The sequence below is a fragment of the Pseudomonas sp. NFPP04 genome (genome assembly GCF_900113815.1).
In the GTDB taxonomy this organism is placed as follows: Bacteria; Pseudomonadota; Gammaproteobacteria; order Pseudomonadales; family Pseudomonadaceae; genus Aquipseudomonas; species Aquipseudomonas extremorientalis.
Genome location: NZ_FOQS01000005.1, coordinates 229,240 through 283,750 on the forward strand (window position 1 = coordinate 229,240; position 54,511 = coordinate 283,750).

59 protein-coding genes (2 of these 59 running past the window's edge) are annotated in these 54,511 nt (G+C 63.3%); 41 read left to right on the forward strand and 18 right to left on the reverse strand.

The genetic code is table 11. The annotated features are described in order from the left end of the window. Positions 1-1,314, forward strand: the 3' portion of a protein-coding gene (locus BM017_RS13150; RefSeq protein WP_092244897.1) for a glutamine--tRNA ligase/YqeY domain fusion protein. The gene continues 387 nt to the left of window position 1, outside the view; the window shows 1,314 of its 1,701 coding nt (coding positions 388-1,701); its start codon lies off the left edge, out of view; its stop codon occupies positions 1,312-1,314. Between the two features lie 21 nt (positions 1,315-1,335). Then, complete coding sequence (gene cysS, locus BM017_RS13155; RefSeq protein ID WP_092244900.1) at positions 1,336-2,724, forward strand: cysteine--tRNA ligase; 1,389 nt, start codon at positions 1,336-1,338, stop codon at positions 2,722-2,724. 351 nt (positions 2,725-3,075) lie between these two features. On the opposite strand, the gene BM017_RS13160 is transcribed toward cysS, so the two are convergent. Continuing rightward, positions 3,076-3,624: a dihydrofolate reductase family protein gene (locus BM017_RS13160; protein ID WP_092244903.1), complete on the reverse strand. Its 549-nt coding sequence runs from the start codon at positions 3,622-3,624 to the stop codon at positions 3,076-3,078. A 112-nt stretch (positions 3,625-3,736) separates the two neighbouring features. On the opposite strand from BM017_RS13160, the gene lepB reads away from it, so the two are divergent. Both lepB and BM017_RS13170 read left to right on the forward strand, forming a co-directional pair. Next, positions 3,737-4,405 carry a signal peptidase I gene (gene lepB, locus BM017_RS13165; RefSeq protein ID WP_092244906.1) on the forward strand — a complete coding sequence of 223 codons (669 nt, stop codon included), beginning with the start codon at positions 3,737-3,739 and terminating at the stop codon, positions 4,403-4,405. 50 nt (positions 4,406-4,455) lie between these two features. Continuing rightward, positions 4,456-4,914, forward strand: a complete 459-nt coding sequence (locus BM017_RS13170) for an HIT family protein (protein WP_092244909.1) — start codon at positions 4,456-4,458, stop codon at positions 4,912-4,914. Between the two features lie 126 nt (positions 4,915-5,040). Here BM017_RS13170 and BM017_RS13175 read toward each other — a convergent pair whose 3' ends face one another. The 7 genes from BM017_RS13175 to BM017_RS13205 all read right to left on the reverse strand — a co-directional run bounded on the left by BM017_RS13175 (position 5,041) and on the right by BM017_RS13205 (position 12,222). Next, positions 5,041-5,379 (reverse strand): Na+/H+ antiporter subunit G, encoded by a 339-nt coding sequence (locus BM017_RS13175; protein WP_028616866.1) that lies wholly within the window; start codon positions 5,377-5,379, stop codon positions 5,041-5,043. Further along, complete coding sequence (locus BM017_RS13180) at positions 5,376-5,654, reverse strand: K+/H+ antiporter subunit F (RefSeq protein ID WP_005789171.1); 279 nt, start codon at positions 5,652-5,654, stop codon at positions 5,376-5,378. The genes BM017_RS13175 and BM017_RS13180 overlap by 4 nt, the downstream gene beginning before the upstream one ends. Continuing rightward, the gene (locus BM017_RS13185) at positions 5,651-6,139 is read right to left on the reverse strand and encodes a Na+/H+ antiporter subunit E (protein ID WP_071493444.1); all 489 of its coding nucleotides are present in this window, start codon (positions 6,137-6,139) and stop codon (positions 5,651-5,653) included. Before BM017_RS13185 ends, BM017_RS13180 begins: the two co-directional genes overlap by 4 nt. Next, positions 6,136-7,818 (reverse strand): monovalent cation/H+ antiporter subunit D, encoded by a 1,683-nt coding sequence (locus tag BM017_RS13190; protein ID WP_092244912.1) that lies wholly within the window; start codon positions 7,816-7,818, stop codon positions 6,136-6,138. The genes BM017_RS13185 and BM017_RS13190 overlap by 4 nt, the downstream gene beginning before the upstream one ends. Further along, a complete protein-coding gene (locus BM017_RS13195; protein WP_003192163.1) occupies positions 7,815-8,159 on the reverse strand; it encodes a Na+/H+ antiporter subunit C in 345 nt (114 codons plus the stop codon). Before BM017_RS13195 ends, BM017_RS13190 begins: the two co-directional genes overlap by 4 nt. Continuing rightward, positions 8,159-11,080, reverse strand: a complete 2,922-nt coding sequence (locus tag BM017_RS13200; protein WP_092244914.1) for a monovalent cation/H+ antiporter subunit A — start codon at positions 11,078-11,080, stop codon at positions 8,159-8,161. Before BM017_RS13200 ends, BM017_RS13195 begins: the two co-directional genes overlap by 1 nt. A 212-nt stretch (positions 11,081-11,292) precedes the next feature. Next, complete coding sequence (locus BM017_RS13205; protein ID WP_092244917.1) at positions 11,293-12,222, reverse strand: DMT family transporter; 930 nt, start codon at positions 12,220-12,222, stop codon at positions 11,293-11,295. A gap of 92 nt (positions 12,223-12,314) precedes the next feature. Here BM017_RS13205 and BM017_RS13210 point away from each other — a divergent pair, with 92 nt between their 5' ends. The 11 genes from BM017_RS13210 (at position 12,315) to BM017_RS13260 (ending at position 23,284) form a co-directional block, all read left to right on the forward strand. Continuing rightward, positions 12,315-12,878 (forward strand): helix-turn-helix domain-containing protein, encoded by a 564-nt coding sequence (locus BM017_RS13210; protein ID WP_092244920.1) that lies wholly within the window; start codon positions 12,315-12,317, stop codon positions 12,876-12,878. Between the two features lie 156 nt (positions 12,879-13,034). Then, the gene (locus BM017_RS13215; RefSeq protein ID WP_092244923.1) at positions 13,035-14,231 is read left to right on the forward strand and encodes an SfnB family sulfur acquisition oxidoreductase; all 1,197 of its coding nucleotides are present in this window, start codon (positions 13,035-13,037) and stop codon (positions 14,229-14,231) included. Positions 14,232-14,243: 12 nt separating this feature from the next. Then, positions 14,244-14,570: an acyl-CoA dehydrogenase gene (locus tag BM017_RS13220; RefSeq protein ID WP_071491957.1), complete on the forward strand. Its 327-nt coding sequence runs from the start codon at positions 14,244-14,246 to the stop codon at positions 14,568-14,570. Beyond that, positions 14,570-16,003 carry an LLM class flavin-dependent oxidoreductase gene (locus BM017_RS13225; protein WP_092244926.1) on the forward strand — a complete coding sequence of 478 codons (1,434 nt, stop codon included), beginning with the start codon at positions 14,570-14,572 and terminating at the stop codon, positions 16,001-16,003. The genes BM017_RS13220 and BM017_RS13225 overlap by 1 nt, the downstream gene beginning before the upstream one ends. Before the next feature lie 112 nt (positions 16,004-16,115). After that, entirely contained in the window at positions 16,116-17,018 is a 903-nt protein-coding gene (locus BM017_RS13230; protein ID WP_092244929.1) for an AMP-binding protein, read from the forward strand. Next, the gene (locus tag BM017_RS13235; protein ID WP_071491954.1) at positions 17,015-17,785 is read left to right on the forward strand and encodes an ABC transporter ATP-binding protein; all 771 of its coding nucleotides are present in this window, start codon (positions 17,015-17,017) and stop codon (positions 17,783-17,785) included. The genes BM017_RS13230 and BM017_RS13235 overlap by 4 nt, the downstream gene beginning before the upstream one ends. Continuing rightward, a complete protein-coding gene (locus tag BM017_RS13240; protein WP_058423839.1) occupies positions 17,785-18,666 on the forward strand; it encodes a branched-chain amino acid ABC transporter permease in 882 nt (293 codons plus the stop codon). Before BM017_RS13235 ends, BM017_RS13240 begins: the two co-directional genes overlap by 1 nt. Positions 18,667-18,670: 4 nt before the next feature. Further along, entirely contained in the window at positions 18,671-19,720 is a 1,050-nt protein-coding gene (locus tag BM017_RS13245; RefSeq protein WP_071491953.1) for a branched-chain amino acid ABC transporter permease, read from the forward strand. Between the two features lie 21 nt (positions 19,721-19,741). Further along, positions 19,742-21,082, forward strand: a complete 1,341-nt coding sequence (locus BM017_RS13250) for an ABC transporter substrate-binding protein (RefSeq protein ID WP_092244932.1) — start codon at positions 19,742-19,744, stop codon at positions 21,080-21,082. 3 nt (positions 21,083-21,085) lie between these two features. Beyond that, positions 21,086-21,853, forward strand: a complete 768-nt coding sequence (locus tag BM017_RS13255; protein ID WP_092244934.1) for an ABC transporter ATP-binding protein — start codon at positions 21,086-21,088, stop codon at positions 21,851-21,853. Between the two features lie 12 nt (positions 21,854-21,865). Then, complete coding sequence (locus BM017_RS13260; RefSeq protein WP_092244937.1) at positions 21,866-23,284, forward strand: FAD/NAD(P)-binding protein; 1,419 nt, start codon at positions 21,866-21,868, stop codon at positions 23,282-23,284. On the opposite strand, the gene BM017_RS13265 is transcribed toward BM017_RS13260, so the two are convergent. Genes BM017_RS13265 through BM017_RS13280 form a run of 4 tightly spaced genes read right to left on the reverse strand, consistent with a single transcriptional unit; the run spans position 23,276 to position 27,884 of the window. Continuing rightward, entirely contained in the window at positions 23,276-24,520 is a 1,245-nt protein-coding gene (locus BM017_RS13265) for an efflux RND transporter periplasmic adaptor subunit (RefSeq protein ID WP_092244940.1), read from the reverse strand. The genes BM017_RS13260 and BM017_RS13265 overlap by 9 nt on opposite strands. Continuing rightward, positions 24,510-25,988 (reverse strand): TolC family protein, encoded by a 1,479-nt coding sequence (locus tag BM017_RS13270; RefSeq protein ID WP_071491948.1) that lies wholly within the window; start codon positions 25,986-25,988, stop codon positions 24,510-24,512. Before BM017_RS13270 ends, BM017_RS13265 begins: the two co-directional genes overlap by 11 nt. Continuing rightward, the gene (locus tag BM017_RS13275; protein WP_092244942.1) at positions 25,981-27,180 is read right to left on the reverse strand and encodes an ABC transporter permease; all 1,200 of its coding nucleotides are present in this window, start codon (positions 27,178-27,180) and stop codon (positions 25,981-25,983) included. The genes BM017_RS13270 and BM017_RS13275 overlap by 8 nt, the downstream gene beginning before the upstream one ends. Continuing rightward, on the reverse strand, positions 27,177-27,884 hold the full coding sequence (locus BM017_RS13280) for an ABC transporter ATP-binding protein (RefSeq protein WP_092244945.1): 708 nt from the start codon (positions 27,882-27,884) through the stop codon (positions 27,177-27,179). Before BM017_RS13280 ends, BM017_RS13275 begins: the two co-directional genes overlap by 4 nt. Before the next feature lie 356 nt (positions 27,885-28,240). Here BM017_RS13280 and BM017_RS13285 point away from each other — a divergent pair, with 356 nt between their 5' ends. Beyond that, positions 28,241-28,999, forward strand: a complete 759-nt coding sequence (locus tag BM017_RS13285) for a TetR/AcrR family transcriptional regulator (RefSeq protein WP_092244948.1) — start codon at positions 28,241-28,243, stop codon at positions 28,997-28,999. 168 nt (positions 29,000-29,167) lie between these two features. On the opposite strand, the gene BM017_RS13290 is transcribed toward BM017_RS13285, so the two are convergent. Together BM017_RS13290 and BM017_RS13295 are read right to left on the reverse strand one after the other, a co-directional pair. Continuing rightward, complete coding sequence (locus BM017_RS13290; protein ID WP_092244949.1) at positions 29,168-30,229, reverse strand: FUSC family protein; 1,062 nt, start codon at positions 30,227-30,229, stop codon at positions 29,168-29,170. A gap of 90 nt (positions 30,230-30,319) precedes the next feature. After that, a complete protein-coding gene (locus tag BM017_RS13295; protein ID WP_092244952.1) occupies positions 30,320-31,936 on the reverse strand; it encodes an NADP-dependent glyceraldehyde-3-phosphate dehydrogenase in 1,617 nt (538 codons plus the stop codon). 138 nt (positions 31,937-32,074) lie between these two features. On the opposite strand from BM017_RS13295, the gene BM017_RS13300 reads away from it, so the two are divergent. Beyond that, positions 32,075-32,935 carry a Dyp-type peroxidase gene (locus tag BM017_RS13300; protein ID WP_071491942.1) on the forward strand — a complete coding sequence of 287 codons (861 nt, stop codon included), beginning with the start codon at positions 32,075-32,077 and terminating at the stop codon, positions 32,933-32,935. Here the strand turns inward: BM017_RS13300 and BM017_RS13305 are convergent. Beyond that, a complete protein-coding gene (locus BM017_RS13305; protein WP_092244954.1) occupies positions 32,932-33,354 on the reverse strand; it encodes a winged helix-turn-helix domain-containing protein in 423 nt (140 codons plus the stop codon). The two genes, BM017_RS13300 and BM017_RS13305, sit on opposite strands and share 4 nt — an antisense overlap. A gap of 592 nt (positions 33,355-33,946) precedes the next feature. Between BM017_RS13305 and BM017_RS29110 the strand changes: the two genes are divergently transcribed. The 7 genes from BM017_RS29110 (at position 33,947) to BM017_RS13335 (ending at position 39,615) form a co-directional block, all read left to right on the forward strand. After that, positions 33,947-34,108, forward strand: a complete 162-nt coding sequence (locus BM017_RS29110; protein ID WP_016969018.1) for a hypothetical protein — start codon at positions 33,947-33,949, stop codon at positions 34,106-34,108. A 103-nt stretch (positions 34,109-34,211) separates the two neighbouring features. Next, on the forward strand, positions 34,212-35,096 hold the full coding sequence (locus tag BM017_RS13310; RefSeq protein ID WP_092244958.1) for a SctD/MshK family protein: 885 nt from the start codon (positions 34,212-34,214) through the stop codon (positions 35,094-35,096). A 26-nt stretch (positions 35,097-35,122) separates the two neighbouring features. Continuing rightward, on the forward strand, positions 35,123-35,479 hold the full coding sequence (locus BM017_RS13315; protein WP_071491940.1) for a hypothetical protein: 357 nt from the start codon (positions 35,123-35,125) through the stop codon (positions 35,477-35,479). Further along, complete coding sequence (locus tag BM017_RS13320; RefSeq protein ID WP_071491939.1) at positions 35,479-35,814, forward strand: tetratricopeptide repeat protein; 336 nt, start codon at positions 35,479-35,481, stop codon at positions 35,812-35,814. Before BM017_RS13315 ends, BM017_RS13320 begins: the two co-directional genes overlap by 1 nt. Then, positions 35,811-37,943 carry a type III secretion system export apparatus subunit SctV gene (sctV, locus tag BM017_RS13325; RefSeq protein ID WP_092244961.1) on the forward strand — a complete coding sequence of 711 codons (2,133 nt, stop codon included), beginning with the start codon at positions 35,811-35,813 and terminating at the stop codon, positions 37,941-37,943. Before BM017_RS13320 ends, sctV begins: the two co-directional genes overlap by 4 nt. Further along, positions 37,940-39,220: a type II and III secretion system protein family protein gene (locus BM017_RS13330; RefSeq protein WP_092244963.1), complete on the forward strand. Its 1,281-nt coding sequence runs from the start codon at positions 37,940-37,942 to the stop codon at positions 39,218-39,220. The genes sctV and BM017_RS13330 overlap by 4 nt, the downstream gene beginning before the upstream one ends. A 14-nt stretch (positions 39,221-39,234) precedes the next feature. After that, positions 39,235-39,615 carry a hypothetical protein gene (locus BM017_RS13335; RefSeq protein WP_092244967.1) on the forward strand — a complete coding sequence of 127 codons (381 nt, stop codon included), beginning with the start codon at positions 39,235-39,237 and terminating at the stop codon, positions 39,613-39,615. 206 nt (positions 39,616-39,821) lie between these two features. Here the strand turns inward: BM017_RS13335 and BM017_RS13345 are convergent, their stop codons facing one another. Continuing rightward, positions 39,822-40,586 (reverse strand): tetratricopeptide repeat protein, encoded by a 765-nt coding sequence (locus BM017_RS13345; RefSeq protein ID WP_092244974.1) that lies wholly within the window; start codon positions 40,584-40,586, stop codon positions 39,822-39,824. Positions 40,587-40,634: 48 nt separating this feature from the next. Between BM017_RS13345 and BM017_RS13350 the strand changes: the two genes are divergently transcribed. Genes BM017_RS13350 through BM017_RS13410 form a run of 13 tightly spaced genes read left to right on the forward strand, consistent with a single transcriptional unit; the run spans position 40,635 to position 49,446 of the window. Continuing rightward, a complete protein-coding gene (locus BM017_RS13350; RefSeq protein ID WP_092244977.1) occupies positions 40,635-41,198 on the forward strand; it encodes a type III secretion protein in 564 nt (187 codons plus the stop codon). A 12-nt stretch (positions 41,199-41,210) separates the two neighbouring features. Continuing rightward, entirely contained in the window at positions 41,211-41,444 is a 234-nt protein-coding gene (locus BM017_RS13355) for a hypothetical protein (RefSeq protein ID WP_092244980.1), read from the forward strand. Between the two features lie 9 nt (positions 41,445-41,453). Beyond that, a complete protein-coding gene (locus BM017_RS13360; protein WP_058425050.1) occupies positions 41,454-41,888 on the forward strand; it encodes a hypothetical protein in 435 nt (144 codons plus the stop codon). A 4-nt stretch (positions 41,889-41,892) separates the two neighbouring features. After that, positions 41,893-42,675, forward strand: a complete 783-nt coding sequence (gene sctJ, locus BM017_RS13365; RefSeq protein WP_092244983.1) for a type III secretion system inner membrane ring lipoprotein SctJ — start codon at positions 41,893-41,895, stop codon at positions 42,673-42,675. Beyond that, positions 42,672-43,286 (forward strand): type III secretion protein, encoded by a 615-nt coding sequence (locus BM017_RS13370; RefSeq protein ID WP_092244986.1) that lies wholly within the window; start codon positions 42,672-42,674, stop codon positions 43,284-43,286. The genes sctJ and BM017_RS13370 overlap by 4 nt, the downstream gene beginning before the upstream one ends. Then, positions 43,283-43,867, forward strand: coding sequence for a type III secretion system stator protein SctL (gene sctL, locus BM017_RS13375; protein ID WP_092244989.1), 585 nt, complete (start codon positions 43,283-43,285; stop codon positions 43,865-43,867). The genes BM017_RS13370 and sctL overlap by 4 nt, the downstream gene beginning before the upstream one ends. Beyond that, complete coding sequence (locus tag BM017_RS13380; protein ID WP_071491929.1) at positions 43,864-45,186, forward strand: FliI/YscN family ATPase; 1,323 nt, start codon at positions 43,864-43,866, stop codon at positions 45,184-45,186. Before sctL ends, BM017_RS13380 begins: the two co-directional genes overlap by 4 nt. 16 nt (positions 45,187-45,202) lie before the next feature. Beyond that, on the forward strand, positions 45,203-45,649 hold the full coding sequence (locus BM017_RS13385; protein WP_092244992.1) for a hypothetical protein: 447 nt from the start codon (positions 45,203-45,205) through the stop codon (positions 45,647-45,649). After that, positions 45,646-46,647 (forward strand): type III secretion system cytoplasmic ring protein SctQ, encoded by a 1,002-nt coding sequence (gene sctQ / locus BM017_RS13390; protein WP_092244995.1) that lies wholly within the window; start codon positions 45,646-45,648, stop codon positions 46,645-46,647. The genes BM017_RS13385 and sctQ overlap by 4 nt, the downstream gene beginning before the upstream one ends. After that, the gene (gene sctR, locus BM017_RS13395; protein WP_017137580.1) at positions 46,644-47,297 is read left to right on the forward strand and encodes a type III secretion system export apparatus subunit SctR; all 654 of its coding nucleotides are present in this window, start codon (positions 46,644-46,646) and stop codon (positions 47,295-47,297) included. The genes sctQ and sctR overlap by 4 nt, the downstream gene beginning before the upstream one ends. A 10-nt stretch (positions 47,298-47,307) precedes the next feature. Further along, positions 47,308-47,577, forward strand: coding sequence for an EscS/YscS/HrcS family type III secretion system export apparatus protein (locus BM017_RS13400; RefSeq protein WP_092244998.1), 270 nt, complete (start codon positions 47,308-47,310; stop codon positions 47,575-47,577). Between the two features lie 6 nt (positions 47,578-47,583). Then, complete coding sequence (gene sctT, locus BM017_RS13405; protein WP_071491925.1) at positions 47,584-48,396, forward strand: type III secretion system export apparatus subunit SctT; 813 nt, start codon at positions 47,584-47,586, stop codon at positions 48,394-48,396. A 3-nt stretch (positions 48,397-48,399) separates the two neighbouring features. Next, positions 48,400-49,446 (forward strand): EscU/YscU/HrcU family type III secretion system export apparatus switch protein, encoded by a 1,047-nt coding sequence (locus BM017_RS13410; RefSeq protein ID WP_092245001.1) that lies wholly within the window; start codon positions 48,400-48,402, stop codon positions 49,444-49,446. Positions 49,447-49,478: 32 nt separating this feature from the next. Here the strand turns inward: BM017_RS13410 and BM017_RS13415 are convergent, their stop codons facing one another. Beyond that, positions 49,479-49,901, reverse strand: a complete 423-nt coding sequence (locus tag BM017_RS13415) for a hypothetical protein (RefSeq protein WP_092245004.1) — start codon at positions 49,899-49,901, stop codon at positions 49,479-49,481. A 213-nt stretch (positions 49,902-50,114) separates the two neighbouring features. Beyond that, a complete protein-coding gene (locus BM017_RS13420; protein ID WP_092245527.1) occupies positions 50,115-52,931 on the reverse strand; it encodes an ATP-binding protein in 2,817 nt (938 codons plus the stop codon). Positions 52,932-53,025: 94 nt separating this feature from the next. Between BM017_RS13420 and BM017_RS29115 the strand changes: the two genes are divergently transcribed. The 4 genes from BM017_RS29115 to BM017_RS13440 all read left to right on the forward strand — a co-directional run. After that, positions 53,026-53,184 carry a hypothetical protein gene (locus BM017_RS29115; protein ID WP_156682177.1) on the forward strand — a complete coding sequence of 53 codons (159 nt, stop codon included), beginning with the start codon at positions 53,026-53,028 and terminating at the stop codon, positions 53,182-53,184. A 318-nt stretch (positions 53,185-53,502) separates the two neighbouring features. Beyond that, positions 53,503-53,775: a BufA1 family periplasmic bufferin-type metallophore gene (locus tag BM017_RS13430; RefSeq protein ID WP_049712652.1), complete on the forward strand. Its 273-nt coding sequence runs from the start codon at positions 53,503-53,505 to the stop codon at positions 53,773-53,775. Next, complete coding sequence (locus tag BM017_RS13435) at positions 53,772-54,179, forward strand: DoxX family protein (protein WP_092245010.1); 408 nt, start codon at positions 53,772-53,774, stop codon at positions 54,177-54,179. The genes BM017_RS13430 and BM017_RS13435 overlap by 4 nt, the downstream gene beginning before the upstream one ends. Positions 54,180-54,197: 18 nt before the next feature. Then, positions 54,198-54,511, forward strand: the beginning of a protein-coding gene (locus BM017_RS13440) for an alpha/beta fold hydrolase (RefSeq protein WP_071491921.1). It continues 448 nt past the right edge of the window; the window shows 314 of its 762 coding nt (coding positions 1-314); it begins with the start codon at positions 54,198-54,200; its stop codon lies off the right edge, out of view.

Here is a 54,511-nt window from a genome sequence, read left to right on the forward strand (position 1 = left end):
AAGGCCTACGTCGACGACCTGACCCCGGAGCAGGCCAAGGAATACCGTGGCACCCTGACCGAGCCGGGCAAGAACAGCCCGTTCCGCGACCGTTCGGTAGAGGAGAACCTCGACTGGTTCGCCCGCATGCGCGCCGGTGAGTTCCCGGACGGCGCCCGCGTATTGCGCGCCAAGATCGACATGGCCTCGCCGAACATGAACCTGCGCGACCCGATCATGTACCGCATCCGCCACGCCCATCACCACCAGACGGGCGACAAGTGGTGCATCTACCCGAACTACGACTTCACCCACGGCCAGTCGGACGCCATCGAAGGCATCACCCACTCCATCTGCACCCTGGAGTTCGAAAGCCATCGTCCGCTGTACGAATGGTTCCTCGACAGCCTGCCGGTACCGGCGCACCCGCGTCAGTACGAGTTCAGCCGCCTGAACCTGAACTACACCATCACCAGCAAGCGCAAGCTCAAGCAACTGGTCGATGAAAAGCACGTACACGGCTGGGACGACCCACGCATGTCGACGCTGTCGGGCTTCCGCCGTCGCGGGTACACGCCGGCGTCGATCCGCAACTTCTGCGAGATGGTCGGCACCAACCGTTCCGACGGCGTGGTCGACTACGGCATGCTCGAATTCAGCATCCGCCAGGACCTCGACGCCAACGCCCCACGTGCCATGTGCGTGCTGCGCCCGTTGAAGGTCGTGATCACCAACTACCCGGAAGACAAGGTCGACCACCTTGAACTGCCGCGTCATCCGCAAAAAGAAGAACTCGGCGTGCGCAAGCTGCCGTTTGCCCGTGAAATCTACATCGACCGCGATGACTTCATGGAAGAGCCGCCAAAAGGCTACAAGCGCCTGGAGCCAAACGGCGAAGTGCGCCTGCGCGGCAGCTACGTGATCCGTGCCGACGAAGCAATCAAGGACGCCGATGGCAACATCGTCGAACTGCGTTGCTCGTATGACCCGGACACCCTGGGCAAGAACCCCGAAGGCCGCAAGGTCAAGGGCGTGATCCACTGGGTGCCGGCGGCGGCCAGCATCGAGTGCGAAGTGCGCCTGTACGATCGCCTGTTCCGCTCGCCAAACCCTGAAAAGGCTGAAGACAGCGCCAGTTTCCTCGACAACATCAACCCTGACTCCCTGCAAGTACTTACGGGTTGTCGTGCCGAACCCTCGTTGGGCGAAGCACAGCCGGAAGACCGTTTCCAGTTCGAGCGCGAAGGTTACTTCTGCGCGGATATCAAGGACTCGAAACCAGGTCGCCCGGTATTCAACCGCACCGTGACCTTGCGTGATTCGTGGGGTCAGTGATTCTGTCTTAAGGGAATTGTCGTGTTAACGATCTACAACACACTCAGCAAGACCAAAGAAGTCTTCAAGCCGCTGGACGGCAACAAGGTGCGCATGTACGTGTGCGGCATGACCGTGTACGACTACTGCCACATCGGCCACGGCCGCAGCATGGTGGCCTTCGACCTGGTGACCCGCTGGTTGCGTTTCAGCGGCTATGACCTGACCTATGTGCGCAACATCACCGACATCGACGACAAGATCATCAACCGCGCCAACGAAAACGGCGAGTCGTTCGACGCGCTGACCGAGCGCATGATCGCCGCGATGCACGAGGACGAGGCGCGCCTCAACATCCTCAAGCCGGACATGGAACCGCGTGCCACCGACCACATCCCGGGCATGCACGCGATGATCCAGACCCTGATCGACAAGGGTTACGCCTACGCGCCGGGCAATGGCGACGTGTACTACCGCGTCGCCAAGTTCATGGGCTACGGCAAGCTGTCGCGCAAGAGAATCGAAGACCTGCGCATCGGCGCACGTATCGAAGTCGACGAAGCCAAGCAGGACCCGCTGGACTTCGTGCTGTGGAAAGGCACCAAGCCCGGCGAGCCGAGCTGGGAGTCGCCATGGGGCGCCGGGCGTCCGGGCTGGCACATCGAATGCTCGGTGATGTCCACCTGCTGCCTGGGCGAGACCTTCGACATTCACGGTGGCGGCAGCGACCTCGAGTTCCCGCACCATGAAAACGAAATCGCCCAGAGCGAAGCCGCCACCGGCAAGACCTACGCGAACGCCTGGATGCACTGCGGCATGATCCGCATCAATGGCGAGAAGATGTCCAAATCCTTGAACAACTTCTTCACCATCCGCGACGTGCTGGAAAAGTACCACCCGGAAGTGGTGCGTTACCTGCTGGTATCCAGCCACTACCGCAGCGCCATCAACTACTCGGAAGACAACCTCAAGGACGCCAAAGGCGCCCTGGAGCGGTTCTACCACGCGTTGAAAGGTCTGCCGGCCGTAGCGCCGGCCGGCGGCGAAGCCTTCGTGGCCCGCTTCACCGAAGTGATGAACGACGACTTCGGCACCCCGGAAGCCTGCGCCGTGCTGTTCGAAATGGTGCGCGAGATCAACCGTTTGCGTGAGAGCGATCTTGATGCGGCGGCGGGTCTGGCGGCGCGCTTGAAAGAACTGGCCAGTGTGCTTGGGGTTCTGCAAATGAAGCCTGAGGATTTCCTGCAAGCCGGTGCCGAAGGGCGTGTGGATGCGGCGCAAGTGGATGCGCTGATACAGGCGCGTTTGACTGCACGTGCCAACAAGGACTGGGCGGAATCCGACCGACTCCGCGACCAACTCACCGCCATGGGCGTGGTGTTGGAAGACGGGAAGGGTGGGACGACGTGGCGGTTGGCGGATCAGGCTTGATCGGTAAACGCTGAATGAAAAACGCCCCGACTGGTTCGGGGCGTTTTTTTGCACATCGGTTTAACGGCTTACTCGATCGACTGTGGTAGCTGGCAGGGCGTGTGATGAGCGCCCTGTGGCGAGCGGGCTTGCCCCGCGTTGGGCTGTGAAGCAGCCCCAGAACCCGCGGCCGAAGAGTGCCTGATTCACCGCATTCCTCCTTCCAGGGTCGCTTCGCAACCCAACGTGGGGCAAGCCCGCTCGCCACAGTTACGTGCGATATTGAAAGTTGTGCTGATACCATGTTGCGATAACAGAGTGTCTACCATATATCGATTCGCCCACCTCCATTGCACGCTGGCTTTGCAATTGCTACGACAGCGATACTTGATAGCGGCTCTGCACAAATCCATTGTCCGATACATACGTGCCGAGATGACGAAGTTCTTGCTCGCTGCCCATCTGGCTGAACAAACAAACCCCTTTGCCCAGCAACACTGGTATGCGTGTGATGATCAACTCCTCGATCAGGCCCGCTTCAAGAAACGCCTGGATCGTCTGGCCACCGTCGATATAAAGGTGCTTCATACCGCGCTCGGCTAACGTTGCCACCAGTGTGGTCACGTCTCCCGCCATGACCTCGATCTTGCCCTCCAGATGTGTCGGAATCTGCAACTGCTGGCGAGACAGCGCAATCACCGGGATACCCTCATAGGGCCACTCCGCAAAGGACAACACCTTCTCCAGGGTCTTGCGTCCCATCACCAGCGCATCCACCGTGGCGACAAAGCCTTCATAAGTCACACCGTTCAACTCGGCGGTTTCATACTCCGGCCGGTGCAACCAGTCGATATCACCGTCCGGGCGGGCGATGAAACCGTCGACGCTGGCGGCGATAAACACTGAGCATTTGATATCCATGGCGAAAACTCCTTTTTGTGCGCTTGGACGCTAATGTTGATTTAATCCTCGCGTGTAACAACCGGGCGTCTGGGAAACAACCCTGATGCCCCTGTCTGCCGTGCGAGGATGTATGCGAAGTTGGTTGATCCGTTACCGTTACGCAATCATTTTCTGGTTGTGCTTCGGCGTTTTCCGTACCTCCCTGGCGGACTGGAATCCCATTCCCTCCGGCTCCATGCGCCCGACCTTGCTGGAGGGCGATGTAGTGTTGGTGAACCGGGTGGCCTACGACCTCAAGCTGCCGCTCACGGGCATTTCCCTGGCCCAGCTCGATAACCCCCGGCGCGGTGATGTGGTGACGTTCTCGTCGCCCAAGGACGGCATGCGTCTGATCAAGCGCATCGTCGGCATTCCCGGTGACACCCTGGAAATGAAAGATGAGGTGTTGTGGGTCAACGGCGTGCCTGCCACCTACAGTGACGCGCAGGACATCAGCGAACCCATCCTGCCCGGCCATACGGTGCCAGGAATCAAGCTGACCGAACGGGCGGCCAACCGTCAGCGCACGGTGCAGTTCATGCCGACGGTGCGGGCACTGCGCAATTTCGGGCCGGTGGTGGTGCCGGCCGACAGTTACTTCATGCTGGGGGACAATCGCGATAACAGCGATGACTCCCGGTACATTGGTTTTGTGCCGCGTCGGCTGTTGATCGGGCGGGCACATCATGTGCTGGCATCGGCGCAGAGCCTGGATCACTGGATGCCACGGTTTCGCAGGTTTGGCTCGCCTATCTTGTAATGGAAGTTGTGCTATTTGAAGGGCACCAAGAACCACTGATGGAGACTCGAATGACGTGTATTTTCTGCAGCATCGTCCAAAAGACTTCCCCGGCGCACATCCTGTGGGAAGACGACCAGCACATGGCCTTCCTGTCGATCTTCCCCAACACCCCGGGTTTCAGCGTGGTAATCCCCAAGCAGCACTACGGCAGCTATGCGTTTGCGCAGTCGGATGAGGTGTTGGCCGGGCTTGCCGTTGCAGCGAAGAAAACCGCGCTTCAGATCGACCGTGCGTTTCCCGATGTGGCGCGCACCGGGATGATCTTGGAAGGGTATGGCGTGGATCACCTACATGCGAAGCTGTTTCCCATGCATGGAACCGGCGGCGACAGTACCTTCAAGCCGCTGAGTTCGAAGGTGGACAAGTTTTTTGAGGCGTATGAAGGCTATATCTCGTCCCATGACCATGTGCGGGCGGATGATGGCGAGTTGGCGGAACTGGCGACCAGAATCCGATCTTTCGCCTGACACAGTTCAAAATGTGGGAGGGGGCTTGCCCCCGATGGCAGTGTGTCAGCCAGTATATCTGTAGCTGACCCACCGCTATCGGGGGCAAGCCCCCTCCCACATTTGGACCTTTGTGTTTCTGAGGACTCAGCGGCGGCTGCTGACTTCGGCGGGTACATCATCCCCAGCCATGCGCTTGCGGAACAACGCCGTGCGCGCCAACAGCAACGTGGTCACCGGCACGGTGATCGACAGCAGAATCGGAATCAACCACCCGTGCAACACCGGCCCGGACTTGAGCACCGAAAAATAAATGATCGACGCCAACGCCACACACCACGCTCCCAGCGTCGATGCGAGTGCGGGCGGGTGCATGCGCTGGAAGAAGTCCTTCATGCGCAGCAACCCGATCGCGCCAATCAATGCAAATACACTGCTGAGCACCAGCAGCACGGCCACGACGATTTCCATCCATAACGGCATCATTCAATCACCTCCCCACGCAGCAGGAATTTCGCCAGGGCAAACGAGCCGACGAAGCCGAACAGCGCGATCAGCAGCGCCGCTTCAAAGTAGGTGTCACTGGCATACCGGATACCCAGCACCAGCATCATCAACATCGCCAGGATGTACAGGTAGTCCAGCGCCAGTACCCGGTCCTGGGCTGACGGGCCTTTGAACAGGCGGATAAGCGTCAGCACCATGGCCAGGGAGAACAGGAACAGGCTGAACAGGATCGCATTGGAGAGCAGCGCGCTCATTCGAAGATCTCCATCAGGGGCCGTTCGTAGGTGGTCTTGAAGTGCTCGATGAAGGGCGCCTCATCGTCCAGGTCGAATACGTGCAAGAGCAGGATGCTGCGGTCCAGCGCCAGTTCCGACCAGATGGTGCCGGGCACCACGGTGGTGATCATCGACAGCGCGGCGAGGCCGTTGGGGTCGCGCAGGTCCAGGGGAATCCTGATGAAGCGCGAACGCGGTGGGCGGGAGCCGCAGGTCAGCACGCCCCAGGCCACTTGCAGGTTGGAGACGATCACGTCACGGCCCACCAGGAAAAACAGGCGGATGATCACGCCGGGGCGACGGATGCGGATCGGCAGTGGTCGCAACGGTGCCATCAGCAGCGGCGCAAGAAAGCCCAGCAGTGCACCCAGCAGCAGGTTGCCCGGACTGACCGACAGGTTCAGCACCAGCCACAGCACCCACAGCGCCAGGGACAGCCACGGAGCAGGGAACAATCGCTTCATGGTTGCACCTCCAGGGCGGCGGCCTGGGCTTCGGGGCTCGGCACCGGACGCGTGGCCATCACCGCCATCACATAGTGCTCGGGGTTGTTCAGGCTCACGGCAGTGGCCTGGGTGTAGCGCAGCAGTGGTTCCGCCTTGAAGGTCAGCAGGATGCTCAAGCCCAGCAGGAAGAAAATCGGCACGCATTCATAGCGACGCAGTAGCGGCGAAGGGCGTTCTTCCGGGGTCCAGAAGCGCTGGATGCCCAAGCGTGCGAAGGCAATCAACGAGGCCAGGCCGGAGAGAATCAGCAACGCCACCAAGCCCCAGGCGGCTGGCCGGATCGGTTCGTCAATACTCATACCCAGGCCCAGTGGATTGACCAGCGCACTCAACAGACTGAGCTTGCCGATAAACCCGGAGAGCGGCGGCATGCCGATGATCAGCAGGGCGCAGGCGATAAAGCTCAAGCCGAGGAACGCCATGGTCCAGGGAATCACCTGGCCGACCACGGCTTGCTGCTCGTCATCGAGGTTGACGCCAGGGCGCGGGTGCAGGGATTCCATGGCCTTGGGCAACGCATCGATCTCTTCGTCCAGCGGCAGGTCGTTGGCCGAGCGTGACCGTTCGATCAATTCAGCCAGCAGGAACAGCGCGCTCAAGGCCAGGGTGGAACTGACCAGATAGAACAGCGCGCCCGCCGTCAGGCTTGGTTGGGCGAAACCGACGGCGGACAGCAAGATCCCCGCCGACACCAGGATGCTCAAGCTGGCCATGCGCTCCAGGCGCTGCGCCGCCACCATCGCCAGCGCCGCGCAAATGATGGTCGCCATGCCGCCATACACCAGCCAATCCCCGCCAAACAGCGCCGACGCCCCGGCCTGGCCGGAGAACAGCAGGGTCCACAGGCGCAGCACGGTGTACACGCCGACCTTGGTCATGATCGCAAACATCGCCGCCACCGGCGCACTGGCCGAGGAGTAGGCGGGCGCCAGCCAGAAGTTCAGCGGCCACATGCCGGCCTTGGCCAGGAACGCCGTCGCCAGGATCGCCGCGCCGGCATGCAACAGACCACGATCGGCCTCCGGCACCAGCGGGATTTTCAGCGCCAGGTCAGCGAAGTTCAGCGTGCCGGTGACACCGTAGATCATCGCCGCGCCAATCAGGAACAGCGAAGACGCCAACAGGTTGATCGCAATGTAATGCAACCCCGACGACACCCGCGCACGCCCGGAGCCATGCAGCATCAGGCCATAGGAGGCCGCCAGCAGCACTTCGAAGAACACGAACAGGTTGAACAAGTCCGCCGTGAGGAAGGCGCCGTACAACCCCATCATCTGGATCTGGAACAGTGCGTGGAAGCTGGTGCCCGCACGATCCCAACGGGCCATGGCGAACAGCAGCGCACTCACGCCGATGATCCCGGTGAGTACCAGCATCAGCGCCGAGAGTTGGTCCACCACCAGCACAATGCCGAATGGCACCTGCCAGTTGCCCGGCAGGTAAACCCCAATCGAGCCTGGGCCGCCTTTTTGCGTCCAGTACAGCAGCAGGATGGCGATGCCCAGGCCGATGACGCTGGAGAACAGATTGATTTTCGCCTTGAGCGGGCGGCGCTTTTCGCCAAGCATCAGCATCAGCGCGGCGGTCAGCAATGGCAGCAGGATCGGCGCGACGATCAGTTGATTCACCCAATTCATTCCTTGGGCTCCCGGCCGTCCACATGGTCGGTGCCGGTCAGGCCCCGGGAGGCGAGCAGCACCACCAGGAACAACGCGGTCATGGCGAAGCTGATCACGATGGCCGTGAGCACCAGGGCCTGGGGCAGCGGATCGGTGTAGTTGAGCAGGTCCTGCGGCACGCCGTCCTTGATGATCGGCTCCTTGCCGATAAACAGGCTGCCCATGCTGAAAATGAACAGGTTGACGCCGTACGAAAGCAGGCACAGGCCCATCACCACCTGGAAGGTCCGTGGCCGCAGGATCAACCAGACGCCGGAAGCCGCCAGGACCCCAATGGCAATTGCGATGACTTCTTCCATCAGGCGGCTCCTTCCGTTGCGGCAACCACTTTGGCCTGGTTGCTCGGTTTATGGGCCCGCACGGACTGGTGACCGAGGGCGGTGAGCATCAGCAGCGTCGAGCCGACGACCATGGCGTACACGCCGACGTCGAAGAACAGCGCGCTGGCGATGTGAATGTCGCCAAGCAATGGCAGGCTGAAATGCCAGGTGTGAGTGGTGAGGAACGGGTAGCCGGCAAACAGCGCGCCGAGCCCGGTCAGGGTTGCCGACAGCAGCCCGAAGCCCATCCAGCGCATCGGCCGCAGGCTCATCTGCGCCTCGACCCACTGCGTACCGGCGACCATGTATTGCAGGATGAACGCCACCGACATCACCAGCCCGGCGACAAACCCGCCACCCGGTTGGTTGTGGCCGCGCATGAACAGGTAGAACGACACCACCAGCGCAATCGGCAGCAGCAGGCGCACCAGCACCGCCGGCACCATCATGAAGCCCAGGGCGGTGTCGCTGGCCTGGCGCGGGTTGACCAGGTCGGTGGCCACGTCCGGCGCCAACTGGCGCTGTTGCGGCGGCAACTCCATGCTCTCTTTTGACGGGCGGAAGCGCCGCAGCAGGGCGTACACCGTCAGCGCCACGGCGCCGAGTACGGTGATTTCGCCCAGGGTGTCGAAGCCGCGGAAGTCCACCAGCATCACGTTCACCACATTGCTGCCGCCGCCTTCGGGCAGGGCGCGGCTGAGGTAGAACGAAGAAATGTCGTTGGGCGTCTGGCGCGTCAGCATCGCATAGGACAGCAACGCCATGCCGCCGCCCACCACGGTGGACAACAGGAAGTCACGCAGGCGACGGATGCGCGCCTTGCGCAGCGAGCTGGGCAGTGGCGACACCTCTTCGATCCGCCGTGGCAGCCAGCGCAGGCCGAGCAGGATCAGCACGGTGGTGACCACTTCGACCACCAACTGGGTCAGCGCCAGGTCCGGCGCCGAGAACCACACGAAGGTCACGCAGGTCATCAGGCCGCACACGCTGACCATGGTCAGGGCCGCCAGCCGGTGGTACTTGGCTTGCCAGGCGGCGCCGAGGGCACAGGCAATCGCCAGCAGCCACAGGGTGACGAACACGATGGAGCCCGGGATCTTCGGGCGGTCGCCCCAACTGAGGCCACTGTTGAGCATCGGGATCATGCCGCCGATCACCGCCACCAGCACCAGCAGGAACAATTGGGTCTGCAGGCGCTTGGTGCTGATGCGTTTCTCGATCCTACGCACGCCGCGCATCATCACCACCAGGCTGCGCTCGAAGCCGCGCTTGCCGTTGAAGTAGCTGATTACCGGCGGGTACTTGAAGCGGCCACGCTTGAGTTGCTTGCGCAGCAGCAGGTACAGCACCACGCCGCCGGACATGGCCACCAGGCTCATGATCATTGGTGCGTTCCAGCCGTGCCAGATTGCCAGGCTGTACTCCGGCAGCACGCCACCCACTACCGGCAGCGCGGCGGCGGCGAGGATCGAGCCGACCACCTGGGCCGGGAAGATCCCCACCAGCAGGCAGGTGAACACCAGCAACTCGACCGGTGCGCGCATCCAGCGTGGCGGTTCGTGGGGAGTGTGCGGCAGGTTGGTCGCGGTCGGGCCGAAGAACACGTCGACGGTGAAGCGCAGGGCGTAGGCCACGCTGAAGGTACCGGCGATGGTCGCGATCAACGGCAGGGCGAACTCCACCCAGGCCGTCGAGGTGATGAACACGGTTTCGGCGAAGAACATCTCTTTGGACAGGAAACCATTGAGCAACGGCACGCCGGCCATGGACGCACTGGCCACCATCGCCAGGGTCGCGGTAAACGGGATCAACCGTACCAGCCCGCTGAGCTTGCGGATGTCCCGCGTACCACTTTCATGGTCGATGATGCCTGCGGCCATGAACAGCGAAGCCTTGAACGTGGCGTGGTTGAGGATGTGGAATACGGCTGCGACGGCCGCCAGCGGGCTGTTGAGACCCAGCAGCAAGGTGATCAGCCCGAGGTGGCTGATGGTGGAGTAGGCCAGCAGGCCCTTGAGATCATTCTGGAACATGGCGCAGTAAGCGCCGAGGAGGAGGGTAAGGGCGCCGGCACCGCCGACGATCCAGAACCATTCTTCGCTGCCGGACAGCGACGGCCACAGGCGGGCCAGCAGGAACACGCCGGCCTTCACCATCGTTGCCGAATGCAGGTACGCCGACACCGGCGTAGGGGCCGCCATCGCGTGGGGCAGCCAGAAGTGGAAGGGGAACTGCGCGCTTTTGCTCAAGGCGCCGACCAGCACCAGGGCCAGCATGACCGGGTACAGCGAATGCGCGCGGATCTGCTCGCCCGCCGCCAGTACCTGGTCCAGGTCATAGCTGCCGACGATATGCCCCAGCAACATTACGCCCGCCAGCAGGCACAGGCCGCCGGCGCCGGTGACCATCAGCGCCATGTACGCCCCACGGCGCGCATCGGCGCGGTGGTGCCAGTAGCCGATCAGCAGGAACGAGAACAGGCTGGTCAGTTCCCAGAAGAACACGATCTGGATCAGGTTGCCGGAGATCACCAGCCCGAGCATGGCCCCCATGAAGGCCAGGAAAAACGCGAAGAAGCGCGGCACCGGATCGTCCGGCGACATGTAATAGCGCGCATACAGCGACACCAGCGTGCCGATGCCCAGCACCAGCATCGAGAACAGCCAGGCAAACCCATCCATGCGCAGCACGAAGTTCAGCCCGAGGCTGGGCAACCACATGAATTCTTCGCGGATCACGCCACCGTGGGCGATCTGGGGGTAGAGCAGGGCGACTTGAATAGTGCCGACCAGGGCCACCAGGCCGGCCAGCAGGGATTCGGTGTTACGTGCATTGTGCGGCAGCAAGGCCGCCAGACAGCTGCCAATGAAAGGCAGAAGCAGTAGAACTATCAGGGACATAGGCTTCTAATCTGCGGGAGTTTGGGATGCATCATACGTGCCGCTTTCACGATCACCAAACGGCAAGATGTGGCAGGATCCTACAAGCTAAGCCGAAATCGCCCATTTGGCATTGTTCAGGTAACCCGATTCGGGCAAGCGACACCGCCCCCCCTGTGGGAGCCGGGCTTGCCCGCGATGGCGATCTGACAGCCACTGCAAGTACTCGGACCTTATCCCTGCTGTTCCTGTTCCCTCTCATCGCGCAATTCCAGGGCCTTCTGCCCCTTGGTCTTCATCTCGCTGACAATCACCGCCAACACAATCAACGCCGCCCCCACCATCGCGATCGGCGGGAAGCGTTCCCCGGCAATCCGCCCGACCACGCCGGCCCACACCGGCTCACCGGCATAAATCAACGTGGCGCGGGTCGGCGAAACACTTTGCTGCGCCCAATTCATCGCCACCTGGATCACCGCACTGGTCAAGCCCAGGCCCACCGCGCTGAACAGCAGCAACCACGAAAACCCCGGCAGCGCCTCGCCCATTGGCACCACCATCAGGAACGACAGCAACGACGCCGTGGCCAGTTGCACCACGGTCACCCGACGCACGTCCACCTGCCCGGCAAAGGCGCTGATCAGGATGATCTCCGCCGCGATTGCCACTGCACCGATCAACGTGGCGATTTCACCGGGACTGAAATTCAGCGAAGCCCCCGCCGGCCCGGTCAGCAGCATCAAGCCGGTAAACGCCAGCATAATACCGATGCTCGGCATCAACCCCGGGCGCCGGCCCAGCACCAGCCATTGCAACAGCGGTACGAACGGCACATATAACGCCGTGATAAACGCCGATTGACTGCTCAAGATGGTCTGCAAGCCAATGGTTTGCAGCCCGTAGCCAAACATGATCGCCACACCGATAAACACTCCGGCTTTCAATTCGAACAGCGTCAGGTCGCGCAACGTGCGCAAGGAAAAGAACCCCACCACAATCGCTGCGGCCGCAAAGCGCAAACCGACAAAAAACATCGGCCCACTGACCGTCATCGCATGTTGCACCAGCAAAAACGTGCCGCCCCAGATCATGGTGATCACCACCAGGATGCATTCGGCTTTGCTGAAACGGTTGAAACGTGGGGAGGCGGTCGGGTTGGTCATGGCGGCTCGGTCTTGCAAGGGAAAGGCACGGACCGCACAATGCGCCGCACGCTGGGCAGTATACTGCGCACACCCACCCATTGAGCAATATAGTGCACAAAGAAAATCCCCACCGGGCTTCGGTCCTGCAGCACGTCAGCCAGAACGTCCGTCGCCTGCGGCATGCCGCCGACCTGAGCCAGACTGCGCTCTCGGAAAAATCCGGGGTCAGCCGGCGCATGTTGGTGGCCATCGAGGCGGGCGAAAAGAACGTCAGCCTGTCCACCCTCGACCGCGTGGCCGAAGCGTTGGACGTGGCGTTCAGCGACCTGATCCAGGCGCCCGATGCCCCCGACCACAGCCGCATCAATGAACTGGCCTGGGCCGGTGACATTCCCGGCAGCAAGGCGGTGTTGCTGGCCAAGGCCACGGCGCGGCGCGAGGTCGAGTTGTGGGAAATGCAACTGGAGCCGGGCGATCGCTACAGCCCTGACCCCGACCCGGATGGCTGGAGCGTGCAGTTGTTCGTATTCCAAGGCTGCCTCACGCTGCTGGTGGGCGATGAAGAAAAGCGCGTCGCGGCTGGTGAGTTTTATATGTTCGCCAGCCGTCACGTGCATGGCTATCGCAATGACGGCGACGTGGCAGTGCGCTTTGTGCGCAATGTGGTGATCTAACTGTTCCTGCGGCAACAGTGGATGGACACTTTGCTGGTTTGAAAACGCGCTCGGCTGCGCTGAAATGCCAGCAACTCGCTGATTTTATTGGCGACTGGATTCAGGCACGACTCCTGCAATCACCCAGGTAATCCCCTCGGAGCCTGGAGTCGGCCCATGTCAGCCCACCCTCAACACCCTGCCCATATCATCCGCTCGGACGCGGAAGCCATCGAGGTCGCCACGCGCCTGGCCAAACGCTTTGCCGTCGAGGCCAGTGCGCGCGACCGTGAGCGGCGCCTGCCGGTGGCCGAGCTTGACGAGTTCTCCGCGAGCGGCCTGTGGGGCATCACTATTCCCAAAGCGTACGGCGGCGCAGGCGTGTCCTATGTGACCGTGGCCGAGGTAATCAAGCTGATCTCCGCCGCCGATCCGTCCCTGGGGCAGATTCCGCAGAACCACCTGGGCGTGGTGGACATCCTGCTGCAAACCGCGACCGAGGCACAAAAACGGTACTACTTCGGCAAAGTCCTCCAGGGCTATCGCTTCGGCAACGCCTTCTCCGAAGCCAAGAGCAAGAACGCCGGCACCTTCGACACGCAGATTCGCTTCCATGGCGACACCGCGCAAATCAACGGCGAGAAGTTCTACTGCACCGGCGCGCTGTTCGCCCATCTGGTGCCCACCGTCGGCAACAATGAAGACGGCCAGGCCTTTATCGCCTTTGTCGAACGCGACGCGCCCGGCCTGAACGTGATCGACAGTTGGGACGGCTTCGGCCAGCGCACCACTGCCAGCGGGGGTGTGACCCTTGATGGTGTGACCGTGCCCCTGAGCGCGGTAATCCCTGCGCACCAGGCCTTCGACCAGCCGACCGCCAATGGTCCGATTTCGCAGATCATCCAGGCGGCGGTCGATACCGGTATCGCCCTCGGTGCCCTTGAACAGGCGAAGATTTACGCACGCCAGGCGCGGCCCTGGATCGACAGCCAACAGGATCACGGCTGGCAGGACCCGTTCACCATCGCCGCCATCGGCGACCTGGAATGGCGTGTGCACGGCACCGAAGCCATCCTCGCCAAGGCGGGGCAAGCCGTAGACCGCGCCCTCGCCGAGCCCAGCGAAGACAGTGTCGCCCACGCCTCACTGGTGGTCGCCCAGGCCAAAGTCCTTTCTGCCGAAACCGCCTTGCTCGCCAGCAGCAAACTGTTCGAACTGGCCGGCACCCGCTCGGTCACCGGCAAGCACAACCTCGACCGCTTCTGGCGCAATGCACGCACCCACACTCTGCACGACCCGGCGCGCTGGAAATACCACCTGATCGGCAACTATGTGCTCAACGGCGTAAAACCTGCGCGCCACGCCTGGAACTGAGGAACCTCACCCATGACTGCACTGACCCTTGCGCGCCAACTGCTGGACAGCACCCGCCGTCACGTTGAAAACAGCACTGACCCCTACGTGATCAGCCGCTTCGGCGACTTGCAGATTCGCGTCGATGTGGCCGCGGCCTTGTTTGAACGCGCCGAAACCCATCCAGGCCCGGTGGCGTTGACCGAAGCGCAAATCGCCGCCGCAGAGGCGCTGATCGCCGCGAGCAACGCCGAGTTCGAACTCACCGGCCAACGCACCGCACTGCCGTCGAGCCTTGATGACCCGCTGCGTACGAAGTACCAGATCGTCGGCAACTACCATCTCAACGGAGTGCTTTGATGTCCCGTGAAATCCGCTTGAACGCCTTCGACATGAATTGTGTCGGCCACCAGTCGCCGGGCCTGTGGGCGCATCCGCGTGACCGTTCGTGGCAGTACAAGGACCTGGAATATTGGACCGACCTCGCCAGGATCCTTGAACGCGGCAAGTTCGACGGCCTGTTTATCGCCGATGTGCTGGGCATCTATGACGTGTACAACGGCAACGGCGACGCGGCGATTCGCCAGGCCACCCAAGTGCCGGTCAACGACCCGCTGTCGCTGATCGCACCGATGGCCTTGGTCACCGAACACCTGGGCTTCGGCCTGACCGCTTCGTTGTCGTTCGAACATCCGTACCCGTTCGCCCGCCGTCTCTCGACCCTGGACCATCTGACCAAGGGCCGCATCGGCTGGAACATCGTCACCTCGTACCTGGAGAGCGGCGCCAAGAATCTCGGCCAGAAGGCCCAGACCGAACACGATGCGCGCTACGACTACGCCGAGGAATACCTGGAGGTCTGCTACAAACTCTGGGAAGGCAGTTGGGAGGAGGGCGCCGTGTTGCGTGATCGCGAACGGCGGATCTTCAGCGACCCGAGCAAGATCCACGAGATCCGCCACGTCGGCAAACACTTCCAGGTGCCCGGCATTCACCTCTGCGAACCGTCGCCGCAGCGCACGCCAGTGCTCTACCAGGCTGGTGCGTCGAGCCGTGGCAAGCAGTTCGCCGCCGAACAGGCCGAGTGCGTCTTCGTTGCCGCGCCGTCCAAGGTGCTGCTGAAAAAGACCGTGGCCGACATCCGCCGACGTGCGGCCGAAGCCGGGCGCGATCCGAAGAAAATCCTGATCTTCAACTTGCAGACCGTGATCGTCGGCGAGACCGATGCCAAGGCCAAAGCCAAGTTCGAGGAGTACAAATCCTATGTCAGCTATGAAGGCGCCATGGCGCTGATCTCTGGCTGGACCGGCATCGACTTCAGCCAGTTCAAACCGGATGAGCCACTCAAGCACGTGCACACCAACGCCATTCAATCGGCGGTAGAGGCGTTCTCTACGGCCGATCCGAACAAGGTCTGGACCCCGAATGAGCTGGCCGACTGGGTCGGTATCGGCGGCTTTGGCCCGCTGTTCGTCGGCGGCCCGGAAACCGTCGCGGACCTGTTGCAGGAATGGGTCGAAGACACCGATGTGGACGGCTTCAACCTGGCCTACGCGCTGACCCACGAAACCTTCATCGACGCCGTGGACCTGTTGGTGCCGGAGTTGCAGAAGCGTGGGGTGTACAAGACCGAGTATGCCCAGGGCACGTTGCGCGAGAAGTTGTTTGGCGACGGCGCAAGGTTGGCCTCCAACCACCCTGGTGCCGGCTACCGCAATTTATCTGACGCGCACATAACCAATGTGGGAGGGGGCTTGCCCCCGATAGCGGCAGTCCAGTCAAAGCACTTGTGACTGACACACCGTCATCGGGGGCAAGCCCCCTCCCATAGTAGATCGGTGTTGATCCAAATAATCCAGCCAGCGGACCACCGCACGCACACACCCCAATAGGAGCACTACCCCTATGAGCGTGCACGAACTCAAACGTCCACTGGCCGTGGAGTGGCCCGCCGAGTGGCTCGGCCACCTGCCCAATGCTCTGGAACAACTGCGCCACTGGGCGCAGATCACGCCGCTGCACACCGCCCTGCGCCACAAGCGCCAAGGGCAGTGGTACGCATGGCGCTGGATCGACGCCTTGCGCGATGTGGAGCGTCTGGCCGATGGCTTGCGCCAGCAGGGGGTCAGCGAGCAATCGCGGCTGGCCCTCAGCGGGGCGTTCGAGCCGAACCTACTGTTGCTGGCCCTGGCGGCGCAATCCATCGGCGCGCAGGTGCTGACCCTGGCCGATGACCTGGAGCCTGAGGCGCTGCAACACCACCTGTGGCGCATTCGCCCGACCCATTCCTATGTGCAGGGCCGCCAGACTGCGCGGCACTGGCAATCGGCCAACTTGTTGGATTTTGCGCAGTTGCTCGGCCCGTTGGCGCCGACGCAACACTTGGCACGCTGGTGGCAGCCCACGGGTGAAACCCTGTTGTGGAGCGAAGAGGGCACCCACTGGCAGGGCGGTCTGGCGGTGGTGCTCGAGCAATGGCTGAACAGCGGTCACGGTCTGGCCTTCCCTGAAAGCCTGGCCTCGGCGCGGCGCGACCGCAGCGAAGTCGCGCCCACCGGCCTGCTGTTGTCGCCCGCACGCTTGCAGCACCTGGCCGACGAGATCGATAGCCGCCTGGCGCCCCACGGCACCTGGCGCCGACGCTTGTGCGACTGGGCCATCGCCCACCCGCAAAGCGGCCTGCGGCGCCTGCTGAAAAACCGCGTGCGCCGGCTCCTGGGTTTCCAGCGCCTGGCCTACATCTGGCAACCCGTCAAAGCCGCCCCTTCACCGGTGTGGCTGGCGGAATTCAAACGGGACATCGCATGAGCCAGGCCATTTTGCAGGTGCGGGATATCTCGCTGTCGTTCAAGGGGGTCAAGGCGATCAATGCCTTGTCCTTCGAGGTGTTGCGCGGCGAGATCTGCGCGTTGATCGGGCCGAATGGTGCCGGCAAGAGTTCGTTGCTCAATGTGCTCAATGGCGTGTATCGCTTCGATGCCGGCGAGATTGTGTTCGAAGACCAGCACTTCCACCGTATCGATCCGTTGGGCGCCGCGCGCCGCGGCATTGGGCGCACCTTCCAGAACAACGCGCTGTTCAAGAAAATGAGCGTGCTCGACAACATCCTCACCGGCCTGTCGCGGCATATGCGCAGCAGCTTTATCGAACAGGCCCTGGGCTTGCCTCGCGCACGCCGGGAAGCCGAAGCGTTCCGGTTGCGCGCCCAAGGCATTCTCGAATTCCTGGAACTGCAAGCCCACCGCGATGTGCTGGTGGGCAACCTGTCCTACGGCCTGCAAAAACGCGTGGAACTGGGCCGGGCGTTGATCGCAGGGCCGAGCTTGTTGCTGCTGGACGAGCCCATGGCCGGCATGAACGCCGAGGAAAAACAGGAAATGGCGCGCTTCGTTGCCGACGTCAACCGCGACCTTGGCACCACCGTGGTGTTGATCGAACACGACATGGGCGTGGTCATGGGCCTGTCCGACCATGTGGTGGTGCTCGACTACGGGCGCAAGGTCGGCGACGGCACGCCGGCGCAAGTGCAGGCCAACCCCGAGGTGATCGCGGCTTACCTGGGAGTGGTGCACTGATGACGTTTTTCTTTGAAACCCTGCTCGGCGGCCTGCTCGCCGGCACCATGTACTCGTTGGTCGCCATCGGCTTCGTGCTGATCTACAAGGCCAGCGGCGTGTTCAATTTTGCCCAGGGCGCGATGCTGCTGTTTGCCGCACTGACGTTCGTCAGCCTGCATGACCAGGGCGTGCCGTTTGCCCTGGCGTTGCTGCTCACGGTAATTGTGATGAGCGTCGGCGCCTTGTTGATCGAGCGCCTGGTGTTGCGGCCATTGGTGAACCGTTCGCAGATCACCTTGTTCATGGCCACGCTGGGCCTGTCGTTCATTATCGAAGGCCTGGCCCAGGGGTTGATGGGCTCCCAGGTGCGGGCGCTGGACTTGGGCATCGACGACGTACCGCTGTTCGTCGGCCCACTGATGCTCAGCCAGTTCGACCTGATCGCCGCCGCCGCTGCGGTGGTGCTGGTGACGGTGCTGGCGCTGCTGTTCAACAAGACCCGCATCGGCGTGTCGCTGCGCGCGGTGGCGGATGACACCACGGCGGCGCTGTCCATCGGCATCAACCTCAACCGCATCTGGCAGATCGTCTGGGCGGTGGCCGGCATCGTCGGGCTGGTGGCCGGGCTGCTGTGGGGCGCGCGCCAGGGGGTGCAGTTCTCGTTGTCGCTGGTGGTGCTCAAGGCCTTGCCGGTGTTGATCATCGGCGGCTTTACCTCGATTGGCGGGGCGATTGTCGGCGGGCTGATTGTCGGCGCGGCGGAGAACCTTGCCGAGGTGTACATCGGCCCGTTGATCGGCGGCGGTATCACGCCGTGGTTCGCCTATGTTCTGGCCCTGGCCTTCCTGTATATCCGCCCCGCCGGCCTGTTCGGCGAGCGCGCCATCGAGCGAGTCTGAAAGCATGTCGATCCCTCTTGCACAACATACTGCGCCGTTGCTGCTGATTCAGCGGCGCATGCCCTGGGCCTTGATCGGCCTGCTGGCACTGGCCTTTATCGGGGTGCCGCTGTGGGGCAATGACTATTGGCTGAACGCGATCCTGATCCCGTTCCTGGTGCTGTCATTGGCCGGGCTTGGCCTGAACCTGCTCACCGGTTATACCGGGCAGACCTCGGTGGGCGCGGCCGGCTTCATGGCTGTCGGTGCGTTTGCCACCTACGGTTTTCTGCTGCGCCTGCCGGAGCTGGGGTTGCCGGTGGCACTGCTCGGCGGCGGGGTCATCAGTGCGTTGGTCGGCCTGCTGTTCGGCCTGCCCAGCTCGCGGATCAAGGGCTTCTACCTGATGGTCACCACCCTGGCCGCGCAGTTTTTCCTGGAGTGGCTGTTCGTCAAGTTTCCCTGGTTCTACAACTACGGTTCGTCCGGGACCATTTCCGCGCCCAGGCTGGCGCTGTTCGGCCATGACCTCAACACACCGCTGGGCCGCTATCTGCTGACCCTGGTCACGGTACTGCTGCTGACCTGGACCGCGATCAACCTGGTACGCAGCCAGGTCGGCCGCAACTGGATGGCGATCCGCGACATGGACACCGCCGCCGCCGTGGTCGGCATTCCGGTGGTGCGCTACAAGCGCCTGGCGTTCGCGGTCAGTTCGTTCTACCTGGGCATAGCCGGTGCGCTGTGGGCCTTCGCCTACCTGGGCACCGCCAGCGCCAGTAGCTTTGATATCAATCGCTCCTTCCAGATCCTGTTCATCATCATTATCGGCGGCATGGGCAGCATCGCCGGCAACTTTGTCGGGGCGGCGTTCATCAGTTTGCTGCCGATCTTCCTCAGCCATGCCGGGCAGGCGCTGTTCGGCGGCTCGGTGGATGCGGGGCAGTTGCAGAACCTGCAGAAAATCATCTTTGGCGTGTTGATCATCGTGTTCCTGATCAAGGAACCCGAGGGCTTGATTCGCCTGTTGCACAACCTGCGTGACCGCGTGCGGCAGTGGCCGCTGCGTTTCTGACATTCCCTTAAGAGAATCCCTATGCGTGCATCCTTGAAACGTTCCTTGATCGGCGCCGCGTTTACGCTGGCGACCTTGGCCGGTGCAGTCCCCCAGGCAATGGCCTCGCCGGACCAGCAATTCATTCCCCTGGCGACCTATCGTGTGGGCGCCTATGCGTCCAGCGGCGTGCAGGTGTGGGCCGGGATGATTGATTACCTGCGTTACATCAACGAGGTCGAAGGCGGCATCAACGGCGTCAAGCTGGTGTGGCAGGAATGCGAGACCGAGTGGACGGCAGAGAAGGGCATCGAGTGCTACGAGCGCTTCAAGCATGGCCTGGATGGCGCGCCGGTCGCGGTGTACCAGCCCAATGGCGCGCCGGCGGCGTATGCGCTGAGCGAGCGGGCCGAGGTGGACAAGATCCCGCTGATCACCCTCGGCTACGGCCGCACCGAAGCCACCGACGGCACGGTATTCCCGTATAACTTCCCGGTGATGCTGACCTTCTACAGCGAGGCGTCGACGCTGGTGAACTACATCGCCGAGCGTGAAGGCGGTTTCGACAAGCTCAAGGGCAAGAAGATCGCCACGGTCTACCACGACTCGGCCTACGGTCGCGAAACCCTCGGCCCGCTCAAGTTGCTGGCGGAAAAATACGGCTTCGAAAACATCCAGATCCCGGTCGCCGACCCCGGCAACGAGCAGTCCGCGCAATGGCGCCAGGTGCGCCAGGCCAACCCGGACTGGGTGTTCCTGCGCACCTGGGGCGTGTCCACACCGGTTGCGGTGAAGACCGCCGCGCGCTTCGGCTTCCCGGTGGACCATATCATCGGCGACATCTGGGCCAGTTCCAGTGAAGACGTATTGCCCGCAGGCGCCGCCGCCAAAGGCTACCTGGCCCTTACGCCATACCCGGCCGGGGCTGATTTCGAGATCCACAAACGCCTCAAGCAATACATCCTCGACAAGGGCCACAGTGACCTCAAGGACCTGAAGAACTTCGGCAGCGTCTACTACAACTCCGGCCTGGTGAACGCCGCCGTGGCGGTGGAGGCAATCCGCACCGGCCAGGCCAAATTCGGCAAGCGCCCGCTCAATGGCGAAGAAGGCCGCTGGGGCCTGGAACACCTGAACATCGACGATGCGCGCTTGAAGGACATGGGCTACCTGGGCCTGATGCAGAACCTCAAGCTGTCGTGCCGCGATCACGAAGGCGGCGGCTCGGCGCGGGTGCAGCAGTGGGACGGCGCCAACTGGACGCTGATCAGTGAGTGGATCGCCGCCGACCGTGGGTTGTTGCGGCCGTTGATCGATGAAAAGTCGGCAGCGTTCGCCAAGGAAAAAGGCCTGACGCCACGCACCTGTACCGGGGACGAATAAATCATGCGCCAGCCCGCCACCGATGCCGCGCAGTCGTCGCTGCTGACGGTCAACGATATCGAAGTGATCTACGACGGCGCGATCCTCGCGGTGGCCGGAGTGTCGCTGAGCGTGCCCAAGGGCGCCATTGTGGCCTTGCTCGGTGCCAATGGCGCCGGCAAGAGCACCACGCTCAAGGCCATCTCCGGGCTGGTACGTGCCGAGCGGGCCGAGGTCAGCCGCGGTGTGATCGAGTACGCCGGCGCCGACCTGGCCGGCATCGACCCCAGCCAGCGCGTGCGCCAGGGCATGGTGCACGTGTTGGAAGGCCGCCATGTGTTCGGCCAACTGAGCGTGGAAGACAACCTGCGCAGCGGCGGCTTTGTGCGACGCCTGAGTCGCCGGGACCTGGAGCACGACCTGGAACGCCTCTACGCCTGGTTCCCACGGCTCAAGACCAAGCGCCATACCCGCGCCGGCCTCACCTCCGGCGGCGAGCAGCAGATGGTCGCCATCGGCCGAGCGTTGATGACCCGTCCTACTTTGGTACTGCTCGACGAGCCGTCCATGGGTCTGGCGCCTATGATCGTGCAGGAGATTTTCGCGATCATCGCGCAGCTCAACCGTGAGCAGCAGGTGAGCTTCCTGATCGCCGAGCAGAACATCAACGTCGCGCTGAACTATGCGTCCCACGGCTACGTATTGGATACTGGGCGCGTGGCCTTGAGTGGCAGCGCCGCTGAGCTGTTGGCGCGGGGCGACTTGCATGACATTTACCTGGGCAAACAGTAAGGGCGACTTCGCATGACTGAATCCATCCGCAACGCTGATGTCCTGATCATCGGCGGCGGCCTGAGCGGCACGATGCTGGCCGTGCAACTGCTGCGCCTGCCGGGCGCGCGCCGGGTGCTGGTGATCGAACCGCGTGCCGAGCTGGGCCGGGGCGAGGCCTATAGCGCCGTCGAACTGGGCCACACCCTGAACGGCAACGCGGCGCGCATGAGTGTCGACCCGGACAACCCTGACGACCTGATCCAATGGCTCACCGACTACATCGGTGCCGGCGGCTGGCCTGAGTCCGACCAGCAACACGTGCCGATCAGCGAACTGTTCCCGCCACGCGGGATATTCGGCTTGTATGCCCAGCAACGTTTGGCCGAGGCGAAGGCGCAGTCCGCATCCAGCTTGGAGCATGTGCGTAGTGAGGTAGTCGACCTGCAAGTGGATGAAGGCTCAACCCTGCTGACCCTCGATAACGGCCAGCAACTGCGTGGCGCGTTTGCGGTACTGGCTACCGGCATGTTCCCGGCGGCGCGTACGCCGCAGACTGAATCCAGCGGGCTGAACGCGGCGGCGGTGGACCCGTGGGACGTGAGCGCGATGCGCCGGATCGACCCGCAGGCGCCGGTGCTGATCATCGGTTCCGGGCTGACCATGGTCGACGCCGTGGTGTCCCTGGAACAGGCCGGGCATCGCGGGCCGATCGAGGTGTTCTCGCGTCACGGCCTGCTGCCCCATGTGCGGCGGCAACCGCCGGCCTGGGGGGATTTCCTTGGGGAGGACCACCGCCTGCGCAGCCCTCGGCAGTTGCTGCGCGAGGTGCGCCGGCAATGCGCGCTTGCACGGGAGCAGGGCATCGACTGGCAGGCGCCGCTGGACACCGTGCGCGTGCATATCGCGCGCCTGTGGAGCCAGGCCAGCGAGCGCGAGAAGCGCCAGTTCGTGAGGCATGTACGGCCCTGGTGGGAGAGCCATCACCACCGCTCGCCGCCGTTGAGCGCGCAGTTGGTGGCGCGCTTGCACGAAGAGGGGCGGTTGCGGATCCGGGCGGCGTCGTTCAAGGGGTTGGAACCTTCGGGTGAAGGGGTGACGATTCGTTTGCGTTATCGCGGCGAGCAAGGCATCACCCAGGTCTCGGGCGCAGCGCTGATCAACTCCAGCGGTATCGAATACGACTGGCGCCGCGTGGCGCGGCCGCTGCCCCGGCAGTTGCTCAAGCGTGGGCTGATCCAGCCAGGGCCGCTGGCGTTGGGGATTGCGGCGGATGCGTCGGGGGCAGTGGTGGACGCACAGGGGCAGGTCAGCCAGCGCTTGTTCGCCATGGGCCCGCCGTTGCGTGGGATGTGGTGGGAAAGCACGGCGGTGACTGATGTAGCGCTGCAAGCCAAGGCACTGGCCGCAAAGCTGATGCCCCTCCCACATAGGGTTTTCCATTTATCTTGAGGTCTTCACAAGGCCGGGTTTCAGGCCGAAGACTTCGACGCCCTGCGCGGTTGATTGCCCCGTGGTCACCTTCACCCGCTCCACCGGCTTATCCATCGCCTCCCGATATTCAACCGTGTTGTCCGCCTGGATTGCCTGGCTGGGAATCACCATCGCCTGGGCATTGTTGTAGGTCACGATGGTCAGCCGCGCACTCATCCCCAGGCGCACCCGTTGCAACTGCTGCGGCGTGAGTCTGGGGATCGACAGGGTCACCGGAAACTGCGCGCTGCCCTGGCTGTCGTTGGCAATTGCCAAGCCGCTGACCACGCTTACCGAGCCGGTCAACCGCTCGCCATCAAACCCGTCGCCCAGCACTTCCACCGCCTGGCCCTGATGCAACTGGTTGATGTCCAGCTCCGAAACCTTGGCGGTGATTTTCAGTCGTTCAATGTTCGCCAGTCCAAACAGCACCTGGCCCTGGCTGACCTTGCTGCCGGCCTGCACCGGGGCATTGTTGTTGCCGCCGCCCTGGGATGAGGTGTTGCCCGGTGGCGGCACCACGATGCCGGAGAACGGCGCCTTGACCTCCTGGCCGTCGAGCAGCTTGTGCAGGGCGTCGTATTTCACCGTGGCGTTGGTCAGCTCCATGTCGGCGATCTGGCGGTACTCGCCCTTGCCCTGGTCGATGGCCTGTTGCAGTTCGCTGCGGGCGGACGCGAGATCCAGTTGCTGCTGCTGGGTCTGTTGCCTGAGGTCGTCCAGTTCATTGCGCGGGATGATGCCGCGCTTGAACAGGTTTTCGCTTTCGGTGAGTTTGCGCTGGGTGTTGCCGGCGGTCATTTCGGCGGTGCGCAGGCTGCGGCGGGCGCGGCTGACGGCGGGGCTGCTGTCCCAGTCCTGCATCTCTTGCACGGTGCGCCGAGCCTTGAGCTGGGCGGAAAGCGCTTCGCGCAATTGCACCTCCAGGGTGGCCGGGTCCATGCGCAACAGCACTTGGCCGGCCTCGACCCGCTGACCTTGCTCCACCAGGTTGGCTTGCACGTTGCCATCGAAGGGCGCGGTGAGGGTGATGGTGGTATCAGGCTCGATCTTGCCTACCAGGCCGATCCGGTGCTCCAGCGCTTCGGGCTTGACGACCAGCCACTGTTCGCTGGCACCGCCCGGATCGGACGCCGGGCTGCGCAAGGCCAGGCCCGCACTGCCCAGCAGGACGATCAACACAGCACCCAGCAGGTGTTTCTGATTAGTAGTCATTGAGGGCGATTTCCCAACTTTCCAGCGTCATGCCCAGGGTCAGGTCGAGCTGGGTCTGGGCGTTCAAATAAGCGATCAGCGCATTCAGTTGCGCGTTTTCGGCGTTGCGCAGGTCGGTCTCGAAACTCAGTACCTGGAAGTTGGTGGAGCGTCCGGCGCTGAGTTTTTCCCGCTCGATCTCGATCTTGCGCCGCGACAATTCCACGGCGCGCTGGGAGATTTCATACTGGCGCCAGCGGGTGCCGAGGTCACGCACCACATCGTTGACGCTGCGTTCCAGTTCCTGGCGTGCATCGGTGATGCGGATGGCCTGGTCCTCCACATTCACTCGCGCGCGCACTTCGGCCTGGCGCGTGCTGATATCCCCGATGGGAATCTGCACTTGCACCCCGGCGTAGCTGTCCCAGGTACGGTTGTTGGAACGGCCGGTATCGTTGTCGGTGTTGGCGCGCACCTGGTTGGCGCCGGCCACCAGGTCCACTTGCCAGCGGCCCGAGTCCTTGGCGATCACCAGGTTGAGGTCGGCCTGCTGGCTGCCGAGCAGGGCGGCGAGGTATTCGGGTTGCTGGGTCTGCGCCAGGTTGAAGGCCTGGCGCTTATCGATCTGCATGGGCCTGGCCTCCAGGGCTTCGGTGGCGCGAATCGGCGTGGACAGGTCCAGGGCCAGCAGGCGCAGCAGCGCCAGGCGGCTGGTGTCCAGTTGGTTTTGTGCTTCTTCCACGCCCAGTTGCTGGGTGGCGATATCGGCTTCGGTCTGCACGATTTCGAATTCGGCCATGCGCCCGGCACTGATCAGCGCCTTGTTCACTTCCAGCAAGGTGCCGGAACGCTTGAGCGCATCCTGCACGATGCTCAGTTGTTCCTGGGCACGCAGCAGTTCGCGGTAGGTGGCAATGATCTGGCTGATGGTTTGCGCGACGGTGGCCTTGAGGTTCAGGCGGTTGGCCTGTTCCGACAGGCGCGACAGGCGCAGCGGCGCGGTGGTGGCGTCCCAGCCGGCACCGCGCAGCAGCGGTTGGATGATTGCCAGGTCAAGGCCGTCGCTGCGGTAGCGACCGGCGCGGTCGGCGTTGCTCAGTTGCTGGGTCCAGGCCATGCTCAGGCGCGTGCCGTACTCGCCGAGCAGGCTGGTGGCGGGCGCCACGTTGGCATTGCGCGTATTGTCGGCGGAGCCCCGGGTGCTGCGGTAGTAACTGTTGAGGGTGAGCTTGGGGTTGAACACATCTTCGGCCACGCGCAGGTCGAACTTCTGTGCCACCCGTTGCAGGTACGCGCTGCGGATCGCCGGGTTGTTGCGCAGGCCCAGGTACACCGCATCCCCGAGGGTCATGGCGGTGGTCTGGGCATTCAACGAAACGCTGCGCTCGTAGCCGCTGCGGGTGGTGCTGGGTGCCGATGGTCTGATGACCACGTCGGCGGCCATGCCGGGCAGGCTGGCGAATGCGAGCAGCCATAGCCATTTACTCATCGCGCAGGGCCTCCACTGGCTGCAACCGCGAGGCCGAGACCGCCGGGTAGATGCCGAAGAACAACCCCACCAGCAACGTGCTGCCCACCCCCAGCGGCAGGGCGGCGACCGCCAGGGCAAATTCCCAGCCCGACAGCCAGGCGTACAACCAGGCCGCCGTCATGCCCAGCACGGCGCCACACAGGGCACCGACGGCGGTGAGGGTCACGGCTTCGAGCAGGAACAGGTTGCGGATGTCGCGCTGGCGTGCGCCGAGGGCCATGCGAATGCCGATCTCGCGACGGCGCTCCGAGACGTTCATCAGCATCACGTTCATCACCCCGACGCCACCGCCCACCAGGGAAATCGCCCCCAGGGCCAGCAGCAGATACGCAAAGGTGCGGCTTTGGCGGGTCATTCCGTCGATCATTTGCTGGGGCACCTGGATGTCTGCATCGTGGTCGGAGAGCTGCGAGCTCAGGGCGCCAGCCACGTCCTTGGCAAGGCGTTCCATGTCCTGGCCGGGCGTGGCGCGGATGATCACGTTGCCGATCTGCGGTGTGGCATAGATGCGGCGCATGCCTTCGGCGGGGATGAACAGCGACTCGTTGGCCTGCACCGGCATCAGCATCGCCCGGGGCTGGTTGCGCAGGATGCCGATGATCAGGAACAGGTAGTCGTTGATGCGCACGCGGTCGCCCAGTTGCAGCGGGTCACCTGGCGCACCGAGCGCCTGGGCCAACTGGTCGCCGATCACGCCGTAGGTTTCATTGGCATCGAAGCTCGACAGGAAGCGCCCCTGCTGCATCACCAGGCGCATCGCGTCCTTGATGTCCGGCGTGCTGCCGACGAAGTTGGCGTTGGTGGTGCGACCGTGGAACACGATCGGCCCGCTGAACAGCGTGAGGGCGCCGATATGGGCAATCCCCGGCACGGTTTGGCGCACCGCGTCCAGGTCGAGGCGGGCAGGCATGGGGATACTGCTGCCGTCCTTGGGCGGGAACTGGGCGATCAGGGTGTCGGTGCCCATGTCCTTGAAGATCATCGCCGCGTCGGTGGCGGCGTTGTGGCCGATATTGATCAGCGCCACCACCGACGAACTGCCGATGACGATGCCCAGCAAGGCCAGGACCGAACGCTTGCCCAGCGTGCGCAGGCTGACGAACGCTTCATGCAGCAGTTGGCTGAGGCTTTGTTCGACCCGCAGGCTCATAGGCTCCCGGCCTCTTGCACCAAACCATTGCGCACCAGGATCTTGCGCTCCAGGCGCTCGGCGATATGCGGGTCGTGGGTGACGATGATCAGCGTGACTTGCTGTTCGCGGTTCAACGCCAGCAGCAGGTCCATGATCTCCTGTGCAGTGGTGCTGTCGAGGTTGCCGGTGGGTTCGTCGGCGAGGATCACCGAAGGCTTGCCCACCAGCGCCCGTGCGATGGCGACCCGTTGGCGCTGGCCGCCGGAGAGGTCGGCGGGGCGATGGTGGGCGCGGTCGACCAAGCCGACCTGATCCAGCATGAGCAAGGCCTGTTCCACCGACTCATGCCGCGACACGCCGCGATAACTCAAGGGCAGGGCGACGTTGTCCAGGGCGCTGAGGCGCGGCAGCAGGTTGAAACTCTGGAACACGAAGCCGATCTGCTGGTTGCGGATAGCCGCCAACTGGTCCGGGGTGGCGTTGAAAATATCGTGGCCGGCGAAGTGGTACTGGCCGCAATTGGGCAGGTCCAGCAGGCCGAGGATATTCAGCAGGGTACTTTTGCCCGAACCGGAGGCGCCAAGGATGCCGCAGCTGTCGCCACTGGCGATGGACAGGCACACATCATTGAGAATGGCCAGGTGTTGCCCGGCCAGCTGATAGCTTTTGCCGATGCCTTGCAGGGAGATCAAGCCTGGGTGCGCGGGGGTATCTGTCATCATGACTACGCCTGCAGTCTCGACGATGCCGTGCTGCCCCGGAAAAGCATTGTTACAAGTTCGGGAGCTGCCTGGCATGCGTCACGGACTGGTTTTATTTCTTGTTTTTAAAATATTGTTTGAATACTAACCGTGTTCCCGCTGCTTCGCCAGCCATGGATATAGAGCGGTTTCATCCTTTGAAACGATTTCCTCCAGGGGCCTCCAGGCCGCTCAAAATTCATCCGACCAGTCTCAAAGAGCCCGTGGGCGCAGGCTTTTGATCATATGGCGCAGTGTCACTACTTGCTTTCAGGCGGCGGCCCCGGTATAAAAAATCAAATTATTTTTTAAAACAATATTTCCCACGTGGAACTTCTATGGTCGCGAAGAAAGTCAGCGCTCCAAACATTACCAAGACTCGATTGCTGGATGCGACAGAGGCTCTCTTCATCAAGTACGGATATGACGCGGTTTTGTTACGGCAGATTACCGAGCGTGCCCAGGTCAACCTGGCGGCGGTGAACTACCACTTCGGGGACAAGGATTCCCTGATGCAAACCCTGCTCAAGCAGCGCCTGGAGCCGCTCAACGAGCAGCGGCTGGAACTGTTGGCGCGGTGTGAGGCCGAGTCCGACGGCCCGCTGGACTGCGACACCTTGCTCGGCGTGCTGTTTGCCCCGGCCATGGGCCTGGAGCGCAGCGACCCGGCCAGTGCCAATGGGGAAGGGCGTTCGTTCATCCGCTTCCTGGGCCGGGTCTACAGCGATACGTCGCCGTTTATCCAGGAATACCTCAAGGTGCATTACCAGCCGGTGTTCCAGCGTTTCTTCGAAGCCTTCGCCCTGGCCTTGCCGGACCTGCCGCGCAATGAACTGGGGGTGCGCCTGCAATTTGCCCTCAAGGCGATTTCCGGGGTGATGGCCGGCACCGAGCTGCGCCTGCTGATGAACTCCATGAGCCTGGGCCGCCCGGCCACGGATGCCGAGGTGATGGCCAAGTTGATCACCCTGGTGTCGGCGGCGATTCGCGTGCCGCAGCAGAGCCCGGAAGCGGAAACTGCATTGGCCAAAGTGCTGGACACCCAGCGGGCCATTCGCGAACAAGCGGCAGCTCCCGCTGCCAAGGCTTCACGCTAGGTCAAATCCGATACAAAAAAAAGCCCGCTGGGGCGGCGGGCTTGATATGCAACGTTTGTAACGGATGAGGCTTCACCCTACGTTCCGGGATGTGAATAAAACGTGAAAAATATGTAAGAGAAAGTGTGAAAGTGTTGACTCTGGTAAATGCGGCAACAGGCCACCTCTCTAGATCTTCCAGCGTCCGGCAGTTTTGGCCAGGCGTTGGCGCATCGCATCCACGTTTGCCGCCAGTTGTACCGTCAACAACCGATAGCCATCCAGCGCGCTGTAGACCGGCGTATCCAGTGCTGGCTCGGTGCCTGTGATAGGGCTGGGCCGCTGCAACCGCTCCGTCACCCCCGACTTCAACGCCCGCGCCATCCCCACCAACTGCACCCGGATCTGCCGATGTTCGGTCCTCAACATCACCTGCATCCGCGCCATCGCCTGTTCATCCCGTGGATCGGGCCGGGTATTGCCAAGAATCTCCAGGGTACTGATGCACATACGCAGATGTCGCTGGATCGCGTCCAGCTCGGTCATGGAAATCCGCACTTCCTTCGACACCGACGGCATCAGCGAACGCAGTTGCACCATCGACGCATTCAAGCGGTTGAGCAGCTTGACGTGCTCATCATCGGTGACCGACTGGCCATTGATGATCCGGCTGTAGATCGCCGCACAATCGCGCAGCGCACTGGCCAGGTTGTAGCGCCACGAATACACGGCGTACAGCGGCAGGGCGAACGAAAACGCCAAGGCCAGCACAATGCCGATCAAGATATCGACGGTGCGCCATAGCCCATCGGAGATCGGGTTGTCCCCGTGGCCGGCGACGATAAACACGGTGATCGCTGACAACAGGGCGATGTAGCCGCCCTTGCCGATGGCGTGATAGGAAAAGAACCCGCACACCGCCGACATCAACAGGTAGGTCAAGAAGGGCAGGCCGAAGTAGGCCTGCTGCACCACCACCACCAAGCCGACGCTGGCGCCGATCAAGGTGCCATAGGCACGCTCCACGGCTTTCTTGCCGATATTGCCGTGGTGCTGCAAACCACCGATCACGATCAGCATGGTCACCGACGCCCACTCACCGTGGGGCAGGTTGATACCGGTGGTCAGCAGGATTGTCGCCAGCAAGCCGATGGACACGCGCACGGCGTGAATCAGCTTGGCATGGCGGTAGCGGCGGTACGGGTCGAGCAGTGGGCGCAACAGGCGCCGGGCGAAGAAGGGCAGGTTCATCGGTAGTAAAGTGGCCTCGAAATTCAGGGGGTACGCGGTCCAAATGTGGGAGGGGGCAAGCCCCCTCCCACATTTGGGTCTGTAGCGTTTTCAGAAGATGTAGTCGGTAGTCAGGAAGCTTGAATCGCGGTTACGCAATATGTCGCTGACCAGCGCCTTGTTGCTCTCCTGGAACTTGGTCGCCACCAAAGTGCGGATCGAGAACACGCGCAAGGCGTCATGTACCGACAGCGTACCCTCGGCCGAGTTCTTGCGCCCGTTGAACGGGAAGGTGTCCGGGCCGCGCTGGCACTGGGCGTTGATGTTGATACGGCCGACCTGATTGGCGAAGGCGTCCACCAGGCGCCCGACTTCCACGGCGTTGGTGCCGAAGAGGCTCAGTTGCTGACCGAAATCGGAGTCGAGCACGTACTCGATCACGGTCTCCAGGTCGCGGTAAGGCACGATCGGCACCACCGGGCCGAACTGCTCTTCGTGGTACACGCGCATCTGCGGGTTCACCGGGTACAGCACCGCCGGGTAGAAGAACGAACCGCGACTTTCACCGCCATGCTCATTCACCACCTTGGCGCCATGTTGCGCGGCATCGGCTACCAGGCTGGTGAGGTAAGCCACCTTGCCCACTTCGGGCAATGGCGTCAGCGCCACGCTGTCTTCCCACGGCATGCCGGGCTTGAGCGTGGCCAGTTTCTGGTTGAATTTCTCGATAAAACTGTCGACGACATCTTCATGCACGAAGAGGATTTTCAACGCGGTACAGCGTTGGCCGTTGAACGACAGCGAACCTGTAACGGCTTCGCTGACCGCATTGTCCAGGTCCACCTCGGGCAGTACGATGCCGGGGTTTTTCGCATCCAGGCCCAATGCCGCGCGCAGGCGGTGTGGTTTCGGGTGTAGTTTTTTCAGGTCGCTGGCGGCCTTGTTGGTGCCGATAAACGCAAAGATATCGATCTTGCCGCTGGCCATCAGCGCACTGACGGTTTCACGGCCGCTGCCGTAGATCACGTTGATCACCCCGGCCGGGAAGCTGTCGCGGAACGCCTCCAGCAACGGGCGGATCAGCAGCACGCCGAGCTTGGCCGGCTTGAACACCACGGTGTTGCCCATGATCAGCGCCGGGATCAGCGTGGTGAAGGTTTCGTTCAGCGGGTAATTGTAGGGGCCCATGCACAAGGCCACGCCCAGCGGTACGCGGCGGATCTGGCCGAGGGTGTCCTGTTCCAGCTCGAAGCGGCTGGAACGGCGGTCCAGTTCCTTGAGCGCGTTGATGGTATCGGTGATGTAGTCGCAGGTGCGGTCGAATTCTTTCTGCGAGTCCTTGAGGTTCTTGCCGATCTCCCACATCAGCAGCTTGACCACCGCGTCGCGCTGTTCACGCATGCGGCGCAGGAACGCTTCGACATGCTGGATGCGCTCGGCCACGCGCATTGTCGGCCATTCGCCCTGGCCGCGGTCATAGGCACGCACGGCGGCATCCAGGGCGGTAAGGGCGGTCTCGGCGTCCAGCAGCGGCGTGCTGCCGATATGCACGCGCTCGTCGCCAAACTGCACCGGGCTTTGCACCTTGGCCAAGGGGCCGTTCCATACCTGCAACTGGCCGTCGACCAGGTAATCACGCTGTTCAATGGGCGCTCCGAGCTGGAACTGCTCGGGAACTGCGGCGGCGGAGGCGGGAAACAGCTGGGCGAGCAGGTTGCTGGTGGTCATGGCGCTACCCCTGGAATAGTTGCAAAACATGACTAGAGAGTCACCCAACAACAGGCTCTATGGCAAGGCTTGCGCGCTTTCTTGTACGCAGGGCTGTGCCCGGCGGTTAAACTGCGCGGCTTTTCAGAAGGAGTTCACATGAGTCAGTACCAGCCGGGCATTCTTGCCGCACCGGTGCCGTTGCAGGCACGCCATCTGTTTTTTGCCGTGGAGGCTCTGGCAGCCGTACCCGCTGCGTTGGACGCACTGGTGCAACTGACCGATTCGGCGGCAGTGGTCGGTCTTGGCGAGCCGCTGGTTGCCGCACTGGGCGCACGCGTTGAAGGCTTGCGCAGTTTTCCGGCCATCAGCGGGCCGGGCGCGCATAACCCGTCCACACAGCAGGCGCTGTGGGTGTGGCTGCATGGCGTGGATCGCGGTGAACTGCTGTTGCGCAGCCGTGCATTTGAAAAGGCCCTGGCTCCGGCATTTCGCCTGGTGCAGATGACCGAAGGTTTCCGCTACAAGACCGGCTTCGACCTCACCGACTACGAAGACGGTACCGAAAACCCCCACGACGACGCCGCGGTCGACGCCGCCCTGACCGACAGCGGCGCCAGCTTCGCCGCGATCCAGCAATGGCAGCACGACCTCGATGGCTTCGCTGCGCTGCCGGCTCAGGAGCGCGACCACATCATCGGCCGCCGCCATGGCGACAACGAAGAACTCGACGACGCCCCCGAGTCCGCCCACACCAAGCGCACCGCCCAGGAAAGCTTCACCCCGGAAGCCTTCGTGGTGCGCCGCTCCATGCCCTGGGCCGAGAATGGTCAGGCGGGCCTGATGTTCCTGGCGTTCGGCCATTCCTTCGATGCGTTCGAAGCGCAACTGCGCCGCATGAGCGGTCTGGAGGACGGGATTGTCGATGGCCTGTATCGCATCAGCACCCCCTTGACCGGTGGCTACTACTGGTGCCCGCCGATCAAGGATGGCCACCTGGACCTGAGCGCCCTGGGCTAAAGCACGCCGCTGGCCACACGTTCACCGCCGCCCGACGGTCTCATCGCCCGCGGGTGCGCCGCCCGCTCGAACCAGGTGGGCGCGACAAAACGATAGCCCATGCCCGATGCCGTGGCGATGTACGGCACATCGTCATCGCCCAGCGTGCGGCGCAGAGTCTTGATCTGTGTGCGCAGGTTGCATTCCTCGACCACCCGTTTCGGCCAGGCAATGTCGAGCAATTCGGTTTTCTGCAGCAATTCGCCGGGCCGCGAGGCAAGGGCGATCAGCAGGGTCAGGGCGCGGTTGCCAAGGTTTACCGGCTGGTCATGCCTGAGCAGTTGGTGGCGCTTGGGCAGCAGTCGGTAAGGGCCGAAGTGAATCTCAACGCAACCGTCGTCTTTGAGGAGAGTGGTGGGTGAATAATTCATGTCGGTCATAGATCACCTGGAAGATTTCTATATAGCCGGCCTGAAAGCGAGTCCTTTGGTTATTAGTGCAGTTGCACTAGCAGGCGCGGAGGGAAGTTGCTCGCCAAGCAATTGGGTTGCTTGGGACGAGTTATCAAACGCGATGATTAAGTCGCTTCTGTTACAAATCAAAATGTCTGGGAAGTTGGGCAAAAGGCTATTAGCGAAAAATGTGAAGGGGTCGCGAAAATAAATGCCGGGTGTCGCTAGGTGGCGCGTTTCTAAAGAGGCTTATTGTTCGGCATTGTTCAGTGGGTATTAGCGGAGTGCCCGTAAACATTGGTCTTGAGCGTGTTTTTGTTTTTCTCTGAAAGTTCCATGTCACTCAGGCGATGAATTTTTTTCAACGCCAGATTGAGCCAAACCTTTCACAACCTGTATCTGAAACGTTTCACAAGCTTTCACAGCGAAGGCGTTTTGATCGTGAGTAGTATGGGGCCCATGCAAACCAACAACGGTTCGAAGGCGCATTGTCTGACGTTTTGGGTCTTCATCGGTTTGCATACTTTCAGCGTGCTGTTGCGCAACTGAATAACTTCCCTATCGATGCAAGGAGATGAACATGGCTGATGTCCCACCAGTAAAAGCAGGCGGCGCCGACGACGCTATCGCGAAGATGGAAGCGACCTTCAACATGGCTATCGAGAAGTCGGCCAAGATCACCGAAATCAGCACCGCGAAAAAAGCCGAGCTGGACGCCACCAAACAGCGTCCGCAGAACTGATTCGCCAAACGGGCGGCGCTGGCGCTGCCCGTTTACCTCTCGATTCCCGTTTTTATCCTGATTCTTGACCCCGTTGCACAGGCTCAAAGGGGCAAACCCGACTATGACAGCCCTGATTTCCCTGGGCCCGGTCGCCGCAACTGGCGCACCGACCCTGACGGTGACCGGCGGTTTGCATCAGGGCAGTTCCCTGGTGCTCGACCAGCCTGTCTACACCCTCGGCGCCGATCTGGCGGCTGATTTGGTGCTCAGCGATCCCGGCGTTGCCGGCCTGCACCTGCGCCTGCGTTTTGAAGGCGGCCAGGTGGCGGTCGAAGCCTTGGGCGGTGACGTATTGATCGCCGGCAATGTGCGCATTCCCCAAGGCAACGGTCATCGCGCGCGGCTGCCGGTGCAGCTGCGCATCGGCACAGCGGGGGTGAGCCTGGCAATGCCTGGCGGTGCTGAAAAACCAGTGCCCGCGCCACGCACATTGGCCCCCTGGATCGTCGCGACCGCGCTGCTGTTTATCTGTGCTGGAGCGCTGGCGTTTCGCAGTGAAGCACCACCGCAGCCGACAACCGCCGTTGCCGCCGTTGCACCGTTGAAAACACCTTCCCGCGAACAGGCCAAGGCCTGGCTGGAGCAGCAGTTGCAAGCCGCCCGACTGGATACCGTGAAGGTCAGCAACAGCAACGGCCAGCTCAGCGCCACGGGCACCTTCGAACAGTCGCAAAAACCGCAGTGGCTGGCGGTGCAGCAAGCCTTCGACCAGCGTTACGGCCAGCAGATCGTGCTCAACCCGCGCGTCGCCGTGCGGGCCGATGCGGCGGCGCCGCGCGTGCGCTTGCAGGCCGTGTGGTTCGGGCCTCATCCGTACGTGATCAACGACAGTGGCAAGCGCCTGTACCCCGGCGCGGCGCTGGCGGACAACTGGGTGCTGGAACGTATCGAAAACAACCAAGTGATCCTCGCCCGTGGCGAGGAGCGCTTCACCTTCACGTTGTGACCACGCTCTTAAGCTAAGGCCCAGGGATGAAAGTCGAACCCCGCCCGTTGATCCCCAGTGACGTACGCAGTGCGCCGGTCGAAGCTGTGCGCCCGGTCAATTCGCGCCAGGCCACCGCCTTCGAAGCGGTGCTCAAGACCCGCAAGACCCACACCCGTCGCTCCCTGCGCAGCGACCTCGAAGAACTCACCGGCGCCGCTGGCGTCGACTCGCTGTTGTTCGGCAGTGCTCGCTCCCTGGAACTGCTGGAGCATGTGATGGAACACATCCTGCCAAGCCTGGACGCCGAGCCACACATCAAGGCACTGGCCGTCGAGCTGATCGGCGAAGAGATCGAGATGCGCCGCACCCTCGCACAGCAACGCTCGGAGGTACACGCCTGATGGCCCGCGATAACGACGACGCCGTGCAACTGCTCAAGGGCATCGGCGAGCTGTACCGGCGCAATGGCCAGTCCCAGCGCGCCCTGGTGATGCTGCTGATCGCGGTCAACGTCGCCCCCGATGACGGCGTGTTGCTGCGCTCGCTGGTGCTGGCTTTCACCGACAGCGGCGACGCGTCCCGCGCCCTCGGCGCCCTGGACCGTCTGGTGGCGCTGGAAGGCGAGTCCGCCAGCCTGTTGCTGTTGCGCGCCCGCGCCTTGTGGTACGGCGAGCGCAAGGACGACGCGCGCCAGTGCTTCAAACGCTATCTGGCTGCACGCAGGGCCGGCGCATGAGTGCGCTCAACCGCCTGAACAACCTGGCGCGCCTGGCTGCCCAGCGCACCGACGTGATCATCGTCGCATTCATGCTGATGGCGATTGTGATGATGATCATCCCGCTGCCCACCTACCTGGTGGACGCGCTGATCGGCCTCAATATCGCCCTGAGCATCCTGATCCTGATCGTGGCCTTCTACATCGGCCACTCGGTGGAGTTCTCCGCGCTGCCGCCGCTGATCCTGCTCAGTACGCTGTTTCGCCTGTCGCTGTCGATCACCACCACCCGTTTGATCCTGCTGCACGGCGACGCCGGGCATATCGTCAAGGCCTTCGGCGACTTCGTGATCGCCGGGCAAGTGGTGGTGGGCATGGTGGTGTTCCTGATCATCACCGTGGCGCAGTTCGTGGTGATCACCAAGGGGGCCGAGCGCGTGGCGGAAGTGGCCGCGCGCTTCACCCTGGACGCCATGCCCGGCAAGCAGATGAGCATCGACAACGACCTGCGCAATGGTGATATCGACCAGGCCGAAGCCCGTCGTCGCCGCTCTCGATTGGAGCGTGAAAGCCAGATGTTCGGCGCGATGGACGGCGCCATGAAGTTCGTGAAGGGCGACGCCATCGCCGGCCTGGTGATCCTGGCGGTCAACCTGCTGGGCGGCATGCTGATCGGCATGATCGAGCGCGACATGCCGTTTGGCGTGGCGGTGCACACCTACTCGTTGCTCACCGTGGGTGACGGCCTGATTGCACAGATCCCGGCGCTGCTGATTTCGGTGGCGGCGGGCACCGTGGTCACCCGCGTCAACAGCGACGGCGAAGCAGGGGACCTGGGCAGCGAGATCATCAAGCAACTGGGCGCCAGCTACCGCGCTCTGGGGTTGACCGCGTTGATCATGATCGGCGTGAGCCTGCTGCCGGGGTTTCCGACCTGGGTGTTCCTCGGCTTGTCCCTGGTGTTCGGTGGCGCGGCATTCATGATGTATCGCCGGCATCACCGCCAGCCGGAACTTGAAGTGCTGGTCGAGACGCCGGAGCCGGTGGTCGAAGTCCAGGCCGAACGGGATGACAACCTGTTGCCCGATACCCGCGTGCTGCTGACCCTCGGCAGCGGCGTGTCCCAAAGCGCGCCGCGCCAACTGCTGCGCCAGCGCGTCGAAGCGCTGTGCCACGACCTGCGCACTGAACTCGGCGTGGATATACCGGTGCCGGGCATCTACATGGAAGCCAAGGCCACGCCTGGCAGTTTCCGCGTGTCCCTGGAAGGCGTGCCGGTAAGCGAAGGCGAGTTGCCGACCAACTGCCTGCTGGTGCAGGACGATCCGGTGCATGTGCAGTTGCTCGACCTCGCCACGGTGCAGGCCGATTCGCCGCTCACGGGCCGCAACGCCCACTGGGTCGAGCGCCAGCACGAAGACACGCTGCGCAACGCCGGCATCGGTTTCCTGCTGCCCGACGAGGTGTTGCGCGGTGTGCTGGAACGCAGCCTGCGCCGCTATGCCGCCGACTTTCTCGGCATCCAGGAAACCCGCCTGCTGCTGGAGCGCACCGAGGCCACCTACGGCGAACTGGTCAAGGAAGCCCTGCGCCTGGTGCCGTTGCAGCGGGTGGCCGAGACCCTGCGTTTGCTGGTGGGCGAAGGCGTGTCGATCCGCAACCAGCGCGCCTTGCTCGAAGCCATGGTGGAGTGGGGCGCCCGTGAAACCGATGCCGGGCGCCTGGCCGAGCACCTGCGCGCCGCGTTGGCACGGCAGATCAGCCATCAGTACGCCGACCGCAACCGGGTGATCGGTGCGCTGGTGCTGGCGCCGGGCCTGGAAGACCAGTTGCGCGGCTCCCTGCGTCGCCAGGAACCGCAGCGCGAGCTGATCCCCGAGGACGTCAGCCGCGCCTTGCTCGCCCAACTGCGCCAGGCGTGCGAGCACACCCGCGAGGTCAACAGCGCGGTGTTGCTGGTGCACCCGGAACTGCGCCGCAGCCTGCGCCGCCTGGTGGTGCGCGGCGAGCTGGAACTGGCGGTGCTGTCGTTCCGCGAGCTGGCCACCGAGTACAACCTGCAAGCGCTGGTGACCATCAGCCTGACCGAGATTTCCAATCGCCGCGGGCCTGCCGCGGCTTCCGTCACTCCCCTGGCGTCTGCCTCATGATGCGTTTTTGTGTGTTGTTGCTGAGTGTTTTTTCGTGTGCGGGCCAGGCTCAGGAAATCGCCGCCGGCGCCGGTGGCTCTATCGCCCTGGCCTCTGGCGAAGGGCGCATCCTGCATTTTGTCGCCCCCGTGGACACGGTGTTGGTGGCCGAGCCGAATGTGGCCGACTTGCAGGTGGTGTCACCGGGCACGATCTACATCTTCGGCAAGGCGCCGGGCAACACCAGCCTGATCGCCCTCGGCAGTGACGGTAAGCAACTGGCGAGCCTGAGCCTGGCCGTCAGCAGCGCCAGCCAGGCGGTGACGGCGCCGATGCAGGCATTGCATCCCGGCAACGCTGCGCAGATCAGCGGCGCGGGTAACCGTCTGATCGCCAAAGGCACCGTGGGATCGGTAGCGGAAGCCACGGACTTGAACGCGCTGCTCAATCCCCAGGGGCAGGGTTTCCAGAGCGCGATCAACACCACCGAGTACGCAGGGGCCGCCCAAGTGAACTTGCGGGTGCGCTTTGCCGAAGTGTCGCGTTCAGAGTTGCTGCACTACGGCGTGAACTGGAACGCGATGTTCAACAACGGCACGTTCTCGTTCGGCCTGATCACCGGCGGGCCATTGGCCGCAGCCTCGGCGGGTGGCTTGGCCGCAGCGGGCGCAGGCTCGGGCAATGTGAATATCGACGGCATGCTCGACGCCTTGCAGGCCAACGGTGTGCTGCAGATTCTCGCCGAGCCGAACATCACCGCCATGACCGGCCAGACCGCCAGCTTCCTCGCCGGTGGCGAAGTGGCGATCCCCGTGCCGGTCAACCGCGACCTGGTGGGCATCGAATACAAGTCGTTCGGCGTGTCGCTGTTGTTCAACCCGACCCTGCTGCCCAACGGCCGCATCGCCCTGCAAGTGCGCCCGGAAGTCAGCAGCGTGGTCAGTGGCGGCACCGTGGATTTCGGCAACTTTCATGTGCCGTCCTTCAGCGTGCGCCGCGCCGATACGCGGGTGGAAGTCGGCAGCGGGCAGACCTTCGCCATCGCCGGGCTGTTCCAGCGGGAAAGCAGCCAGGACATCGAGAAACTGCCGCTGCTGGGTGACCTGCCGATCCTCGGCAACCTGTTCCGCTCCAAACGTTTCCAGCGCAATGAAACCGAGTTGGTGATCCTGATTACGCCATACCTGGTGGAGCCGGTGCGCGGTCGCACCCTCGCGACGCCCCTCGACGCACCACCGGCTACCGCAGCGGCCACCGGACCGCGCAGCGGCGGGGCGTTCGGTTTCTACATGAATTGATCAGGGGGCCTGCCATGAATGTTTTACGTGTGTTGCTGCTGTTGCCCCTGGCGCTGATGGGTTGCCAGACCCACCTGGCGCCGACGTACTACTCACCCGAATACCGCGCCGATGGCTTGCCGACCCAATGCCAGCAACCCCCGGCGACGGACACCATTGGGCTGGGCGAGGATTTCAAGCCGACGTTGGCGCTGGGCTGTGCGAACAATTTGAACCTGATGCAGATGGTCGAGCGCAAGCAGGACCTGACCCAAGGCCGCCCTACAGGGCCGGCCATGGCCGCGCCAGTGGGCCGCGCTGCCCAGGTGTACATCGAAGGGTTTGACCGCGAGCAATTGCAGCGGCGCAAGGATCAGCAGGAAGCCAAGGCCGATGCGGCGGGGGGCAAGCAATGACCTGTGTTGCTTGTTGTGGCGAGCGGGCTTGCCCCGCGTTGGGGCGCGAAGCGGCCCCTGTCAAATTCACCGCATTCCAACAGACAGTTCTCAGCGCCTGGTTTTGGGGCTGCTTCGCAGCCCAACGCGGGGCAAGCCCGCTCGCCACAACAGGCCCGCTCACCACAACAACCCTGCTCACCACAGAACGCTCATCCACAACAGATTCAACGCGAATCAACCAACCCCAGCTCTCGTGCCTGGGCCAGCGGATCACTGATCGCCTTGATCCGCTTGGCTTCATCCACCAACCGCGCCCGTTCGGCTGCGGGAATATCGTCCAACGGCAGCGCAGCGACGCGGTCTTCATGTCCTGTCAACACCATCACCAACAACTCATTGCGCTGATGCCGCGCCAAGGCACGGGGCGACTGGGTAACGGGAGCGATGGTGTCCAACGCCTGCTGCGACTGCCCGCCCAGCGCATACGCCAGGGCCAGGTTGCAGCGGTTGTCGAGGTCGTCGGGCTTGAGGCTCAGGCTCCTGGCGAACGCGGTTTGCGCCGCAGCGGCCTGGCCATTGAGGATCTGCGCGACACCCAGGCGGGTGTACGCAACCGGCAAGCCGCTGATCCCGGCCGCCTGGCCCAGGGCGATGACGGCGCGCTGAGTCTTGCCCACTTGCAATTGCGCGGTGCCCAGGCCGAGCAGGGCTTCGGCATTGCGGGCGTCGAACCCCAGGGCCTGCTGGAAGGCGCGCTCGGCGCCCGCCGCATCCTTGGCGTCGAGCCTGGCCTGGCCGAGCTTGAGCCACAGCTCGATACCCGCGCCGGGTTGCTGCGCCGCCCGCTCGTACAGCGCTGCCGCACTGGCGTAGTCGCCGCGCTGGCTCAGGTCATTGGCCAGTTGCAGGGACTTGTCGGCATCGGTCGCAGGTGGGTGGGCGCAGGCGGTCAGCAGCAGGGTACTGGCGAGCAGAAATCTAGGGGTCATCGTCACAACTCGTCTGGCGAAGGCGGAGGCCATGTAAGCATATTTTTGATGGCTGTCCTATGCCTGTTCGGCGCCAGTTTCGCCCAAGCTGCCGAAGAGCCTGACTGGTTCTCCCAACCCTACGCCTACGTGCTGGTGGACCAGGACGTGCGCAGTGCCCTGGAAGAATTCGGGCACAACCTTGATGTGCCGCTGGTGCTCTCCGACAAGGTCCGCGGCAAGGCCCGCAGCACGATTCGCGCGGCCACCGCCGGGGAGTTCCTGCAAACCCTGTGCAGCACCAACGGCCTCACCTGGTACTTCGACGGCAACCTCTTGTACCTCAACGCCAGCGATGAAATCAGCACCAGGCTCTTCAAGGCCAGCGCCCTGGACCTCGACCAGTTGCAGGCCTACCTCGGTAACCTCGATGTGTTCGGCCAGCAGTTGTCCATGCGCAACGGCCCCGAGGGCGATGAAGTGTTCGTGTCCGGGCCACCGCCGTACCTGGCGCTGGTGCAGCAGCATGTCGATCACCTGCAACCCAAGGTCGCCGCCGCCCCGGTGGCGCGCGAGCGCGGTGTGCGGGTGTTCCGTGGCGCCCAAGTCAGTACCGAAACCCCAACCCAGTAAAGGAGCAGCACCATGTCCGTAACGGCCGTAGACAGCAATCTCGCCCCTGGTGGCGCCAGCCCTGAAGCCAGGTTCAACGCGGCGGTGGATAACGCCAAGGCCGCCGATAAGCCCGCCGAGCCCACCGACGCCGAACTCACCGATTCGTTCATCACCCAGGCGGTCACTTACGGCGGCCAGTTCATCATCATGCCGAAGATGCAGGAACTGCTGAACGACGCCATGTCCGATGACGACGAAGAGTAGGAAGCCCCTATGACTATCAGTCTCGCCGCCGGCGCTTCGGCGCTGCCGCCGTCTGCCGGCGCGGGGCCCGCCGGGGCCTCGCAGAACCTGTTCGAGCACATGGCCAACACCGCCAAGGGCATGCCCGAAGGCGCCAGCCCGCACCAGATCGGCTCGGGCCTGATGGAGCGCATGAACAGTTTCATCGACCGTACGCGGGCGTTTTCCGAGCGCGCCGACCTGCTCACCAATAATCCTTCGGCACCGCCGCCGGCCCAGGCAGAAATCCGTACCGCCAGTGCTTCGCCCCAGGGTGAACCCGGGAAAAAAGTCGGCGAGCAACAGGTCGACCAGATCGTCCACTCCCTGGGCAAGATGTTCGATTACTCCATCGAAACCCAGATGGTGGTGCGCGGTGCGACGCAGATTTCCGGGTCCGCCAACACGCTGCTCAAGGGGCAATAACATCATGCCAAGCCCAAACCGTGCGCTGCGCCTGTTGCTGATCGGCCTGCTCGCCAGCCTGTTGCAGGCGTGCAACACCGACCTCTACACCAACCTCAGCGAGCGCGACGCCAACGCCATGGTCGCGGTACTGCTGCGCGGTGGCGTCCCGGCCGAGCGCAAGGCCCAGGACAACGGCCAGCTCAAGGTGGTGGTCGATGAGTCACGCTTTGCCGAAGCCATGACCCTGCTCGACAACGCCGGCCTGCCGCAGCAGAGTTTTTCCAACATGGGCGAGGTGTTCAAGGGCAATGGCCTGGTGTCGTCGCCGGTGCAGGAGCGGGCGCAGATGATCTATGCGCTCAGCGAAGAGCTTTCGCATTCGGTGTCGCAGATCGACGGCATCGTCGCTGCCCGCGTGCACGTGGTGCTGCCGGACAACGACCTGCTCAAGCGCGTGATCTCGCCGTCATCGGCCTCGGTACTGGTGCGTTACGACCCGGGCACCGACATCAATACGCTGATCCCGCAGATCAAGACCCTGGTCGCCAACGGTATTTCCGGGCTGAGTTACGACGGCGTTTCGGTGACGGCGATCAAGGCCGCCGTCGCCATCAGCCAGAACCCGGCGCAACCGCGCCTGGCGCGCTTCATGGGCCTGTGGCTGCTGGAAGACAACGTGGCCCAGGCGCGGCTGATGTTCGGGGCCTTGTCGCTGATCGCACTCGGTGCGGTGGGTGTGCTCGCCCGTCAGCAGTGGGCACGTCGTCAGTCCCAGGCGTTGTATGTGCTCAAGGAGGGTGAATGAGTTTGTTCGAACGCTGGCAGGGACTGATTGCCGAACCGCTGCGGTTTGTGCGCGGGCCGAGCCTGGGGGCATGTTTTACCGATGAATTGCCAGACGCCGTGCTGCAGGCGATGCAGGGCCAGCCACGCTTTCGCCAGCGCCTGGAGCAGTTGCTGGTCAGCCATTATCAACTGGCACCCATGGCGCAATTGACCACGCCAATGGCGGCGGACTTGGCGGTGCTGTTGTTGTCGCCGGCACAGTTTGCCCGCTTGCCGAGGTTGTGCGGCGCCATCTGGCACGCCCCGACCCTGAGCCGCGAGATCCGTCGCGAGGTGGTTAACGAATTGCGCGAAGGCCTGGGCGCTGAGGTCTTCGTGAGCGCCCTGGCCTTGCGCCAACTCGGTGGTGCGGCGGATCTGCTGCGCGAGCCGGTCGAGTTGGTCGACGCCGTCGACCGCGATGGCCAAGGCTGTGTCGCGGCCTGGCTGCACGCCCAGCACGCCGACTGGCAGGGCTGGCTGCGTTTGCGCTTTGCCTTTCCCCAGGGCCACGGCGCCCGTGTACCACGCGACCTGGAAATCGTCCAGGCCGCCGCTGCGTGCCTGCTGGCCGAGGAGATCACGCCATGAGTGAACTGCCAAGCCGTCCCACCGCCCGCATCCTGCGCGCCGAAGACGCCGCGTTGTGGAGCGATGGCTTTGCCTTCCTGCAAGCGGCCAAGGCGCAGGCCGAGCAGATCCGCGCCGACAGCGAGCAATGGCTGAGCAGTGCCCGCGCAGAGGGCTTTGAAAGTGCCCGGCAAGCCGGCGCTGAACAGGTAGCGCAACTGCTGCTCGCTACCCAAGCCCAGGTGCAGCATTACTTGAGCAGTCTGGAAACGTCCCTGGTCGACCTGGCCCTGGGTATCGTGCACGAAGTGCTGGGGGAGTTGGACAACGCCGAGCGTGTGGTGCGCAGTACCCGCCAGGCGTTGAGTGCGTTTCGCCAGGACCAGGCCCTGACCTTGTGGGTGCCGCCGGCGGACGTGGATGCCCTGCGCCAACGCCTCAAGCTGGAGGGATTGGCGATTGCGGTGGATGCGGATGAGCAGCTGAGCGCCGGACAGGCTCGCCTGAACAGCCCGGCCGGCTCCGTGGAGCTGGGCCTCGACGCCCAATTGCAGAACCTGCGTCGCAGCCTGCTGCCCTTTGCCGAAGAGGGCCTGGCATGAACCTGGAACAGCTGCTGCCACGCCTCTGCGAGCGCCTGGCCCAGGCGCGCCCGCGGCCGATGCACGGCACCGTGCTGAGCATTCGCGGTGTATTGCTGCGCGCCAGTGTGGCCGGGGCGAGCATCGGTGAGCTGTGCCAGCTGCGCGACCCCGGCAGCGCCCGCAGCCTGAGCGCCGAGGTGATCGGTTTTGACGGTGACGAGGCCATCCTGTCGCCCATCGGCTCCATGGAAGGCCTGTCCACGCGCACCCAAATCACCGCCACTGGCGAGACCCTGGGCGTGGCCGTCGGGGATGCGCAGCTCGGCCGGGTCATCAGCCCCATGGGCGATTTCCTCGACGGCGACGGCATGCCGCCGACCGTGGCCTTGCAGCACTACCCGCTGCACGCTGAACCCCCGGCAGCGTTTTCGCGACAGTTGATCGTGCGTTCCATGGCCCTGGGCATTCGCTCCATCGATGGCCTGCTGACCCTGGCCCAGGGCCAACGCATGGGCATCTTCGGTGAGCCCGGTGTGGGCAAGTCGTCGCTGCTCGCCAGCATCATCCGCAACAGCGAAGCCGATGTGATCGTGATCGGCCTGATCGGCGAGCGGGGCCGTGAAGTGCGTGAATTGCTCGATGTGCAGCTCGACGCCCAGGCCCGTGCGCGCACGGTGGCGGTGGTTGCCACTTCGGATCGCCCGGCGGCCGAGCGGGTGCGTGCGGCGTTTGTCGCCACCACCCTGGCCGAGTACCACCGCGACCAGGGCCGCAACGTATTGCTGTTGATGGACAGCCTCACGCGTTTCGCCCGGGCCCAGCGCGAGATCGGCCTGGCGGTGGGCGAGCCGCCGACCCGGCGCGGTTATCCGCCGTCGTTCTTTTCGGCCTTGCCGCGTTTGCTGGAACGCGCCGGCCCCGGGCCCACCGGCAGCATTACCGCGCTGTACACCGTGCTGACCGAGGGTGATGCCGCCAGCGATCCGGTGGCCGAAGAGGCCCGTTCGATCCTCGACGGTCACATCGTCTTGAGCGCCGAGTTGGCCCAGCGCAACTACTTTCCGGCGGTGGATGTGTTGCGCAGTCGCAGCCGTTTGATGGAGCAGGTCGCCGGTGAAGAGCACAAGCGGCTGGCGATGCGCATGCGTGAATTGATGGCGCGGTATGGCGAGATCGAAATGCTGATCCGCGTGGGGGAGTACTCCGCCGGCAGCGATCCTTTGGCCGATGAAGCGATCAACCGCCACGCCGCTATCGAAGCCTTCCTGCGCCAGAACGCGGGTGAGCCGAGCAACCTGGAACAGACCCTGGCCCACATGCGCCGGGTACTGGCATGAACAAGGAGCAAATCCAATGAAAACCCAACAACTACGCACCCTGCAAACCCTGCGGGTGTTGCGTGAACAGCGGGCCGCCAGCCAACTGGCCGCGCAGCAGCAACGCTGCGAGCAGACCCACGGTGTGCTGACCGACGCCAAGGAGCAATTGCGCCTGCACCGTGAGGCGATTGCCGAAGAAGCGCGGCAGGTTTATGCGTCCCTGACCGAAGGCCTGTCGGTCGCCAGTTGGCAGGCCGCCCAGGATCGCCTGCGCGGCCTGTCGGATGACCAGCAGCAACTGGAAAACGATGTGGCTCACGTGTCCACCACGCTGCAAAGCCAGGAGCGCGAGCGCGATGTGTTCCGTCAGGAGCGCCTGAGCCGCCAGCGACAGTCCGAGGCCTGGCAAAGCCTGCTTGAGGGGCGTGAAAGCGCCGAGCGCCGGGTGGGCGAGCTGCGTGATGAAGGCGCCGGCACATGATTCCAGCCCTTGCCGATCCGCTGTCGCCGTGGCTGACCCACCACGACCCGGCGTTACTGGCTCTGCACAACCAATTGCACCGCCGCTGCCGTCCCTGGCAGGGCCGTTGCGGCGGGCAGGACTTGCGCGTGAGCTGGGCCGCCGCAGCGCGCCGCCTTGACGCGCCGCGTCATGTGCCGCTGTCGCTTGGCGGTGCCGCGATGCGCCTGAGTTTGCCCGCTGCGGCGCTGGAGCAACTGATGCTGCCGCTGGCGCTGCCGTTCGATGTGCAGCCGTTGCCTGCGCTGCCGCGCGCGTTGTTGCTGGAGCTGGCGCTGCTCGACCTGATCGAAAGCCTGGAGCCGTTGCTCGGTCACCCGCTGCAGGTGCTCGAAGCCGGTGATGAGCAGGGCGTGTTTGCCCTGCGGCTGGCGCTGGAGTTGACCTTCGGCAACCAGCCCGCGATGAGCGCCCAGTTGGACCTGACCGAAAGCGCCGCCGTACTGGTCACGCAATTGCTGGCGCAATACGCCGAGGTCGAACCCGACCCCTTGCCAGGCCTGCGCCAGACCCTGGCGGTGGTGGCGGGGCGCCAGTGGCTGTCCCTCGGTGAACTGCGCAGCCTGCGCCCCGGTGATGTGCTGATGCTGGAACAAGGCCCGGGCCTGTTGCTCGACCTCGATGGCCGCCTGCAGGCGCGCTGCCAATACCAGGGCGAAGTCCTGCGCCTGCAGGAAGCCTTGAAAGCCCCCTTTGTGGAACCGGAGAACCCCATGACTGATGTTGATGCCGCCGTTGCGCTGGATGCCCTGCCGTTGAAACTGGTGTGCCAGGTGGGCAGCCTGGAACTGACCCTGGCGCAATTGCGTGAACTGGGCGCCGGCAGCCTGTTGCAGCTCGACACGCCGGGCGTGGACAGCGTCGACCTGATGGTCAACGGCCGCCGCGTCGGCCAGGGCCAACTGGTGAAAATCGGTGACGGCCTGGGTGTGCGCCTGCTGAGTTTTGCCACCCCATGACCGGTTATCAGCCGAACCTGATCGAGATCATCCTGGTCGTTGCGACGATCGGGCTGATCCCGCTGGCGGTGGTGACACTCACCGGGTTCATGAAGATCTCGGTGGTGCTGTTCCTGATCCGTAACGCCCTTGGCGTGCAACAGACGCCGCCGAACCTGGTGCTGTACGGCATCGCGTTGATCCTGTCGGTGTACGTGACCACGCCGTTGATTGGCGACATGTACCGGCAGGTGGAGGGGCGCGACCTCAACATCGAGCATGTGGAGCAACTCAAGGATTTGGGCGATGCATTGCGTCCACCGTTGCAAGCGCACCTGAAGCGGTTTGCCAATGAGTCCGAGCGCGGTTTTTTCGTGCAGGCCACCGAGACCATCTGGTCGCCTGAAGCACGCGCCGATTTGCGTGACGACGACCTGGTGGTGCTGATCCCGGCGTTCGTCAGCTCGGAACTGACCCGCGCCTTCGAGATCGGCTTTCTGCTGTACATCCCGTTCCTGGTGGTGGACTTGCTGGTGTCCAACGTGCTGATGGCCATGGGCATGTCGATGGTCTCGCCGAACCTGATCTCCATTCCGCTGAAGATTTTTTTATTCGTGTCCCTGAGCGGCTGGTCGCGCTTGATGCACGGTTTGATTCTGAGTTACGGCTGAGGCACGACCCATGGGCCAGGACGTATTCCTGTCATTGATGAAACAGGCGCTGATGACGGTGCTGATGCTCTCCGCACCGGCGCTGGGCGTGGCGATTCTTGTGGGCTTGAGCGTGGGCCTGTTCCAGGCGCTGACGCAGATCCAGGACCAGACATTACCGCAGGTAGTGAAGCTGGCCGCGGTGTTGCTGACCATCGTGTTCCTGGGGCCGGTACTCGCCGGGCAGGTGGCGGAACTCGGCGGCCAGGTGCTGGACAACTTTGCGATGTGGACGCGCTGACCGCCCATGGATGCCAGCCTGACCGCGCAATTCCTCGAAGTCGCCTACCCGGTGATCAGCTCCGCGTCGCTTGCCGCTTGCCGTGCCATGGGCGTGGTGGTGATCACCCCGGCGTTCAACCGCCTGGGCCTCACCGGCATGATTCGCGGCTGTGTGGCCGTGGCGATTTCCATCCCGATGTTCTTCCCGGTGTTCGACGCGCTGACATCGATGCCGGAGCACGGCAGCCTGTTTATCGCCGGGTTGCTGATCAAGGAATTCCTGATCGGTATTTTGATCGGCCTGCTGTTCGGCATTCCATTCTGGGCCGCCGAGGTGGCGGGGGAGTTGATCGACCTGCAACGCGGCTCGACCATGGCGCAACTGGTGGACCCGCTGTCGTCCGGGGAATCCAGCGTGATGGCGACCCTGCTCACGGTGATGCTGATCACGCTGTTCTTCATGTCCGGCGGGTTCATCCTGATGGTCGACGGCTATTACCACAGCTACCAGCTCTGGCCGGTCACCGCGTTCACGCCGGTGTTCGCCAGCTCGGCGCTGCTGGCGGTGTTGTCGATCCTTGACCAGATCATGCGCGTCGGCGTGCTGATGGTCTCGCCGTTGCTGATCGCACTGCTGGTGACCGACCTGATGCTCGCCTACCTGTCGCGCATGGCGCCGAACCTGCATATCTTCGACCTGTCGCTGCCGGTGAAAAACCTGTTTTTCACGATCCTGATGGTGGTCTACATCGGCTTCCTGATCCCGCTGATGCTCGACCAACTGGCGGAGTTTCGCGGCACGGTCGAACTGCTCAAGACCCTGGCCGGCATGGAGTAGCCCATGGCCGATACCAGCGAAGAAAAATCCCAGCCAGCCACGGACAAGAAACTCCAGGACGCACGCAAAAAGGGCCAGGTTGCCAAGAGCCAGGACCTGGTGTCGGGCATGGTCATCCTGTTTTGCACGCTGTGCATTTCCATTCTGGCGCCACGGGCCAAGGCCCAGGTCTCGGCGCTGATCGACCTCACCGCGCTGATCTACGTCGAACCGTTCGCCACGGTGTGGCCACGGGTGCTCGACCATGCCGAGCAACTGGTGATCGGCATCACGTTGCCGGTGATGGCGGTGACCACCGGCGTGGTGATCCTGACCAATATCATCACCATGCGCGGGTTTGTGTTCTCCACGGACCCGATCAAACCCGAGTTCAAACGCATCAACCCGGCGGAGGGCATGAAGAAGATCTTTGCGCTGCGCAACCTGGTGGAGTTCATCAAGGGCCTGATCAAGGTGCAGGTGCTGGCAATCGCGTTCTACGTGGTGGGCAAGCATGCATTGCAGGCGCTGATGGAGTCGTCGCGCTGCGGTGCCGAGTGCATGCAGTCGACATTCTTCCTGGTGCTCAAGCCGCTGGTGTTTACCGTGCTGTGCGCATTCATCCTGGTGGGCGGGGTGGACGTGATGATGCAACGCTGGCTGTTCGGCCGCGACATGAAGATGACCCGCAGCGAGACCAAGCGCGAACGCAAGGACATCGACGGCGACCCGCTGATCAAAAGCGAACGCCGCCGCCAGCGCAACGAGATGCAGGCACTGGCGACCAAGTTGGGTTTGGGCCGTGCGTCCTTGATGATCGGCACCACCGACGGTTGGGTGGTTGGCGTGCGTTATGTGCGCGGGGAAACGCCGGTGCCGGTGATCGTATGCCGGGCTTCGCCGGAGGATGCGTTGTTGATGCTGCAGGAGGCGTATGACCTGGGCATTCCCCATGCGCCGGACAAAACCCTGGCAGCGGACATCGCAAAAAAGGCGGTGGCTGGCGACCCGGTACCTGATGCCGCATTCCAGGCAGTAGCGGACTGGTTGGTGGCAGCCCGTCTGATCTGAAGTAAAGACGGTGTCATCGCCTTTACTTCAGATCAGACGCGCATGGCTCCAGAGGTTGGGGCCGCCGCCACAACGGGTAAGACAGGCGCAACCGGATTGGCTGCGCCTACGACTGTTGGCGCCTTTTCGAGGGCGGTATCGACTGAGGGTCCAGGTGAATCGACAGAGGTCGCCTCTTTCACGGCAGGTTTTTCCGGGGGGCGCAGATGTTCGGGGACCTCGTTTTTCAAGGCTTTCCAGGACGGCTCAAGCGATACCGGCGGTTTTTTGGGGGGCGCGGCGGCTGGTTCCTTGTCGGGTGCTGGTTTAGCCGTCTTGTCACCTGCTATGGCTTTAATCGCTTTACCTGTGCCGTAGGTGGCGCCGGCAGTGGCCACACCGGTGACGGCACCGACAGCGATTGCTTTGCCAGCGCCAATCAAGGCGGGAATGATTGCAGCAAGAAATGGAAACATAGGTAGGGTCCTTCATTAGCCGGGACGGAAGCCGATCATGAGTGTCCAGAGCGCCTCCATCAGTTCCATTTCTTACTGCTGGGTTCAATCAATTCCTACATCGTGGTTGTCGTTGGTCCACTCCGACGGTTTGAGCGAGTACTTATCCTGGTCTGCCTGACAGGGTCATTTCACCGCTGTAAAAGCTTGTGCGATTCATCCCATGTTCAATCACTACCGGTGCTGGAGCCGCGGCAACGAGGCGATGCGCAACTTGGGTTCCTGCAACCGCGCCAGGTCGGTCGCGATCTGCGCCCGCCAAAAATGCGCGCCCGCCAACTGCGCGTCCACCCAGGCCTGGCGCAGCAGCACGGTGGCCTTGTCCACCGAGCCGTAGTGTGCCTGGCGCAGGATCAGTTGCGCCTTGATCCGCAGCATTTGCGGCACGAACCAGCGTTCATGGCGGCCGAGGGCCAATTGCAGGGTGTCTTCGAGCACTTCCAGGGCGAGTTTTTCCAGGCCCAGGCGCGCCAGGCCCAGGGCGTACTCACAGCGCAGCAGGCTGTAGAGCTGGCTGTCGCCCTGGCCTTGCAAGTGGTGCAAGGCTTCGCCCAGTTGCGGCACGCCGGTTTCCGGGGCGCCTTCGCGGATCAGCAGGATGTTTTCGAAACACAGGCGAAATTGCCGCCAGATATGCAGGTCCTGGCCGGTGGTGCTGTCTTGCAGCAGGCCAAGGTAATAGCGCACTTTCGGCAGGTTGGATGCCAGCAGTGCCAGGGGTATGGCACCCAGGCACAGGGTGTACCAGAGGGTCGCAGGGTGTTCGAGGGAGATGGCTTCGTCGACGCAACTGCCGATCAGGCGCAGCGCCGGGTCGACATCGCCTTCAAGCAACTGCACCTTGGCCTTGAGGCAGCGGGCGGCGATGCGTTGGTCGAATTGCAGGTCGATGATGTGCGAACGCGGTGCCGACGGCGAGCCCAGGGCTTCATCGATGTTCTGCCGTGCCCCCATCAGGTCACCCATATGGAACAGCGCCACGGCACGCATGCGCTTGCCGAGCAATTGTTGGCTGCCGCTGCTGTTCAGCGCGATGTAGCGCTCGGCCAGTTCCAGGGCTTCAGTGTACTGGTTGCAGCCGCAGCGGTCGGTCCACAGGCCCCACAGGGCACGCAATTTGTGCTCGGCATCGCCGAGGTCGCGGGCGTCTTCGCATACCTGGCGCCAGGCGTCGCGCATCGGGCCGCCGGTGCCGTAGGTGAGCATCAGCACGCTGGCCAGGGCGGTGTGCAACAACATGCGCTGGCGCAAGGGCAGCGGGATGAGGGCGTCGCTGGCCAGGCCTTTGTCGACCCAACTGCGGCACTCGCTGATCAAGGACACCCGCAGCCACAACGGCACGCCGCCCAGGGTCAATTCGATGCCCAGGGACAGGTCGCCGGTGGGCGAGTAGGCCCAGTCGAGGGCCGCCCGGATGGTATTGATCTGCGCAGCGTAGAGGGCCAGCCAGGTGCCTGGCGACAAGCCATCCAGGGTTCGCCCGGCTTCCTGCAGCACGCCGAGCGCATAGCGCGCATGACGCTGGCAAGTGGTACGGGTTTCGCCCTGTTCGTCGAGTTTTTCCAGGGCGTAGGCGCGGGTGGTTTCCAGCAGGCGGTAGTGCTTGGGCACGGTGGATTCGCTGGCGATCAGCAGCGACTTGTCCATCAGGCTTTCGAGCAAGGGCAGGGCGTTGCGCGGGGCCAGGCGGCTGCTGGCGGTCATCGTCTTGACGGCCTCCAGGGTGAAGGAACCAGTGAACACCGCGAGCTGGCGCAGCATGGCCTGTTCGTCGTCGCTGAGCATGGCGTAGGTCCAGTCCAGGGTCGCGCTCAGGGAACGATGCCGGGCGAGGGCGGTACGCCGGCCAGTCATTTGCAGGCGGAAGCTGCCGTCGAGCAGGCCCACCAGGTCCTGGATGCCAAAGGTGCGCACGCGGGCGGCGGCGATTTCGATCGCCAGCGCGTTGCTGTCGAGTTTGCGGCAGATCGCACTGACGGCCGCGACGTCGGCGTCGGTGAACACAAAACCCGGGTCGAGGGCGCGTACGCGTTCCACAAACAGACGCACGCCGGACCATGCCAGGGCTTGCTGGGCGCTGAGGTGGGCGTGTGCGTCGGGCACCTCCAGCGGTGCCAGGTCATGCACCCGTTCGCCGTGTGCACGCAGCGGTTCGCGGCTGGTGGTAAGCACACAGCATTGCGGGGCGCTGCGCAGCAGGATTTCGACCACGTCGGCGGTGGCCGGCAGTACGTGTTCGCAATTGTCGAGCACCAGCAGCAAGCGACGGTTGGCCAGGCTGGCGACCACACAGTGCAGCGGGTCTGCGCTGACGGTCTGGATACCCAATGCGCTGGCGAGCATGCCGGCCACCCATTGCCCGCCAGTGGCGGGGGCCAGGTCGACGAAGCACGTGCCCAGATTGAGTTCACCGGCCAGACGCTGCGCCACCGCCATGGCCACAGTGGTCTTGCCGATTCCGCCGGGGCCGGTGAGGGTGACGAAGCGCTGGCTCATGACCTGGTCGGCCAGGCTGGCGATCAAGGCGTCGCGGCCGATCACCTCAGCCGTCGGCGTCGGCAGGTTGGGCTCATCCACACGCACATAGGGCGCGGGCAGGTGCTCTTCACTGGCCGCCTGTACGGTGACGGGGGCGACAAAGCGATAGCCGCGGCCCGGCACGGTGACGATATAACTGCAGTTGCCATCGTCACCCAGCGCGCGGCGCAGCGCGACGATCTGTGCGCGCAGGTTGCATTCCTCCACCACCACCTTGGGCCAGGCGAAGGCGATCAGTTCGGCCTTCTCCAGCAATTCTCCCGCACGGGTCACCAGGGCAATCAACAGGTAGAGCGCGCGACTGCCCAGGGTGACCGGCACGCCGTTGCGCAACAACACATGCTGCTTGGCCAGTAATAGATAGGGGCCAAAGCCCAGGGTGCTGTCAGGGGCGGCCGGCGCGGGATGGTCTGCGTCCAGGAAGGACACTGCGTGGTTCTTGCTCGAGCTCATCAAATCGTCCTTTTTATAGTCAGGCTTGTTATTGGCGATCAGGCCATTCGCCCTTTTTGGGGTACAGATGTGCAGCAGCAGTCTTGGAAAAATGATGTCGATCAACCGTGTTAAAGGCTGCCCTCCTTTGGGGCGTGGTGGTTTTTATGGTGACGTCACGGAGCCTGTTTCAGGGGATGAGACTGTCTCAGAGCTGAAACATTTTATTACTAGAAATACTGATAAAGCAGAATGTATGCCAGTTGGCATGTAACAAACATGACAACAACCGCATGAAATTTATGGTGATTTTTGCGGTCGTCGACGACACGGGAGGGCCTTCGTTCGGAAAGGCGAATATTTCTAATTGTGTCGTTCGGGATGCCGAATAAAGCGCCGGGGTTTTGGCACTGTTTTATTGACTGTGTATCGAACTGTATCCCTGCACCATCCTGATACACCTGCATGACGTTCTGTCGCGTTCGCGACACAGAGCGGATACACGCCTGGCTTTAACTCTGCTCACCAGCTGGCGCAGGCGGTCACCGACCCCAAGCGCCCTGGCCACCCTCAGTCAAGCCAGGAGACTCTTATGAAGCGTCCTTACGCAGCCCTCGCGGCAACCCTTGCGCTGTCCCTCAGCGCCTTCGCGGCCGTGGCCCACGCCGACGAGCCCAAGCCCCAGGAAAAATGCTTTGGCGTGTCCCTCGCCGGTGCCAACGATTGCGCCGCCGGCAAAGGCACCTCGTGTGCCGGCACCGCCACCACCGACTACCAGGGCAATGCCTGGGTGCTGGTGGACAAAGGCACCTGCACCCAGATCAAGACCCCTAAAGGCTTCGGCAGCCTCACGGAGCAACCGTGATCCAGCGCCTGCTGCCCGAAGCCCTGCTGTTGCTGGTGGCGCGGGTGGCGATCGCGGCGGTGTTCTTTCTGTCGGGACGCACCAAGGTCACCGGGTTGATTGAACTCAAGCCGTCGACCTACACGCTGTTCCGCTCGGAGTACGCCTTGCCGCTGATTCCGCCGGAGTGGGCGGCGCACCTGGCGACCTACGCCGAGCACCTGTTTCCGCTGTTGCTGGTGCTGGGCCTGCTGACCCGTCCGGCCGCCGCCGCGCTACTGGGCATGACCCTGGTGATCGAGGTGTTTGTGTACCCCGATGCCTGGCCGGTGCACCTGACCTGGGCGGGGCTGTTGTTGCCGCTGCTGGCTTATGGCGGTGGGGCCTGGTCGCTGGACCGCCTGATGCTGGGCAAACGTTCTTAACTTTGATGGAGATTTCCCATGCGTATGCTTTCTTCCCTGGCCATTGCCATGGCCTTGACCGTTCCGATGCTGGCCCAGGCCGCGGATGCCCCGCAGCCCGGCACCGGTAAAAGCGTGGTGATCGTGCCCGGTTCGTTTGTCGACGGCTCCGGCTGGCGTGTGGTGCACGACATCCTGATTCACAAGGGCTACAAGGTCACGGTGGTGCACCAGGGCCACGAGAATTTGGCCGCCGACGTGGCCGAGGCGCGCGAAGTGCTGGAGCAGCAAGTCGGCCCGGTGGTGCTGGTGGGTCACAGTTCCGGTGGCGGGGTGATCTCGATTGCCGGCGA

Coding starts and splice junctions, on each gene's coding strand:
- BM017_RS13160 (WP_092244903.1), bottom strand. CDS start 3,624: ATGGATATCAAATGCTCAGTGTTTATCGCCGCCAGCGTCGACGGTTTC.
- lepB (WP_092244906.1), top strand. CDS start 3,737: ATGCGAAGTTGGTTGATCCGTTACCGTTACGCAATCATTTTCTGGTTG.
- BM017_RS13170 (WP_092244909.1), top strand. CDS start 4,456: ATGACGTGTATTTTCTGCAGCATCGTCCAAAAGACTTCCCCGGCGCAC.
- BM017_RS13175 (WP_028616866.1), bottom strand. CDS start 5,379: ATGATGCCGTTATGGATGGAAATCGTCGTGGCCGTGCTGCTGGTGCTC.
- BM017_RS13180 (WP_005789171.1), bottom strand. CDS start 5,654: ATGAGCGCGCTGCTCTCCAATGCGATCCTGTTCAGCCTGTTCCTGTTC.
- BM017_RS13185 (WP_071493444.1), bottom strand. CDS start 6,139: ATGAAGCGATTGTTCCCTGCTCCGTGGCTGTCCCTGGCGCTGTGGGTG.
- BM017_RS13190 (WP_092244912.1), bottom strand. CDS start 7,818: ATGAATTGGGTGAATCAACTGATCGTCGCGCCGATCCTGCTGCCATTG.
- BM017_RS13195 (WP_003192163.1), bottom strand. CDS start 8,159: ATGGAAGAAGTCATCGCAATTGCCATTGGGGTCCTGGCGGCTTCCGGC.
- BM017_RS13200 (WP_092244914.1), bottom strand. CDS start 11,080: ATGTCCCTGATAGTTCTACTGCTTCTGCCTTTCATTGGCAGCTGTCTG.
- BM017_RS13205 (WP_092244917.1), bottom strand. CDS start 12,222: ATGACCAACCCGACCGCCTCCCCACGTTTCAACCGTTTCAGCAAAGCC.
- BM017_RS13215 (WP_092244923.1), top strand. CDS start 13,035: ATGTCAGCCCACCCTCAACACCCTGCCCATATCATCCGCTCGGACGCG.
- BM017_RS13220 (WP_071491957.1), top strand. CDS start 14,244: ATGACTGCACTGACCCTTGCGCGCCAACTGCTGGACAGCACCCGCCGT.
- BM017_RS13225 (WP_092244926.1), top strand. CDS start 14,570: ATGTCCCGTGAAATCCGCTTGAACGCCTTCGACATGAATTGTGTCGGC.
- BM017_RS13230 (WP_092244929.1), top strand. CDS start 16,116: ATGAGCGTGCACGAACTCAAACGTCCACTGGCCGTGGAGTGGCCCGCC.
- BM017_RS13235 (WP_071491954.1), top strand. CDS start 17,015: ATGAGCCAGGCCATTTTGCAGGTGCGGGATATCTCGCTGTCGTTCAAG.
- BM017_RS13240 (WP_058423839.1), top strand. CDS start 17,785: ATGACGTTTTTCTTTGAAACCCTGCTCGGCGGCCTGCTCGCCGGCACC.
- BM017_RS13245 (WP_071491953.1), top strand. CDS start 18,671: ATGTCGATCCCTCTTGCACAACATACTGCGCCGTTGCTGCTGATTCAG.
- BM017_RS13250 (WP_092244932.1), top strand. CDS start 19,742: ATGCGTGCATCCTTGAAACGTTCCTTGATCGGCGCCGCGTTTACGCTG.
- BM017_RS13255 (WP_092244934.1), top strand. CDS start 21,086: ATGCGCCAGCCCGCCACCGATGCCGCGCAGTCGTCGCTGCTGACGGTC.
- BM017_RS13260 (WP_092244937.1), top strand. CDS start 21,866: ATGACTGAATCCATCCGCAACGCTGATGTCCTGATCATCGGCGGCGGC.
- BM017_RS13265 (WP_092244940.1), bottom strand. CDS start 24,520: ATGACTACTAATCAGAAACACCTGCTGGGTGCTGTGTTGATCGTCCTG.
- BM017_RS13270 (WP_071491948.1), bottom strand. CDS start 25,988: ATGAGTAAATGGCTATGGCTGCTCGCATTCGCCAGCCTGCCCGGCATG.
- BM017_RS13275 (WP_092244942.1), bottom strand. CDS start 27,180: ATGAGCCTGCGGGTCGAACAAAGCCTCAGCCAACTGCTGCATGAAGCG.
- BM017_RS13280 (WP_092244945.1), bottom strand. CDS start 27,884: ATGATGACAGATACCCCCGCGCACCCAGGCTTGATCTCCCTGCAAGGC.
- BM017_RS13285 (WP_092244948.1), top strand. CDS start 28,241: ATGGTCGCGAAGAAAGTCAGCGCTCCAAACATTACCAAGACTCGATTG.
- BM017_RS13290 (WP_092244949.1), bottom strand. CDS start 30,229: ATGAACCTGCCCTTCTTCGCCCGGCGCCTGTTGCGCCCACTGCTCGAC.
- BM017_RS13295 (WP_092244952.1), bottom strand. CDS start 31,936: ATGACCACCAGCAACCTGCTCGCCCAGCTGTTTCCCGCCTCCGCCGCC.
- BM017_RS13300 (WP_071491942.1), top strand. CDS start 32,075: ATGAGTCAGTACCAGCCGGGCATTCTTGCCGCACCGGTGCCGTTGCAG.
- BM017_RS13305 (WP_092244954.1), bottom strand. CDS start 33,354: ATGACCGACATGAATTATTCACCCACCACTCTCCTCAAAGACGACGGT.
- BM017_RS29110 (WP_016969018.1), top strand. CDS start 33,947: ATGGCTGATGTCCCACCAGTAAAAGCAGGCGGCGCCGACGACGCTATC.
- BM017_RS13310 (WP_092244958.1), top strand. CDS start 34,212: ATGACAGCCCTGATTTCCCTGGGCCCGGTCGCCGCAACTGGCGCACCG.
- BM017_RS13315 (WP_071491940.1), top strand. CDS start 35,123: ATGAAAGTCGAACCCCGCCCGTTGATCCCCAGTGACGTACGCAGTGCG.
- BM017_RS13320 (WP_071491939.1), top strand. CDS start 35,479: ATGGCCCGCGATAACGACGACGCCGTGCAACTGCTCAAGGGCATCGGC.
- sctV (WP_092244961.1), top strand. CDS start 35,811: ATGAGTGCGCTCAACCGCCTGAACAACCTGGCGCGCCTGGCTGCCCAG.
- BM017_RS13330 (WP_092244963.1), top strand. CDS start 37,940: ATGATGCGTTTTTGTGTGTTGTTGCTGAGTGTTTTTTCGTGTGCGGGC.
- BM017_RS13335 (WP_092244967.1), top strand. CDS start 39,235: ATGAATGTTTTACGTGTGTTGCTGCTGTTGCCCCTGGCGCTGATGGGT.
- BM017_RS13345 (WP_092244974.1), bottom strand. CDS start 40,586: ATGACCCCTAGATTTCTGCTCGCCAGTACCCTGCTGCTGACCGCCTGC.
- BM017_RS13350 (WP_092244977.1), top strand. CDS start 40,635: ATGGCTGTCCTATGCCTGTTCGGCGCCAGTTTCGCCCAAGCTGCCGAA.
- BM017_RS13355 (WP_092244980.1), top strand. CDS start 41,211: ATGTCCGTAACGGCCGTAGACAGCAATCTCGCCCCTGGTGGCGCCAGC.
- BM017_RS13360 (WP_058425050.1), top strand. CDS start 41,454: ATGACTATCAGTCTCGCCGCCGGCGCTTCGGCGCTGCCGCCGTCTGCC.
- sctJ (WP_092244983.1), top strand. CDS start 41,893: ATGCCAAGCCCAAACCGTGCGCTGCGCCTGTTGCTGATCGGCCTGCTC.
- BM017_RS13370 (WP_092244986.1), top strand. CDS start 42,672: ATGAGTTTGTTCGAACGCTGGCAGGGACTGATTGCCGAACCGCTGCGG.
- sctL (WP_092244989.1), top strand. CDS start 43,283: ATGAGTGAACTGCCAAGCCGTCCCACCGCCCGCATCCTGCGCGCCGAA.
- BM017_RS13380 (WP_071491929.1), top strand. CDS start 43,864: ATGAACCTGGAACAGCTGCTGCCACGCCTCTGCGAGCGCCTGGCCCAG.
- BM017_RS13385 (WP_092244992.1), top strand. CDS start 45,203: ATGAAAACCCAACAACTACGCACCCTGCAAACCCTGCGGGTGTTGCGT.
- sctQ (WP_092244995.1), top strand. CDS start 45,646: ATGATTCCAGCCCTTGCCGATCCGCTGTCGCCGTGGCTGACCCACCAC.
- sctR (WP_017137580.1), top strand. CDS start 46,644: ATGACCGGTTATCAGCCGAACCTGATCGAGATCATCCTGGTCGTTGCG.
- BM017_RS13400 (WP_092244998.1), top strand. CDS start 47,308: ATGGGCCAGGACGTATTCCTGTCATTGATGAAACAGGCGCTGATGACG.
- sctT (WP_071491925.1), top strand. CDS start 47,584: ATGGATGCCAGCCTGACCGCGCAATTCCTCGAAGTCGCCTACCCGGTG.
- BM017_RS13410 (WP_092245001.1), top strand. CDS start 48,400: ATGGCCGATACCAGCGAAGAAAAATCCCAGCCAGCCACGGACAAGAAA.
- BM017_RS13415 (WP_092245004.1), bottom strand. CDS start 49,901: ATGTTTCCATTTCTTGCTGCAATCATTCCCGCCTTGATTGGCGCTGGC.
- BM017_RS13420 (WP_092245527.1), bottom strand. CDS start 52,931: ATGAGCTCGAGCAAGAACCACGCAGTGTCCTTCCTGGACGCAGACCAT.
- BM017_RS29115 (WP_156682177.1), top strand. CDS start 53,026: ATGTCGATCAACCGTGTTAAAGGCTGCCCTCCTTTGGGGCGTGGTGGT.
- BM017_RS13430 (WP_049712652.1), top strand. CDS start 53,503: ATGAAGCGTCCTTACGCAGCCCTCGCGGCAACCCTTGCGCTGTCCCTC.